The following is a 45,416-nucleotide window of genomic DNA, read 5'->3' as shown; positions in this document are numbered from 1 at the left end:
AAAAAGGAAGGAAAGTATTAATATCGCGCATAAGAACGCCGGTTTGTTAGATGTGTTTGCTCGCACGAACATCATCAATCAAATCGGCGTTCTTGTTTCTGTGTTTCCCGGGATTCCGTGAAGAACCTTTTTTATGCCTGCGCTTTTGTCGTGATCAGCACGCGGGCTATGCCTGGGCGCTGATCACCCGGTTGCGTCCGGCGCGCTTGGCCTGGTACAGCGCCTTGTCGGCCGTGTACAGCAGGTTTTCCAGGCTTTGCGCCGGATGTCCGGTGGAGGTGCTGAGGCCGATGCTGACGGTCATCAGCGATTCGTCGTTTTCAAATGGTGGCAGGCGTTCAACCGCTGCCCGGATGTTCTCGGCAATGCGCAGTGCACCGGTGGTGTCGGTTTCGGGCAGCACCGCCGAAAACTCTTCGCCGCCGTAGCGTGCGGCGAGGTCACCCGGTCGGCGGATGTTCTCATTGATGACCCTGGCGAGCACCCGTAACGCATCATCACCGCCCTGATGGCCATGTCGATCGTTGAAGGCCTTGAAGTGGTCGGCATCGATCATCAGCACCGACATCGGCTTGCCCGAGCGCTGTGCGCGGGCCCACTCGCGTTGCAGCACCTGGTCAAGGGTGCGGCGGTTGGCGACGCCGGTGAGCGAGTCCGTGGCCGCCTGCTGTGCCAGCTCGCTTTCGGCGTGCTGGCGCAGTCTCAGCTCGCGACACAGCAGCAACGTCAGCCACATCAAGCCGATACAGAGCACGCCGGTGGCCCCGCTGATCACGTAGGCGGTGCGTTTCCAGGACGCGAAGATCTCATCCATGGACAAGGCCACACTGACCGTCAACGGCAGGTTGCCCACCCGGGAGAAGGTGTACAGGCGCTCGCGCTGATCCATGCTCGAGACGCTGCTGAAGCTGCCACTGCCCTCACGCATGATGCGTATGACGTTCGGCCGGCTGCCGTAGTTCTTGCCGATGTTGTCATCCTCCAGCATCGGTTTTTGCGCCAGCATTATGCCGTCCTTGTCGAGCACATTAAGCGTGCTGTCAGTCCCGATGTTCAGGCTGTTGAACAGTTCGTCAAAGTAGGCAAGGCGCATGGAGGCGACCGCCACGCCCTGAAAATCCCCAGAGGGCGAAGAGATGCGGCGGCTGAAGCTGATGCGCCACTGATTGGCGTCGGCGCAGTCGCAGCGGGTTTTGAACGGGCGGCTGATAAACATCCCGGTGTCACTGTTGAAGGCGTGGGCGAGGAAGTAGTCGCGGTCGGCAAAATTGCCCGGCTTGGGCTCAACCAGTGAGGAGTCGGCGATGACATTGCCATACCTGTCGAGCAGCAGGAGATCGCCCTTGAAGCGCGCGGTGCTGGAGCGGTCGAACAGCACCAGGTGGCGAATTTGCGGCGATACCTGCTTTAGATCGTCACGCTGGGCGGCGGCGATCAACCCTTGCAGTGACAGGTCATAGAGCTCGACGTTACGCAGCACATCGGCATCGATCAACTGGACGATATTGGTCGCACTGCGGGTGGCCGACTGCATGGCATTGGCGTGTTCGCGAATCAGCAGGAAGGTGACGATGGCGAGGATGGCGATCACTGTCAGCGAGCTGCCAAGAATCAGCATGAGCTCTGGCCGACGTGTAGTACCTGTCATATGAAAGTCGGTGCGGCTTGGGGTCATGGTTCTGATTTCTGCAGAGAGACGTCATCAGCGTAGTTCCCGAACGAGTCAGGAGGCGGTGCAGATATCAGTTTGTTGATGGTTTTTGCCTGGCCGCCTGTATAAATCCCGGGCATGAAAAAGGCCAGCGCAAAGGCTGGCCATTTTAGCGGTTTTGCTAGAAAACGTTCAGTGGGTAATCGACGATCACCCGGTACTCATCGGTGTCGGTGTCCAGCGCGCCATAGCCGTTGCCGCCTCGGTTGGTCGCCCATTGCAAGCGGACGGCCAGGTCCTTGGCCTTGCCGCCTTGGACCACGTACCGCAGGTCGAGGTCGCGCTCCCAGTGTTTGGCGTTTTTACCCTCTGCATTGTAGTAGCTGGCATAGCCCCGGCTGGCCGGGTCGACCTTGGTCAGGTCCAGGGTGCCACGGGAATACGACATCGCCGAGGTCAGGCCCGGAACACCCAGCCCCGCGAAATCATAGGCGTACTTGAGTTTCCACGAGCGTTCGTTCGGGCCGTTGAAGTCGGAGTACTGCTGCGAGTTGTCGAGGTAGACGCTGTCGCCTTGGGCAATGTAGTCGAAGGGCGTGTTGCCGTTCACTCGCTGATAAGCAGCGGTAACGCTGTGGTGACCTGCCTCGACGGTGAAGTGCAGGCTGTAGGTGTTGTTGTCGATCGTACCCAGCAGCGCATCTCCGGTGTCCTGGGTGTGGTAGTAGTGCAGGCCCGGGTTGAGGCTGACCGGTTCATTGAGCGCGTAGCGGTAGTCCAGGTCGTAGTAGTACTGGTTCCACACGTCCTTGAGCTCGGAGGCGTAGAGGCTGCTGGTCAGATCCGGCACGCTGCTCCAGGCCACACCGGCCCAGTTCAGGTGCTGGCTTTCGTCGCCCTCGGCCAGCTTGCCGTAGGAGGTGCCGATACGTTGGTGCCCGCTCTGGTTGTAAGGCTTGGTGAAGCTGGCCTGGCCACCTTCTATCAGCCAGCCGTCGAAGCTGTGGTTGCTCAGGCTGACGCCACGGAAGGTCTGCGGCAGCATGCGACTCATGCCACCGGCAATCACTGGGTTGTTGAGGAACAGGTCACCGGCTTTGAATTCGGTCTCCAGGGCACGCATTTTCAGGGTGGCGCCGCCAGTCGAGAATGAGCCGGGGGCTTTGCCGTTTCCATCACTGACCGGCAGGATGCTGGAGCTGTCGGTGCCGCCACCGCCGTCGAGCTTGAGCCCGAGCATGGCATGGGTGTCGACGCCAACACCGACGGTGCCCTGAGTGTATCCCGACTCGAAAATGCCGAGGAACCCCTGGCCCCACTCGATGTTGTCGTCGGTCTGCTGCGGGCGGTTGCGGTTCATGTAGTAGTTGCGGGCGCTGAGGTTCAGGCTTGAACCCGCAACGAAGCCTTGGCGATCGGGATCTTCCGAGGCCTGGGCATTGGCGGTCATCGTTGCGGCAATTGCAATGAACAGTGGACTGAGTTTTGCGGTGATGCTCACGTGGGGTACAGCTCCTTGGGTCAATAACCTGTGGAGTTATTGTTTGAAATCCGGTGTTTCTTATTCAGTAGCGACGAAGCACGGAACGGTGAAAACACAACAAAAAAAGCCGCTGATAGCAGCGGCTTTTAAGACAACTTCACGCGGGAAAGAGCCGGGTAGAGTGTCGAGGGAAACGTCGAAGTGCTGTCGCTCAGCTCTCTTTTTCAACCTGTGGTTGAGCCTGGAGAGCCGATGTTTTACGGGCTTGCTCAGGGTTTTGTGCCTTGGCGGTCAGCTCGGCCCGGGCCTTGTCGAAGGCGTCGGCGCGCGCGGCGTTGTGCGCGACAAAGGCCTGTGACTCTTCAGCCATGGCGAACGGTGACAGGAACAGGGAAGACAAAACGAACGCGCTGGCAATACCCATACTGTTGGACATCTGGAAAACCTTCTTGCTTGGCAAGTGCTGTTTGGTGCGGGCAACGATAAGGGCCAGGGGCGTGGGGAAACAGAGCGGATTGCAGAAAGGACTGTTGCACTAAAGGCAATAGTGCACAGTGAGTTGCGTGGGAACGATCAACAAGCAAGCTCGCTCGCCACGGGTAATCGGGGGAGGTCACACCGGCAAATAGATCCCGAAGGTATTGACCCCGTCATCACTGCGCACAAACACATCACCACCGTGCATCAGCGCAATCGCCTTGACGATGGCCAGCCCCAGGCCGTGGTTGGCGCCGCTGTTGCTGCGTGAGGCATCGACCCGATAGAAACGCTCGAACAGGCGCGTCAGGTGTTCGCTGGCAATCGGCTCGCCGGGGTTGGCCACCCCCAGGCTGACCTGATGTCCACGGGTCTGGATCTGCACCTGAATGACCTGGCCGGGGGCGGTGTGTTGCACAGCGTTGTTGAGCAGGTTGATCAGCGCCCGGCGCAGGTGCGCGATTTCGATCTGTACCTGGGCATCGCCGCTGACCTGCACCTGAACCTGGGCGTCCTCGAGGATGAAGTCCAGGTAATCCAGGGTGGTTGCGACTTCGCTCGCCAGCGAAGTGGTGGTCAGTTTGGTGGCCTTGCTGCCTTGGTCGGCGCTGGCCAGAAACAGCATGTCGTTGACGATCGAGCGTAGCCGCTCCAGTTCTTCGAGGTTCGATTGCAGCACTTCGAAGTAGTGCTCCGCCGAACGTCCGCGCGTCAGAGCCACCTGGGTCTGACCGATCAGGTTAGTCAGGGGGGAGCGCAGTTCGTGGGCCACATCGGCGTTGAATGACTCCAGGCGTGTGTAGGCCTGCTCCACTCGTTCCAGCGTCGAATTGAAGGCGCTGACGAACTGATCGAGCTCCGGCGGCAACGGCGACAGTTGCAACCGCGCCGACAGCAATGGCGGCGCGAGGCGTTGCGCTTCCTGAGACAACTTGATCAGCGGCTTGAGGCCGATCCGTGCCACCCAGTAACCCAGTGTCGAGGCCAGCAGCACGCCGATGATCGCCAGACTGATCAGGGCGATGAGCAAGTGATGCTGGGTCTGGTAAAACGTTTGAGTGTCGATGCCGATCATGAACCGCAGCGGTGGGCGTTGGTCCTTGGCCGGGAACTGGCTGACCAGCACCTTCAGCGGGTAGGGCTGGTCCGTTAGTTTCAGGTCGCGCTTGCCCGTCGGGCCGGCAGCGAAGGCGCGGATCTGCGGGGTGATATCGCCGTATTCGTAATGGCTGTCGCCACTGATGATCCAGAAGTCGATGCGCTTGTCTTCTTCGGCCAACAACTTGAGCTTGTTGTTGATCTTGACCCAATGTTCCGGTGTGCCGTAACGGCCCATCGTGGACTCCAGCACGCTGTAGCGCGCATCCAGTTCGGCTTCCGGCAACAGGCCCAGGCCCTTGTCGACCTGTTGGTACAGCGCCCAGCCGATCAACAGGAACACCAGCGCCGCCACCAGGGTGAACATTGCGCTCAAGCGCAAGGCAATCGAATTACGAGGCACGACGGCTCTCCAGCACATAGCCCATGCCGCGAATGGTGTGCAGCAGCTTCTCTTCGAACGGCCCGTCGATTTTCGCCCGCAGGCGTTTGATCGCCACTTCGACCACATTGGAATCACTGTCGAAATTGATGTCCCAGACCATCTCGGTAATCGAAGTTTTCGAAAGGATTTCACCCTGGCGCCGGGCCAGTACGCTGAGCAACGAAAACTCCTTGGCGGTCAGGTCCAGGCGCGTGCCGCCACGGGTGGCCTTGCGGCTGATCAAATCGATCCACAGGTCGGCAATGGTCACTTGTACCGGCTCGTGGCCGCCGCTGCGCCGGGTCAGGGCTTGCAGGCGGGCGACCAGTTCGAGAAAGGAGAAGGGCTTGCCCAGGTAGTCGTCGGCGCCTTCGCGCAGGCCGCGGATCCGGTCTTCCACGCGCTCACGGGCGGTGAGCATGATCACCGGGGTCTGTTTGCGCGCGCGCAGGGCACGCAGCACCCCATACCCGTCGAGGCCCGGCAGCATGACGTCGAGGATGATCACCGCGTAATCGCTTTCCAGCGCCAGGTGCAGGCCTTCGACGCCATCGGGGGCGAGGTCGACGGTGTAGCCCTGTTCGGTCAGGCCGCGGTACAGGTAGTCCGCGGTTTTTTTTTCGTCTTCGATAATCAGAACGCGCATGGCCCGCCTCAGTGTGTGGTCGCCAGCGCGGGCGCTGGTGTAGGCCGATGAAACAGCCGCTCAAGCCACAAGTATATGACCGGCGTGGTAAACAGCGTCAGCGCCTGGCTGACCAGCAGCCCGCCGACCACGGCAATCCCCAACGGCTGGCGCAATTCGGCGCCGGTTCCGTGGCCGAGCATCAGCGGCAGGGCGCCTAGCAGGGCGGCGAGGGTGGTCATGATGATCGGCCGGAACCGTGTCAGGCAGGCCTTGTAGATCGCCTCCTCGGGACCGAGCCCGCCGTTGCGCTGGGCGTCGAGGGCAAAGTCGATCATCAGGATGCCATTCTTCTTGACGATGCCGATCAGCAGTACCAGGCCGATCAGGGCCATGATCGAGAAGTCCTGGCCGAGGATCCATAGCATGATCAGCGCCCCGAGGCCGGCGGACGGCAGGGTCGAGATGATCGTCAGCGGGTGCACGAAACTCTCGTAGAGCACCCCCAGAATGATGTACACCGCCACCAGCGCCGCCAGGATCAACCAGGGCTGGCTGGCCAGCGAACTCTGGAACGCCTGGGCCGCGCCCTGGAAGTTGCCGTTGACCGAAGTCGGCATGCCGATCTCGTTTTTCGCCTGATTGAGCAGCATCACCGCATCGCCCAGGGCTACGCCGGGGGCCAGGTTGAATGACAGGTTGGCCGCCGGGAACATGCCGTCGTGGGCAATCGACAGCGGGCCGCTGCCGGGGGCGTCGAAACGGGCCAGCGCCGACAGCGGCACCATCTCGCCGCTCAGGGGCGAGCGCAGGTAGAAGTACGCCAGGCTTTCGGCCTTGCCCCGTTGCCGGGTGTCGAGTTCGAGAATCACGTTGTACTGGTTGATCTGGGTCTGGAACTCGTTGACCTGGCGTTGACCGAAGGCGTCGTAGAGCGCTTCGTCGACGTCGCTGGCGGTCAGCCCAAAGCGTGCGGCCGCCGTCCGGTCGATGGTGATGTGGGTGATGCTGCCGCCCAGTTGCAGGTCGTTGGACAGGTCGCGGAATGCCGGGATGCCCCGCAGTTTTTCCGTCAGGCGCTGGGTCCACAGATTCAGCGTCGGGCCGTCGTTGCTCTTGAGCACGTATTGGTACTGGGCCCGGCTGGGACCGGAGCTCAAGTTGATGTCTTGCCCGGCGCGCAGGTACAGCACGATACCCGGGACGGTCATCAGTTGTGGCCGAATCCGGTCGATGAACTGGCTGGCCGACACGTCACGGTCAGCGCGTTTTTTCAGGGCGATCCAGAATCGGCCGTTGGCGATGGTCTGGTTGCTGCCGGAGACACCCACCGAGTGGGAAAACGTCTGGACCGCAGGGTCGGCGGCGACAATTTTGGCCATCGCCAAATGTTTTTTCACCATGTCGTTGTAGGAAATATCAGCGGCGGCTTCGGTGGTGCCGAGGACGAATCCGGTGTCCTGCACAGGGAAGAACCCCTTGGGGATAAAGACATAACCGGCGACGGCCATGCTCAGGGTCAGGCCGAAGACACCCAGCATGACCTTCTGGTGAGCCAGGGCGTGGCGCAGCCCCCGCTCGTACAGACTTAGCAGGTGCTCACCAACGCCGGGTCTGGCGTGGGCGTCATGTGTCGGCGCGCGCATGAACAGGGCGGCCAGTGTCGGTGCCAGGGTCAGGGACACCACCACCGATATCATGATGGTGGACGTGGCGGTCAGCGCGAACTCCTTGAACAGGCGCCCGACCACCCCCCCCATGAACAGCAGCGGAATGAAAGCGGCCACCAATGAGACGCTGATCGAGATCACGGTAAAGCCGATCTCGCCGGCCCCCTTGATCGCGGCCTCGCGCATACTGTCGCCGGCTTCCAGGTGCCGGTGAATGTTCTCCACCACCACAATCGCATCGTCGACCACAAAGCCCACCGAAATCACGATTGCCACCAGCGTCAGGTTGTTGAGGCTGAAGCCCATCACGTACATCAAGGCGAAGCTGGCGATCAGCGAGACCGCGAGCACCGCGCAGACAATCAGCGTCGCCGACAGCTGGCGCAGGAACAGCGCCATCACCGCGACCACCAGCAAAATGGCGATCAGCAGGGTGAGTTCCACTTCGTGCAGCGAGGCGCGGATGGTCTGGGTCCGGTCGATCAGTACCTTGACCTGCACCGACGCCGGGAGCATGCCCTCAAGGTCTGGCAACGCGGCCTGGATCCGGTCCACGGTGTCGACGATGTTGGCCCCCGGTTGCCGGAAAATCACCAGGTTGACCCCCGGTTGCTCGCCGGACCAGGCCTGCACGTAGGCATCCTCCGAACCGTTGACCACCTTGGCCACGTCACGCAGGTGGACCGGCGCACCGTCTTTGTAGGAAACGATCAGTTGGGCGTACTCATCCGGCTGGAACAGTTGATCGTTGGTCGACAGCGTGGAAATGCTCGACTCGCCGTACAGTGCGCCCTTGGCCAGGTTGAGGCTGGTTTGCTGAAGGGCCAGGCGAATGTCGGCCAGGGTCAGGCCGATGGCGGCGAGCTTGTCGGCGGAGGCCTGTACCCGAATCGCCGGGCGCTGCTGGCCGGTGATGTTGACCTGGCCGACGCCGTCGACCTGGCTCAGTTGGCGTGCCAGCAGGGTCTCGGCGTAGTCGCTCAGCTCAGTGCCGGGCATTTGCGTCGAGCTGACGCTGAGAATCAGCACCGGGCTGTCGGCCGGATTGACCTTGCGCCAGGTCGGCAGCGTCGGCATGTCCTTGGGTAACTTGCCGGCGGCGGTGTTGATCGCCGCCTGGACTTCCTGTGCCGCGGTATCGATGCTCTTCTCCAGGGTGAACTGCAGGGTCAGGTTGGTCGAGCCCAGGGCGCTGCTGGAGGTCATCTGGGTCATGCCGGGGATGGCGCTGAATTGCACCTCCAGCGGCGTCGCTACGGACGAGGCCATGGTGTCCGGGCTGGCACCGGGTAACTGGGCGTTGACCTGAATGGTCGGGAACTCGGCCTCTGGCAGCGGGGCGATCGGCAGGCGCGGGAAGGCGATCAGGCCCAGCAGCACCAGGGCGAAGGTCAATAGCACGGTGGCCACCGGGTGATCGATGCACCAAGCGCTGATCCCACCACGGACCTTCATGGCTGTTGCTCCGTGCCGGTGGTCCCGGTCAGTTCGGGCGGGTCGCGGAGAATCTGCACGCTGGCCCCCGGCTTGAGTCGCGACTGGCCGTCGCTGACCAGCACGTCACCGGCCTGCACGCCCTTGATAATGTTCAGGGCGCTGTCCTGATACACCATCTGCACGGACACCGATTCGACCTTGTCCCCCTTGATCCGGTACACGAAATGCTGCTCCAGGCCCCGCTGGACCACCGTCGGCGGTACTACCAGGGCATTCTTGTCCAAAGCGGTCTGGATCTTGATGGTCACCAGCTGCCCGGGCCAGAGTTTTTGCCCGGGGTTGCTGAACACGGCCTTGGCGCGGAGGGTGCCGGTGTTGGCATTGATCTGGTTGTCGATCAGGCTCAGGTGTCCTGTACCGAGCAAATCGCCGGTCTGGCCATCGGTGTCGGCGCCCAGATAGGCATGGACGTCGGCCGCCGGCGTGGCCCCGAGCAGCCCCTGCAGGGTGGGCAGCATGTGTTGGGGCAGGGAAAACTCGACGGCAATCGGATCGATCTGGGTCACCGAGAACAGGCCCTGGGTATCGCTCATGCGCAGGAAATTGCCTTCGTCCACGGTGCGAATCCCGACCCGACCCGTTACGGGCGAGCGAATCTGCGTGTAGGAAAGCTGCACTTGTGCGGCATCAATGGCCGCCTGATTGCCCTGCAAGGTGGCTTTCAACTGATTGACCAAGGCCAGTTGCTGATCGTATGTCTGTTTGGAAACCCCATCATCGACGCTCAGCAGCTTGTAGCGCTGGAGGTTGACCACCGCCACTTGCAGCTGGGCCTGACTTTCCCCCAATTGCGCGCGGGCTTGATCGAGGCTGGCGCGGATCCCGCGATCATCAATGGTGGCCAGCAGGTCGCCGGCCTTGACCCATTGACCTTCCTTGACCAGCAGCCTGGTCAGGATGCCGTCGATCTGTGGGCGAATCACCACGCTGTGCAACGACAGCACCGAGCCGATCCCGCTGACATAGCGCGGCACATCCCGCTCGACGACGCTGGCCACCCGCACCGGGATCGCCGTCGGGGCGGCGAGTCGGGTGCTGGCTGGTCGGGTCAGGGCCCAGGCACCGAGGGCGACCAGAACGACGAGGGTGCCGAGGAGCAGGAGCGGTTTTTTTTTGATGGGCATCACATCGAACGCCAAAGCAGATGAGTCGGAAGAGGGGTCAGTATGCTCCCGTTATAGCCCTTCGATCCGGTCAGCACCGTGACTGCAAACTGACAGGGAGGACAGATTCAAGCCGTAAACGACACGTCAGAGCAGATGCGCTTGAAACTTGAAGCTTAAAGCTTGCAGCTGCTCTTCCCGCTATACTGCCGGCTTTCGCGGCCGGTCATCTGGACCCGCCTCAATGCAACACCCGGAGCCTTCATGAATTCCCCGACACAAACGCCTGCGGCTGACGACCAGGCTGACCTGCCAGACAGCGTCGACTCCAGCGCCGACAGCGAAAGCAACGCCGCGATCCCGGCCTTCAAGTTCCCGTTCAACCCGGGTGAGCTGGCCGCTGCCAAGCAAGGCAATCAGCCGTGGTACAAGAACGGCGCCAAGAACGGGCACACCAAGGTTCCGGGCGCAGCGCCTCCAGGCACCCGTCGCTCGATGGGTAAGCGCTGAGTCGCAACCCCGGCTGATCGGGTGGCCAGCGCCGATGGTAGATGGCCAGGGTGATCCTCGAAGGCCAGGCACTGGCCGGCAATGAGCCGGCAAGGTCGCGGCATCAACAGGCAATGCCCCCTGCTCAAGGCTCAGTGACCTTGCTGTGCCACCGCTTTGGCGGCGTCGATCAGGCACTTGGTCAGCTCTGGCGAGGAGAACTTGGTCAGCACGGCGTTGGCGCCGGACAGGCAGGCCTTTTCACTGTTCATCGCGCTGTCCAGGGAGGTGTGCAGCAGGACGTACAGGTGGGAAAAATCCGGGGTTTCGCGCAGGGTTCGCGTGAAGGCATAGCCGTCCATCTCCGACATTTCGATGTCCGAGACAATCAGGTTGATCTGTTGCGCGGTGCCTTGCAGGTCCAGCAGGCAGTCGATGGCTTCCTTGGCACTGCGCGCGGTGTGGCATTGCAGGCCGAGGTTGCGCAGCGTGTGCACGGACTGTTGCAGCGCCACCTGGCTGTCATCGACCACCAGGATACGCGCGTTGCCCAGCACTTCGGCGTCTTCCATGCTCAGCTCGGTGGGCGCCATCTCGATCTGTGCCGGGGCGATGCCGTGGATGACTTTCTCGATGTCGAGCACCTGCACCAGCGTGCCGTCGACCGAGGTCACCCCGGTGATGTACGAGCGCACGCCGCCGGAACCGTAGGGTGGCGGGCGGATGTCGGTGGTCAGGCAATGGACGATTTTGCTCACTGCCTGAACGTGCAGGCCCTGTTTGGAGCGGCTGACGTCGGTGACGATCAGGCAGCCACCGTCCGGGTCCGCCAGTGGCCGCTCACCGATGGCCCGGCTCAGGTCAATGACCGACAACGAGGTGCCGCGCAAGGTGGCGATGCCTTTGACGTGAGGATGGGACTCCGGCAGCTTGGTCAGCGGCGGGCAGGGGATGATTTCACTGACTTTCAGCAGGTTGATCGCCATCAGCTTGCCGCTGCGCAAGGTAAAGAGCAGAAGCGAGAGTGAGTCTGCGCGGGCTTTGGTGGAGGACATAAAAACCTTCTGTGGAAAAAGGTGGTGGGCGATCACAGGAGCGCCAGCCACTATCGATACCGGGTTATCGACGTATCAGGGGCAGGCTTTAGCCTTGGCAGCCACAACAGGTCAATCGATGAGCTCCCTCGCCACAGGAGGTTGTCCAGTTGTTGTTACTTCATCCCCAGCCGCTTGGCCATCCGCCCCAGGTTCGCCCGGTCCAGGCCAAGCTCACGGGCAGCACTGGCCCAATTGTTCTGGTGGCGTTCAAGGCTGGCGCCGATCAGTTGGCGTTGATAGTGCTCGGTGGCCTGGCGCAGGTCGCCGACGTCTTGCGTCAGGGGCTGTGGCGCGTGGGCCGCAGGTTCAACGGGCGCGTTGGGTGTGTCGTGGGGCAAATCCAGGTCCGCCGCGCTGAGGCTCAGAATCTTCGGTCGTTCCCGGGTGCTGCCCAAGGCCTTCAACGCACTGCGGCCGATCAGGTGTTCAAGCTCGCGGACGTTGCCCGGCCAACTGTAGGCCAGCAATGAGGCCTGGGCGTCGCTGTTCAGGCGCAAGCTGTTGAGGCCCATGCGCGAGCGGTTCTGCTCAAGGAAGTAGCCGCTGAGCAACAGCACGTCCCGACCCCGGTCACGCAGCGCCGGGACCTGCAACGGATAAACGCTCAGGCGATGGTAGAAGTCGGCGCGGTAGCGGCCGTCGCGCACTTCGGCCGCCAGGTCACGGTTGGTCGCGGCGATCAGGCGCACGTCGACCTGGTGCTCCTTGTCCGACCCCAGGCGCTGCAACTGGCCGCTTTGCAGCACGCGCAGCAGCTTGGCCTGAACGGTCAGTGACAGTTCGCCCACCTCGTCGAGAAACAGTGTGCCGCCGTTGGCCAGTTCGAACTTGCCGCGCCGGTCGCTGGTGGCCCCGGTGAAGGCCCCGCGCACATGACCGAACAACTCGCTTTCCACCAGCGTGTCGGGCAGGGCGGCGCAGTTGAGGCTGATGATCGGTTTGTCGGCGCGAGGTGATGCGGCATGGATGGCCTGGGCCACCAGTTCCTTGCCGACCCCGGTTTCCCCGGTGATCAGCACCGTCAGGTCGCTGCCTGCGACCAGAGTGATTTCTTCGACCAAGCGCTTGTGGGCCTTGCTCTGGCCGATCATTTCCCGATTCTGCTGCCCGCTGGCCTGGCGATAGACCTCGGCCCGCTGGTGTTCGTCTTCAACCCGATTGGCCAGCCGTTCGATGCGTTCGGCCGCATTGACGGTCGCCGCGGCGAGGCTGGCGAAAGCTTGCAGGGCATCCAGTTCGATGGGTTCGAAACGTTCCGGGTCCAGGGCGTCCAGCGTCAACAAGCCCCATGGGCGTTCATCGATAAACAGTGGGCAGCCCATGCAGTCGTGGACTTCCAGGTGCTCATGGAGACCATCGACCAGCCCGTCGTACGGGTCCGGCAGGTGGCTGTCCGCGTCGAAGCGCGTCGGGCCGGGGCTGCTGAGCAGCGCGGCAAAGCGCGGGTGTTCGCTGACCTTGAAGCGTCGCCCCAGGGTATCGGTGCTCAGGCCATCCACCGCCAACGGCACCAGCCATTCGCCGTCCAGGCGCAACAAGGCAGCAGCATCGCAGGGGAGCAGGGCGCGCATGGCTTCGAGCAGGCGTCGGTAGCGCTCGCCTTCGGGCAATTCACGAGAAAGGTCAGAGACCAGCGGCAGCAGCGTGGTGAGCAAGGATTTTGCAGTCATATTGACTCCATGTAGTCGGGATGACTATAAACCTGCTTGTGTCGATGTGACTACAGATTGTTTAACTTATTGATTTGTATGGCTTTAAATGTTGGCATGAAAACTGATATCCAAAGGGTAATCCATTAGAAAAGCAGTCGTTCAGGAGTACCCCTTATGCTTAGTGCGCAAGATCGTGCCATCGTCAAATCCACTGTTCCGTTGCTCGAAAGCGGCGGCGAAGCCCTTATCAACCACTTCTATCGCATGATGCTCTCTGAGTACCCAGAAGTGCGACCACTGTTCAACCAGGCTCACCAGGCCAGCGGCGACCAGCCTCGGGCGCTGGCCAACGGCGTGTTGATGTATGCACGGCACATCGACCAGCTGGATCAACTGGGCGATCTGGTGGCCAAGATCATCAACAAGCACGTGGCCCTGCAAATTCTCCCGGAACACTACCCGATCGTCGGCAGCTGCCTGCTGCGAGCGATTTCCGAAGTGCTGGGTGAGGAAATCGCCACACCGCAGGTGATGAGTGCCTGGGGCGCTGCCTACGGTCAACTGGCCGACATCCTGATCGGTGCCGAAGCCGCGATCTACGACCAGAAAGCCGAAGCTGTCGGTGGCTGGCGCGGTGCGCGGGAATTCACACTGGCCAAGCGTGTGGAGGAAAGCGCAGAAATCACCTCGTTCTACTTCGAACCTGCTGACAAAGGGCCGATCCTCGCTGCAGAGCCAGGCCAGTACATCGGCATGAAGCTGGTGCTGGAAGGGGAAGAGATCCGTCGCAATTATTCACTGTCGTCCCTGGGTAATCACGGTCAGTACCGCATCAGCGTCAAGCGCGAGGACGGTGGTCGTGCATCGAACTACCTGCACGACCAGTTCCAGGTCGGTGCCAGTATCCAGTTGTTCCCACCAGCGGGCGACTTCACCCTGACCGCCAGCGACAAGCCGCTGGTGCTGATCAGCGGCGGTGTCGGCATCACCCCGACCCTGGCCATGCTGGAAGCGGCACTGGCCACCGAGCGCCCGGTGCACTTTATCCACTGTGCGCGTAACGGCGGCGTGCATGCCTTCCGCGACTGGATCGACGGCTTGGCCGAGCGTCATCCCCAACTCAAGCGCTTCTACTGCTATGCCGAGGATGACGGCGTCAGCCCGGCGGCGCATCGGGTCGGGTTGTTGAGCCAGGAAACGCTTGGGCAATGGCTGCCAGAGCAACGAGACCTGGACGCGTACTTCCTGGGCCCCAAAGGCTTCATGACGGCGATCAAGCGTCACCTGAAGGCCTTGGGTGTGCCAGAAAGTCAGAGCCGTTACGAGTTCTTCGGGCCGGCAGCGGCGCTGGAGTAACGATTCAGGCGCTCTCACGGGCGCCCTCTCTGACAAGCCGGCTTGTGGCAGCCGGCTTGCCGGCGAAGGCGTCACTCGCCTCGCCTCAGATCCCACCGTTTAATCCCCTGTTAATACGCCTGCAGTTAATTCCCTCCTGCTGAATCCCTCGGATTATCCGCCAACACCTGACGTGCTCAACGGGCGCGGCCTGCGTGTAGACTGGCGGTCATTGATACCTGACAGAGGCCTGGCGCCTGGCGACCAAGGATCTGTCGAACACAACCTGCATGTTTGACGAAGGAAACCGGAATGAATGAGGAAATGATGCGGTTGGCGCGTGAGCGGCGTTATCTGGTGCTGCTGGGGCTGATCTGCCTGGCGCTGATCGGCGGTGCCCTGTACATGCAGATTGTGCTGGGCGAGGCGCCATGCCCGCTGTGCATCCTGCAACGCTATGCATTGCTGCTGATTGCAATCAGTGCCTTCGCCGGGGCGGCCATGCGCACCCGTCGTAGGATCAGCGTGTTTGAAGGGCTGGTGGTGATCTTTGCCTTGGCCGGCGCGGGTACGGCTGCGCATCACGTCTATACCCAGTTCTACCCGGCCGTCAGCTGCGGCATCGATGTGCTGCAGCCGATCGTTGACGGTTTGCCGCTGGCCAAGATCTTCCCGTTGGTGTTCCAGGTCGACGGTTTCTGCGCTACGCCATACCCACCGGTCCTGGGTCTGTCGCTGGCGCAGTGGGCCCTGGTGGCCTTCGTGTTGACGGCGGTACTGGTGCCGTTGCTGGTCTCGCGCAACCGCAAGCACCTGAACTGAAGGCGCTCGCCACCCCGGCGGAGTAGCCATTGAAAACGCCCCGGTCCTCGCAAGAGGCCGGGGCGTTTTGCATTTCAGTCACCCGGTAGAGGCATCGTGATGTGGGGCAAAGAAGGGTGCGGCGCATGTGCGACATGTTGTCACAGCTTTGGTGTGGCAAGGCATTTCAAAAATTGCGTTTAGTCATTGAAAGATACAAAGAATTAGCCCGGGCAAGCACGGTAACTGAACCCCCACGAGACTGTGCAGCGGGCAGTTTTAACAGGCTTGGGTGAATGGCCGCAGGCCTTGTGAAAAGGGGGCTTTGGCGAGTCGGGGGATACCCGGGACAGTCGCTAAGCGGTCTGAATTGCTGGCAGTAGGCCTACTTTTTTTGGGGTTCTTGTTGAGAATTAATCGCGATAAGATCGGCAATCTTTACAGGATTCGTTAATGATTGTTGCCGTATCCGATAAAAATTATTTCGAGATGAGACATGGTTTATAAAACGTTACATATCTACAATCGCCCGCACTGAAATTCCGGCACTGCTCACCCCTGAGCAGAGAAGGGTGGTCGAGGAGCCGTTTCAAGGCTTCATGCGACCCCGGGTGTCGGCGCCTTCCAAGTATCCGCACCAAATGGAATTGGTCTGTAACTAGGCCTTTGACCACGAATTCGAATAAGAACTCAACGCTAGCCCAGGATGTGTCGATCGCCATGTAAGCGCGACGGGCAGGCCCTTATTCAATCCAAGAAAAATGCCAACCCTTGGCAGGGTGAAGTGTTGGCGATCAAAACCCAACTGCATTGCGCAAGCTGCTTTAGAGGTCGTGAGATGAGTAAAAACAGGTACCCCAGATTACTAGGCCTAGTGCCGCTGCTCGGCACGCTGTTGCTGGGAGGCTGCAACATGACCTTGCTCGATCCCAAGGGCCAGGTTGGCCTGGATGAGCGAAACCTGATCATCACCGCCACGCTGTTGATGCTGCTGGTCGTTGTGCCGGTCATCATCATGACCTTCGCCTTCGCCTGGAAATACCGCGCCTCGAACACCAAGGCCGACTACGCGCCGAAGTGGAACCACTCCACCAAGATCGAAATCGCCGTGTGGACCGTACCGGTGCTGATCATCATCGCCCTGGGTTACGTCACCTACAAGTCGACCCACGCCCTGGACCCGTACCGCCCGCTGGAATCGGACGTCAAGCCGATCACCATCGAAGTGGTCGCCATGGACTGGAAGTGGTTGTTCATCTACCCGGAACAAGGCATCGCCACGGTCAACAAGATCGTGTTCCCGGCCCACACCCCGATCAATTTCAAGGTGACTTCGGACACCGTGATGAACTCGTTCTTCATCCCGGGCCTGGGTGGCCAGATCTACGCGATGGCCGGCATGCAGACCAAGCTGCACCTGATTGCCAACCAGAACGCTGAGCTCGACGGTATCTCCGCCAACTACAGCGGCGCGGGCTTCACCGGCATGAAATTCAAAGCGATCGCAACGACTCAGGAAGATTTCGACGCCTGGGTCAGTGAAGTCAAAAAGGCACCTAAACAGCTTGAACAAGCTGAATACGCAGCCCTTTCCAAGCCAAGCCAGAACAACCCAGTCGAGCTCTACTCCTCGGTCACGCCAGACCTGTTCCAGATCATCGTCGACAAGTACGAAGGCATGAAACCGGGCAAGCCGCTGAAGCACGAGAAGAAAGAGAAAGAAGTGGCCGCGACGCAAGGATCGGACATGAACGCGCATTCAGCTGCCGGGGCAGAGGAGTAAACGATGTTTGGTAAATTAAGTTGGGAAGCGGTTCCGTTCCACGAGCCGATCGTGATGGTGACCATCGCCATGATCGCGCTCGGTGGTCTGGCGCTGTTCGCTGCAATCACCTACTTCAAGAAGTGGACTTACCTGTGGACCGAGTGGCTGACTTCGGTCGACCACAAGAAAATCGGCGTGATGTACATCATCGTCGCCATGGTCATGCTGCTGCGCGGTTTTGCCGACGCCATCATGATGCGTACCCAGTTGGCCATGGCCACCGAGGGTTCGCCTGGCTACCTGCCACCTGAACACTATGACCAGATCTTCACTGCTCACGGTGTGATCATGATCATCTTCATGGCGATGCCATTCTTCACCGGCCTGATGAACCTGGCAGTGCCGCTGCAGATCGGCGCGCGTGACGTTGCCTTCCCGTTCCTGAACTCCCTGAGCTTCTGGTTGCTGGTGTCCGGCGTGGTACTGATCAACCTGTCCCTGGGCGTTGGCGAATTCGCCAAGACCGGCTGGGTTGCCTATCCGCCGCTGTCGGGCCTGCAATACAGTCCGGGCGTGGGGATGGACTACTACATCTGGGCGCTACAGCTATCGGGACTCGGGACGACGCTGACGGGGGTCAACTTCCTGGCCACCGTGCTGAAAATGCGTACCCCGGGCATGAAGCTGATGGACATGCCGATCTTCACCTGGACCTGCACCTGGGCCAACGTCCTGATCGTGGCTTCGTTCCCGATCCTGACCGCTACCCTGGCACTGCTGACGCTTGACCGTTACATGGATTTCCACATTTTCACCAATGAACTTGGTGGTAATCCGATGATGTACGTCAACCTGTTCTGGGCCTGGGGTCACCCCGAGGTGTACATACTGATCCTGCCGGCGTTCGGCATTTTCTCCGAAGTCATTTCGACCTTCACCGGCAAGAAACTGTTCGGCCATCACTCGATGATCTACGCCAGTGGCGCGATCTCGGTGCTGGGCTTCATGGTGTGGCTGCACCACTTCTTCACCATGGGCTCGGGGGCCAGCGTCAACGCCTTCTTCGGCCTGGCGACGATGCTGATTTCGATCCCGACGGGGGTGAAGCTATTCAACTGGCTGTTCACCATCTACCGTGGCCGCCTGCAGTTCACCAGCCAAGTGCTGTGGACCCTGGGCTTCATGGTGACCTTCGCCATCGGCGGCATGACCGGCGTACTGCTGGCCATCCCGGGTGCTGACTTCGTCCTGCACAACAGCCTGTTCGTGATCGCGCACTTCCATAACGTGATCATCGGCGGCGCTGTGTTCGGTTACATCGCCGGCTTCGGCTTCTACTTCCCGAAAGCGTTCGGCTTCAAGCTGCACGAAGGCTGGGGCAAGGCAGCGTTCTGGTTCTGGATCTCGGGCTTCTTCGTCGCGTTCATGCCGCTCTATGCACTGGGCTTCATGGGCATGACCCGTCGTCTGAACGCCACCACCAACCCTGAGTGGGTGCCTTACCTGTACGTGGCCATGTTCGGTGCGGTGATGATCGCCGTCGGTATCGCCTGCCAGCTGATCCAGCTCTACGTCAGCGTGCGTGACCGCAAAAAGCCAGAGAACATGTGCGAACACGGCGACCCGTGGAACGCCCATACGCTGGAATGGTCGACCTCGTCGCCACCACCGTTCTACAACTTTGCCGTACTGCCGAAAGCCGAAAGCATCGACCCGTTCACCGAAGCCAAGGAAAACGGTACCGCGTACAAGGCTCCGGCCCGGTACGAACCGATCCACATGCCCAACAACACCGCGACCGGTGTGGTCATGGGCGCACTGTTGACCGTATTCGGTTTCGCGATGATCTGGCACATCTGGTGGCTGGCCGCCTTCGGTCTGGTCGGCACCGTGGTGTACTTCGTGATCCACGCTGCCCGTGATGACCAGGGCTACATGGTGCCGGTAGAGACAATCGAACGCATCGAAGCCGAGCAGCACAAGCGTCTGGTAGCGGCCGGGAAAGTTCCAGCCACCGCCACCCGTGTTGAAACCTCGTTGGAACAGGCTTAAACCATGTCGAACTTAGTGACCAATGTTGGACACGCCCATGACCATGGGCACGATGACCATCACCACGATTCGGGCGAGATGACCGTATACGGTTTCTGGCTCTACCTGATGACCGACTGCATTCTGTTTGCATCGATCTTCGCGGTGTACGCCGTACTGGTAAACAACGTTGCCGGTGGCCCGTCGGGCCACGACATCTTCGAACTGCCTTACGTGCTGGGCGAAACCGCTCTGCTGTTGTTCAGCTCGATCACCTACGGCTTCGCCATGCTGGCGTTGTTCAAGGGCAAGAAGAATCAGGTGCTGGGCTGGCTGGCCATGACCTTCATGTTCGGTGCCGGCTTTATCGCCATGGAGATCAACGAGTTCCACCTGCTGATCTCCGAAGGCTTCGGCCCTAGCCGCTCAGGCTTCCTGTCCGGGTTCTTCACCCTGGTCGGTACCCACGGTCTGCACGTGACCAGCGGTCTGATCTGGATGGCGATCATGATGTACCAGGTGCAGAAGAACGGCCTGACGGCGACCAACAAGACCCGTCTGAGCTGCCTGAGCCTGTTCTGGCACTTCCTGGACGTGGTGTGGATCTGCGTATTCACGGTTGTTTATCTGATGGGGACTATGTAAATGGCTAACGCATCACATTCCCACAATGGCCACGACGAAGCCGGCCACGGCAGCGTCAAGTCCTACGCCATCGGCTTTATCCTGTCGGTGATCCTGACGGTCATCCCGTTCGGCCTGGTGATGTACCCATCGCTGCCGAAGTCGATCACCCTGTGGATCGTCCTGGCGTTCGCGATCATCCAGGTGCTGGTGCACCTGGTGTACTTCCTCCACCTGGACCGTTCGGCCGCGCAGCGCAACAACGTGATTGCGTTTGTGTTTGCCGCGCTGGTGATCGTCCTCCTGGTGGGTCTGTCGCTGTGGATCATGTTCAGCATCCACACCTTCATGATGGCGAAGTGAGGTAGACCCGATGTCGCTCAAGCACTTTATCCAAATCACCAAACCGGGGATCATTTTCGGTAACGTGCTTTCTGTGGCAGGCGGGTTTTTCCTGGCCTCGAAAGGGCATGTCGATCTGGCTGTTTTCCTGGCGGCCATGATCGGCACGTCCCTGGTCGTGGCGTCCGGTTGCGTGTTCAACAACTGCATCGACCGCGACATCGACCTGAAGATGGAGCGCACCAAGAACCGGGCGCTGGTCCAGGGCTTGATCTCCCTGAAACTGGCCCTGGCCTATGCGACCGTCCTGGGTGTCGTCGGCGTTGCGCTGTTGTACACGGTGGCCAATCCGTTGGCCGCGCTGTTTGCCGTCATCGGCTTTGTCATCTACGTCGGCTTCTACAGCCTGTACCTCAAGCGCAAGTCGGTTCACGGCACGCTGGTGGGCAGTCTGTCGGGGGCGATGCCGCCGGTGATCGGTTACGTGGCCGTGAGCAACAGCTTCGACATGGCCGCGCTGACCCTGCTGGTGATGTTCAGTCTGTGGCAGATGCCGCATTCCTACGCCATCGCGATTTTCCGTTTCAACGATTACCTGGCCGCATCGATTCCGGTGTTGCCAGTGAAACGTGGGATCCAGGTGGCCAAGAAGCACATCCTGCTCTACATCCTGGCGTTCCTGGTGGCGACCTTGATGCTGACGTTCAGTGGCTATGCCGGGATGAGTTATCTCGCGGTTGCGGCGGCCATGGGCATGTACTGGTTGTACATGGCCTGGACGGGCTACAAGGCGGTGGATGACACGGTCTGGGCGCGCAAGCTGTTTGTGTTCTCGATCTTCACCATCACGGCCCTGAGCGTGATGATGTCGCTGGACTTCAAGGTGCCGAGTGAGTTGTTGCTGACTTACGCGCCTTGAGCGCCGGACGCTGTTGAAAAGCCCCGCCTTCGAGAGAAGAGCGGGGTTTTTTATGGGGGTGTGTTTGTGGGCGTTGGCTGGTCTGCGTTGACGGCATGCAAGCCGGGATCGTATGCAGGCTTACATGGGGCCACTGATTGGGTGGGAGCGGGCTTGCCCGCGAAGGGGGCCTGACAGCCGGCCATTCTCTTGCGTAGGTATGTCCGCGAAGGCGGCCTGACAGCCGGCCATTCTCTTGCGTAGGTATGCCCGCGAAGGCGGCCTGACAGCCAACCATTCTCTTGCAGGTGCGGTGTACATATCCGTTGCTGCGGTCATGGCGACTTATGGTTTCGCCTGACGGCGACTCACTTTTTTTACAAGCGCCTAAAAAAAGTAAGCAAAAAAACGCTTCGCCCCGAGCGTCCGGCCCCTCGCCGAGGCTCGGGGTTCCTTCGCTCCGGCATCCATCCGGGGGCATTGCCCTCCGGTCTGCTTCGCGACGACCTCCATGCAATGAGTTCGACTGCGTCGAACGGCGCTGCGCGCCAATCCCCGGATGAATACCTGCGCTCAGCCTGCCGATGGGGCGGGTGGATCAAGATCAAGATCAAAAGCCAAAGCCAAAGCCAAGCAAAAAAGCCCCGCCTTTGGGAGAAGTGCGGGGCTAATGAGATGTTTCAGCGGTGCCTTCGTTGCCGCTTACTGCTGAACGATGCCGTAGCCCTCAAACGCGGTCTGCTGTTGCAGGGCGGTGATGATGGCTTTGCGGGTGGCCGGTTGTTCGGTGTCGCTGGTGTCGATGAAGGTTTCGTTTTCCAGCTCTGCCTCATCGCCTTCGCCGACGAAGGTGAAGCCCAGGAATTCGAAGGCTTCGCGATCGACGTTGGGTTTGGAGCGTGGGGTGCGCAGGGGCAGGGTGACGGTGATGCCGTCCTTGCTGATGCTGAACACTTCGGCTTCTTTCTTGGTGCGCGCGGCCTTGCCTTTACCGCCGCTTGGGTTGCTGATGGCCTGGTGGGTCTGGTTCAGGACTTTGAGGGCCAGGCCGTAGACCAGCTCCTGGAAGCTCGGGTCGTCCTTGAAGCTGGACAGGATGCGGCTGATCGGGAACTTGCTGCTCAGGTCTTCCAGGGCAGCGATGTCGGCGGCTTCGGCGTCCTTGAGTTGCTTGAGCTGGCCCATCAGCTCGTAGGCCTTATCGTCGTCGAAGCTGTCGTGCGCCTGGCGGATGGCGGCGCGCAGTTCGCGAATCTGGTCGCTTTCCTTCGAGGTGTGGAAGGCGTCCAGGACCATCTCGCTGATGGTTTTGGCCTGCGGCACGTGTTGTGAAAGATTGATGGAGTTTTCGTATTCCGCTTTGGACGACAAGGTGACTACGGATTCAGCGGTGTTGGAATCTGACATTGAAATTTCACTACTTCTTTAAACAGGATGTGAGCCGAGAACAGCATCGGTGTTTTCGGGGGCGCTTAATCTATTGGACCGCTGCGCCGTTGTCACGGACCAACAGACGATCAGGGCCGTCCGTTGCTCGATGGGACCCCATGAACGGTCAAACATTACGCCACAAGGCCCGCTTTTGTTAAGCCAGGATCAGGTTTTGCCCGGGCTGTTCAGGTTCATTGAGCGCACCGCCAGGGTGGTCGCGGTGTCTTCGTCCACCGGCAGCGAAAAGCAGAAGGTTGCCCCTTGCCCCGGGACATCCAGCAAGCGGATCTCGCGACCATGCAACTCCAGGATCCGCTGCACGATGCGTAATCCCAATCCGCCATCGCGCCGTGCGCCACCGATGTTGAACGGGCGCAGGAACAACCCGTCGCGCAGTTCGGCCGCGATCCCAGGGCCGCTGTCACTGACCGTGATCTCGACAAAACCGCCCTGTGGCACGAGCCTGATCTCGACCATTCCGCCGATGGGTGTATGACGCAGTGCGTTGTCGAACAGGTTGGTTAGCACCCGCTCGATCAACCCCAGGTCAGCCCATACCCCGGACACCTTCGGTGCGAAGCTGGCCTTGAGATGCACTTGCCGGGCTTCGGCGGCCAATTCGAATTTCTGGAAGATATCCTGCACCAGATCGGTCAGCGAGAAGCGCTCCAGCACCGGTTGCACGAACCCGTGTTCCAGGCGCACCAGCTCTAGCAGCGATTGCGCCAGGCCGCCCACTTTGCGGCTCTGATCCAGGGCGATGCCCAGGTAGCGACGGCGCTCGTCCGGGGTCAGGCTGGCGTCTTTGAGTGACAGGGTTTCCAGGTAGCCATGCAGCGAGGCCAAGGGGGTGCGCAGGTCGTGGGAGATGTTGGCCACCAGTTCGCGACGCTCCTGGTCCTGGCGGGTCAAGGAGCGCCATTGTTCGCCCAGGCGCTTTTGCATCTGCCGGAAAGCCGCATCCAGGGTGGCGATTTCGTCCTGGCCGGCGAGGCTGTCCGGCTTATCCGAAGGGGTGGGCAGTGGCGGTGCGGCGGGGGCGCCGTCGATGTCGAAATGCGCCACCGTATCGGTCAGCTGTCGCAGCGGCCGGGTGATCAGGGTGAAGGCGGTGAGGCCGGCAATCAGGCACAGCAAGGCCACCATGTCGATCGACCACAAGGCGGTGTTCAACGCCGCGCTGGTGGCGCCGCGCTCGGCGAGGCGGTCGTGTTCTTCGCTGAGCAGTACCACGTAGAGATAGCCGGCCTGCTGGCCGTTGACCTTGAGCGGCGCGGCGCTGAACACCTTGCGTCCCTGGAGGCTGCGCGGATCGTCGCCGAGAATCGGCAGCGGTTCGTCGTTCAGCAAGCGCTGCACGGGGGCCAGGTCGACCTGCTCGCGGCGCAGATGACCTTCGGGCGCGGCATTGCCGACCACCCGGCCCTGATTGTCGAGCAGGTACACCTCGACACTCGGGTTGACCAGCATCAGCTGGCTGAACAGCATGCGCAGGGCCTCGGGTTTCAGGCCGTTGGCGTCCATCAACTGGGTGTCGCGTGCGATGTGCCGGGCCAGGTCGCGGGACAAGCCCTGCACCACCTCCAGCTCATGCATGGTGTTGGAACGCACCTGCATCCACACCGAGGTGCCACTGCACACCAGTAGCAACAGGGCGAACACCGCCGACAGGCGCTGGCTGAGGGTCAGTCTCATGGCGACTCCTGCGCCGTGGCGAACTTATAGCCTCGGCCCCACACCGTAAGGATGCGCACCGGTTGCGCCGGATCGGCTTCGATCTTGGCCCGCAACCGATTGATGTGGGTGTTGACCGTGTGCTCGTAGCCTTCGTGGCTGTAACCCCATACGGCGTTGAGCAGGTCCATGCGCGAGAACACTTTGCCCGGCTGGCGGGCGAAGAAGTACAGCAGGTCGAACTCGCGGGGCGTCAGGTCCAGGCGCTTGCCCTCCAGGGACACTTCACGGGTGATCGGGTCGATGAACAAGCCGTCGCAGGTCAAGCTGCCGGCGTCCATCTTCAGGTTGCGGGCCATGGCGTCGACCCGCCGCAGCAAGGCCTTGACCCGTGCCACCAGCTCCAGCATCGAAAACGGCTTGGCCAGGTAATCGTCGGCCCCCAGCTCCAGGCCGAGGATGCGATGCACTTCGCTGGAGCGGGCGCTGGTGATGATGATCGGGGTGTAGCGGGCCATGGCGCGGGCGCGGCGGCAGATTTCCAGGCCGTCCGTGCCGGGCAGCATCAGGTCGAGGATCAGCGCGTCCCAATTGCCTTGCTCCAGCAGGCGCAAGCCTTGGTTGCCATCGGCGCTGTGCACCACCTCGAACTGCTCGTCGCGCAGGTGCAGGCAGATCAGGTCGGCGATGTGGGTGTCGTCCTCGACCACCAGAACGCGTTTGGGCTGGTCCATAGGGGTTGGATCCTGTTGCGTGGTGCAACCATTGTGCGGGTTTTCCCACGGGGGAGTTATCACGAATTGTTTAACTCCACGTGAGGATTTGGCGATCACCTCAAGCCTAGGCTGTGTTCCATGAAACCTACGGCGAAATAAGGGAGAGGGCCATGTATTCACGGCGACAGATTCTTCTGGCAGGCGCTGGCCTGGGTGTTGCGGGGTTGGCGCTCGGTGCCCTGCCAAGGCTACTGGCCCCCACGGCACTGATCAGCGAGGCGAGCGCGGGCGAAACCTTCGAGGTCAACCACACCGAGGCCCAATGGCGCGCCATGCTCAGCGCCGAACAGTACGAGATCCTGCGCGAGGAGGGCACCGAGCGTGCCTACAGCAGCGCGCTGAACAACGAACATCGCGACGGCACCTTTGCCTGCGCCGGTTGTGCGCTGCCACTGTTTTCATCGAGCACCCGGTTTGACAGCCACACCGGCTGGCCGAGTTTCTGGGCGCCCCTGCCCAACGCCGTGGCCACGCGCCAGGATCGTTCCTACGGGATGGTGCGCGATGAGGTTCACTGTCGACGCTGCGGCGGGCACCTGGGCCATGTATTCAACGATGGGCCACCGCCGACCGGTCTGCGCTATTGCATGAACGGCCTGGCGCTGACCTTCGAACCACTGGCGGCCTGATCCCATGCTCAGGTTCTTCTCTTACTTGCAGGCAGGTCATCACTATGTGGCTGTTGGTTCTCGCTTATCTCGGTGGTGTGCTGACGATCGTCAGCCCATGCATTCTGCCGGTACTGCCCTTTGTCTTCGCTCGCACCGGGCAGCCGTTCATCAAGAGTGGCTTGCCACTGTTGCTGGGGATGGCGCTGACCTTCGCGCTCGTCGCCTCATTGGCCGCGGTGGGCGGCGCCTGGGTGGTGCAACTCAATCAGTACGGTCGCTGGCTCGCGTTGCTGTTCGTAGCACTGTTCGGGCTGGCGTTGCTGCTGCCAAGCCTGGCCGAACGCTGGACGCGCCCATTGGTGGCCGCCGGCAGTCGCCTGTCGCAGGCGGCCGGCGCCGATGCCCGGCCGCGTCCCGGCGCTTCGTTGCTGATCGGAGTCGCCACGGGCCTGCTCTGGGCACCGTGCGCAGGCCCCATCCTCGGGCTGGTGTTGACCGGCGCGGCACTGCAAGGGGCCAACATCGGCAGCACCTTGCTGCTGTTGGCGTACGCCTTGGGCGCCGCCACCTCCCTGGCGGTCGCCCTGTTGCTGGGCGGTAAAGTGTACGCGGCGATGAAGCGCTCGATCGGTGCCGGTGAATGGCTGCGCCGGGGGCTGGGCGCAGCGATGCTCGCCGGTGTAGCTGCCATTGCGCTGGGCCTGGATACCGGGGTCCTGGCGCGGCTGTCGACCGCGTCGACGGGAGGCCTTGAACAGGCGTTGGTCACCCGACTGGCCAGCCAGTCACCCGGTGGCAGCGGGGCGATGATGGCGCAGTTGCCGACCGCCAGCGATCAACCGGGCGCCAGGATGATGGCCGCCGGTGGCGCGATGAAGAGGACCGCCACTGGCGCGACCACCTTGCCGATTGAAGGCCCGCTGCCGTCCCTCGACGGTGCCGTGCAGTGGCTCAACTCACCGCCACTGTCCACGCAGGCGTTGAAGGGCAAAGTGGTACTGGTGGATTTCTGGACCTACTCCTGCATCAACTGCCTGCGCACCTTGCCGTACGTCAAAGCCTGGGCTGAGAAGTACCGCGATCAGGGGCTGGTGGTGATCGGTGTGCACGCACCGGAATTCGCCTTCGAGCGTGACGTCGATAACGTGACCCGGGCCATGAAGAAACTGGGCATCAACTATCCGGTGGCCCTCGACAACGATTACACGATCTGGCGGGCCTTCAACAACCAGTACTGGCCGGCTCATTACTTTGCCGACGCCCAGGGACGCATTCGTTACCACCATTTTGGTGAGGGCAACTACGCCGAATCGGAGCGGGTGATTCAACAATTGTTGCGCGAAGCCGGCGCTTCGACGGTGCCCGATGGCTTGATCAGCGTCAGTGCCCAAGGGATGCAGCGGGAGGCGCGGATGAGTGAAGTGAAGTCACCGGAAACCTATGTGGGCTATCAGCGCCTGGCGCATTTCGTACCCGCAGCGAGCCTGACGCCCGACGCGGTAGCCGACTACAAGGTGCCGGCGCTGTTGGCGCTCAACGACTGGGCACTGGACGGGCAATGGAACGTTGGCGCCGAGCATGCCACCTCGGCGGCTGCGGGCAGCCGTATTGTCTACCGCTTCCATGCCCGAGACCTGCACCTGGTGCTGGGACCTGGCGTGGAGGGCAAGCCGGTGCGCTTCAAAGTCACGGTCGACGGCCAGGCGCCGGGTGATGCTCACGGCATGGATGTCGCCCCGGATGGCAGTGGCAGCGTGACCGAACAACGGTTGTACCAGTTGGTGCGTCAACCCGGCGATGTCGCAGAGCGCACATTCAGCATCGAATTCCTCGACCCCGGCGTCTCGGCCTATGCCTTTACCTTCGGTTGAACACGGCTTTTGTATTTTCAGCATTGAGGAGTGGACACCATGAGAACCCGATTCAGCTGGCGTCAAACCCTGCTGGGGCTGGCGTTTGCCGGCGTCGTCGGTCAATGCCTGGGGTTTTCCTTCGGCGTGGCTGAAGACGCGGTCATCATCGCGCCCCCCGCCCTTGATGAGTCCCCCAAGACTGGCAGCGAAACCGCGGTGTTCGCCGGTGGTTGCTTCTGGGGGGTACAAGGGGTGTTCCAGCATGTCAAAGGCGTGCAGAGTGCCGTCTCCGGTTATGCCGGCGGTACGGCTGACAGCGCGAGCTACGAGCGCGTCAGCGAGGGCGACACCGGTCACGCCGAAGCGGTGAAAGTGACCTTCGATCCCACTCAGGTGAGCTACGGCAGTTTGCTGCAAATCTACTTTTCGGTGGCCCACAACCCCACCGAACTGAACCGCCAGGGGCCGGACACCGGCACCCAGTACCGTTCGGCCATTTTTGCGCAAAGCACGGAACAACGAACCGTCGCCCAGGCCTACATCGCCCAACTGGACGCGGCCCGTGCGTTCAGCAAGCCGATCGTGACCACGTTGGAAACCTACAACGGTTTCTATCCGGCGGAGGATTACCATCAGGACTTCCTGACAGAGCACCCGACGTATCCCTACATCGTGATCAACGACCTGCCGAAAGTGGCGCAACTCAAACAGTTGTACCCCGAGCGTTATTCGCACAAGCCGGTGTTGGTGAAGGCAGGCCTGTAGGCCCAATGCCAGTCAGTTAAGGAGATGGAGTCGCATGTGTAGGCGCGAGCGTGCTCGCGATGAACTCAAGGGCCGCGCGTTTAATCAGGCAATACGCGTTATCGTTAACGTCCATCGCGAGCACTCGAGTGTCGACCGGCTGCTCCACAAAGGTCGGCGTTCGCTTAACTGACTGGCATTAGCCTCTAAAGGCGACTGATCAACCACTCCGCTTGCCCCACATCTGCAAGGCGAATTCGACAAAACTGCGCAGCTTCGGCAAGCGGTAGCGGTCTGGCGCGTAGACCAGGTTCATCGGCCGCCTCGGCAGTTGGTAATCCTGCAGCAGCGCGACCAGCTTGCCTTCACGCAGGTCCTGATGCACCAGGGCGTCGGGCAGCATGACGATACCCATGCCGGCCCGGGCGGCCTGGAGCAGCCCCGGTGCGCTGTTGATCACCATCGGGCCGCTGATCGGCACCTGCACCTCGCCTTCAGGGCCGGTCAACAGCCATTGTTTTCCCATCGAACTCCATTCATCGCCCGCGGGATAGGCGTAGGCCAGGCAAGCGTGGTGGCTCAAGTCGGCGGGAAGGGCGGGCACGCCCCGTCGTTTCAGGTACGAGGGTGCCGCGCAGATAGTCAGGGTGAAATCCTGCAGCGGCCGGGCGATAAGCCCCGACGGCTCTGGCGTGCCCAGGCGAATGGCGGCGTGGACGCTGTTGTCGATCAGGTCCACCACCTGGTTGCTCAGCACCACATCCACGCGGATTTCCGGGTATTGCTGGGTGAACAGGTGCATGGCGGGTGCCAGGCACTCCGAACCGAAGCTGGGCGGGGCGGTAATGCGCAAGAGGCCCTTGGGTTCGCCCTGGACCTGTTCGGCGAGCCGTTCGCTCTCCTGGACCAGGCCCAGCACCTCCAGGCAGCGCTCGTAATAGGCCGCGCCGAACTCGGTCAGGCGTTGGCGGCGGGTGGTGCGATTGATCAGGCTGACCCCGAGGCGTTGCTCCAGGGCGCGCAAGTGATTGCCCACCATGGTGGTCGACAGGCTGCACTGCCGGGCGGCGGCGGTCATGCTGCCGGACTCGACCACGCTCACGTAAACCGACATCGCCAGGAATAAATCCATTATCAAGCTCAGCTTTAAAATGATTGAAGTTATACAGCGTTTATCCAGCTCGGGTGGCTAACGATACTGCAAAAAAACCAACACCTGATGGAGCTTGATGCCATGACCGCTACCCACCTGATGAGCACTTATCAACCACTGGCCTTGAGTTTTGCCAAGGGACTGGGCACCCGCCTGTGGGACCAGGCCGGCCGTGAGTATCTGGATGCGGTGGCGGGCGTGGCCGTGACCAATGTCGGCCACTCGCACCCGCGGGTGGTCAGCGCGATCACTGAACAGGCGGGTCTGTTGCTGCACACGTCGAACCTGTACAGCATCGACTGGCAGCAACGGCTGGCGGAAAAGCTCACCGCACTGTCCGGCCTGGAGCGGGTGTTCTTCAACAACTCGGGTGCCGAAGCCAATGAAACCGCACTGAAGCTGGCGCGCTTGTACGGTTGGCACAAAGGGGTCGAGCAGCCGCTGGTGGTGGTGATGGAAAACGCCTTTCACGGCCGCACCCTTGGCACGCTGTCCGCCAGTGACGGCCCGGCGGTGCGCCTGGGATTTCACCCGTTGCCGGGGGATTTTCTCAAGGTGCCGTTTGGCGATCTCGCGGCGCTGGATAAAGCTCACCAGGTCTATGGGCAACGCATCGTGGCGGTGCTGATGGAGCCGATTCAGGGCGAAAGCGGTGTGCAACTGGCGCCGACCGGGTATCTCAAAGCCCTGCGTAGCCTGTGCGACCGGCGCAACTGGCTGCTGATGCTCGACGAGATCCAGACCGGCATCGGCCGTACCGGGCAATGGTTCGCCTTTCAGCACGAAGGCATCGTGCCGGACGTCATGACCCTGGCCAAGGGCCTGGGCAACGGTGTGCCGATCGGCGCCTGCCTGGCCCGTGGCAAAGCCGCCGAACTGTTCACCCCCGGCAGCCACGGCAGCACTTTTGGCGGCAACCCGCTGGCGTGTCGGGTCGGCTGCACGGTGCTTGAGATCATTGAAGAACAAGGGCTGCTGGCAAACGCCAGGCGCCAGGGCGAACTGCTGCTGGCTCGGCTGCACGCCGAACTCGATGATCACCCGAACGTGCTGGCGATCCGTGGTCAGGGCTTGATGATCGGCATCGAACTGGCCCAACCCATTCGCGACCTGACCCTCATTGCCGCCCGCGACCACGGGCTGCTGATCAATGTGACACGAGGTAAAACCATTCGCCTGCTGCCGCCGCTGACGATTGATGAGCGCGAGGTGGAGATGATTGTCCGTGGGATAGGGCGGCTGGTAAGCGTTCAGTAATGGTATCTGCACATCACGATCTGTAAACCGTCGCCCTCAACGCAATAGACGAGGCGATGCTCGGCAGTAATTCGCCGTGACCAGAAGCCACTCAGGTTATGTTTGAGTGGCTCAGGCTTGCCGGGACCGGTAAAGGGGGCTCGCTGGGTTGCCTTGATCAACAGGTTGATCCGCTTTAGTCCGGCTTTATCGTTCTGCTGAAACCAGAGGTAATCTTCCCAAGCTTCGGGAGTGAACAGGATGTTCATTCTTCGATGAGCTGTCTTGGCTTGCTTTTCCCGGCCCGCAGGTTATGGATCGACTTGATCAGGCGCTCGGCGTTGGCTGGCGTTCGGAGCAGATAGGCCGTTTCTTCCAGCGCGTTGTACTCGGCGAGGGAAATCATCACCACGGGTTCTCCCTTTTGCCGGGTTACCAGCAGCGGGGTGCGGTCTTCATTGACGCGATCCATGGTTTCCGAGAGGTGCGCGCGCGCATGGGTGTAATTGATGGTCTGCATCGTCTTGTCCTCGCTTGATACGAAGAACGTACAGAAATGAGTACATGTTTGCAAGGTGGCACCCCTGAGTGGTCCGGGAAATCGAAACTGCTCCCTGAGCAGTTTCGATTAAGCCCTCTCTACACCTTTGCCGTCTTCAAGACGCTTCTTCAAACCCTGTAGGTCTGATCCGAGTGATGGTGGTCTGGAATCCCTGTAGTTGGATCACACCGCTGCAGCTCTCCAGGAACACGGCCGGGCCTGGATGAACCCGCAGCGCTTACCGGTTGGACAGTTCACACAGCGATGTGGTGTCGATGATCTGGATGCATTTGCCCTGCGCTGCGATCAGCCCTTGCTGTTGCAAGAGGGTGAAGGTGCGGCAGGCGGTCTCGGTGGCGATGCCCAGGTAGTTGGCGATTTCATTGCGGGTCATGCTCAGTCGAAACTGATTGGCCGAGTAACCATTGGCGTGAAAGCGCAGGGACAGATTGACCAGAAAGGCCGCCAGGCGTTCGTTGGCATTTTTCTTGGCCAGTAGCCGCATCATTTTTTGATCGTCACGAATTTCCCGGCTCATGATGTGGATCAACTGGCGTCGCAGTTTCGGAATTCGCTCCGATAACTTCTCCAGTTGATCAAAGGGGATTTCGCACACCGTGGTGGTTTCCTGTGCCTGGGCACTTGAGGTGTAGGCGTTTATATCCATGCCGGAAAAGCCGATCAGTTCGCCTGGCAAATGGAAGCCGATAATGTGCTCTTCGCCATTACTGTTCAGGCTGGAAGTTTTCAGCGTGCCTGAACGGATGGCGTAAATAGAGGTAAAGGGATCGCCCTGGCGAAACAGGTAATCGCCTTTTCTTAACGGGCGATCGCGCTTGATGATCTCGTTCAATGAGGTGACATCCTCACTGTTGAGCGAGAGAGGAAGGCATAGGGGGGCTAACTTGCAATCTTTGCAGTGCTGCGTTTCGGCGTGCTTCAGGGGGGCAGGGGTTTGCATGTTTTAGCCTTGAGGAAATCGTGGGTGCGTAATGCCTTGGCCGCTATGTCGGGCGGCATCATGCAGGCGCTAAAAAATGGTTATTTCTGTCACCTTCACAACGTCGGGTGCTGGCGTGTTCAAAGGGCGCACTCGATCCTTGAGTGCGCCCGTTATCACCGACTGTTGAGCGGGTTTGATGTGGATTACAGCAAGTGGTAGCGGTTGCGTCTGACGTCGTCCACCCGTAGTTGTACGCGTTCTTTGGGAGTGCCCAGCATGATCAGCGTGTGGGCGGCCAGTGTCAGGGTCGACTCGAGTACTTCCGGAATCACCTCGGTGGCACCGGCCGCTTTCAACTCGGTGGTCTGGCTGTCGTCCTGGGTGCGGACAATGATGTCGATGGTGCTGTTGATGTGCCTGATGGCCTGGATGATGGTCATGGCGGCGTCCGCATCATCGATGGCAATCACCACCAGGCGCGCGCGGTTCAGGCCCAGGGCGGCCAGTAGCTCGGGGCGTCGCGAGTCACCGTAGTGGACATTCTTCTGGGCGGCGTCGTTCTGGATTTGCTCAGGGTTATCATCGACCGCCACAAACCGGTGTTGCTCACCCATCAGGACTCGGCCAATGGCCTGCCCCACGCGACCGTAGCCGCAGATGATCACATGGCCGTGCAGTTCCTGGCTTTGCAGGGCGATTTCATCGATGTTGACCTCATCGTTCGGCGTCTGGTGCAGGCGCTTGGCGATGGCCGGGGCCACTCGCAGCATCAGGGGGGTCACCACCATCGAGCAGAAGGTCGCGGTCAGCAAGAGCCCGCTCAGTTCCTTGGATACCAGGCTGTTGGCTTGCATTTGCGTCATGAGGGCAAAGCAGAACTCACCGCCCTGAGCCAATGCCAGGCCGCTGCGCCAGGACGTTTCGCTGTTGCTGCCATTGAGCCGGAGTATGACGGCAACGACCACGCCCTTGGTGACCAGCAACGCCAGGGTCAAGCCGATGATCAAGAGCCAGTGGCTCTGGAAGATGCTCAGGTCGATCAGCATGCCGATGCTGACAAAAAACACCCCCAGCAAGATATCCCGGAAAGGGCGTATGTCGGCTTCGATCTGGTGCCGGTAGCTGCTTTCTCCCAGTAGCATGCCGGCCAGAAACGCGCCCAGCGCCGGCGAGAGCCCGAGCAAATGGGTCAGCCAGGCCGTCAGCATGACAATTACCAGGGCCAGCAGCACAAACAACTCGGCGGAGCGGGAGGCGGCGATCTCATGGAACAGTTTCGGCAGCAGCCAGCGGCTGATCAGGAACAAGCCCACGAACAGCACGACCGTCTTGCCCAGGGTGATGGGCAGTGCCCAGTACCAGGCTTGCCCGGAGGTTCCGGAAAACACCGGTACCATCGTCAGCAACAGCACCGCAACCACGTCCTGGAACAGCAATACACCGATCGCGTTCTGGCCGTGGGGGCTGAAGACTTCGCCCAGGCTGGTCAGCTCCTTGCTGACAATGGCCGTGGAGGACAACGCCAGGCCGGCCCCGAGCAGCACTGCGCCACTCGCCTGCAAGCCCGCCATGTACAAGGCCCCGCCTAAAATCACACTGGAGATGATGACTTGCAGGCTGCCCAGGCCGAAGACCACCTTGCGCAAGGCGAGCATTTTCGACAGCGAAAATTCCAGGCCCAGGGAAAACAGGAGAAACACCACACCCAGTTCCGCCAGGTAGGGCAGACCCTCTGAATCACTCACCCAGCCGAGTGCCTGCGGCCCTACGATCAACCCGACACACAGGTAGCCGAGGATCGGTGGCAGGTTCAGGCGTCGGAACAGTGCAATGACTACCAACGATGCTGTAAGAATAATTAAAACATCTCTGAGCATTGATCGTTCCCTGTGTGGTTGCGCAGCGTATCGGGTGGAGGCTGTAGAGTGAATGAATGTTCAATGTGCAGAAAGCGTAGCTCAGCGCTTTATGGGCTGCGTCGCTGTTGCGTTTTGCATGCTCGATTTTTTTGCATGCCAAGGTGCTTTCCGGGCAGCAGGTTTCAGACTGCCTGGCTCGGTTAATTAGGAGGGGGGAGGCGTGGGAGGTCAATGTTTACTGATTATAAATAAACATTTTTGATAAATTGATAAAAGCGTAAGGGCGCGTCAGGGCTGATTTTTGTGGCAGTGGGGTGAGTGCCTGACAGCCGCTAAGTCTCAGGCTGGCGAGTTCTGGAAGTTTCAGGTTTGGTGTTGTGTTTATATCGTGAGTGGCATTGGTAGTGTGTCAGATTTAATGCATTAAGTTTAGTGGTTAGTTATTTATATTAGTATGGAGTGTTCGCGGTCCGGGTTGATGACTGTGAAATAATGATCATCTTTTGGATTAAGCGAAAGCGGTGTATCCCAGGCACCGCCTCGCGGTCATCATCAGGCCGCCGATGGCTACCGGGCGGGTCGCTCTCCCAGTTCCTGGACCAGGCGCAACAAGTAGCCGTCCGGATCTTGTACCAACAGTTCACGCTGGCCCACTTCAACAGCACCGCAGCGATACCAGGCTTCGGCAAACGGGCGAAATTGCGGCCATTGGACTTCGGCCAAACGCTGCAGAATCGGCTCGACGGCATCGACGGTCATCTGGAAGTTGATGCCGCGGCCAAAGGGCACTTCCAGTGCCCCCGTCTGCCATTGGCCCTCCAGTGGGTCGTGCTGTTCGAGCATCACTTGCACCCCGTCGAAATCGAGGTAGGCAAAACCCTCTTCAGGGCGATCGTAGGCGATGCGAAAGCCAATCAGCGTGGTCCAGAAATCCAGGCTCTGCTGGAGATCGCTGACCATCAGTTCGGGGACCATCTTGTTCCGTGTGAGCATACGTATCCTTCGTAAGCGGTGAACTTCAGCGGGTGGTCTGTGCCTGGGCGAGGAGAGGCATGACCTCGCTCCTGTCGCGCAGGCACTGTTTGGTATCCATGATACTGACGGTCAGTCCTGGGACGGCGCCACCATCCGGGTTTTCGGCGAGCCATTGGCATTGTGCTGGTAGATCGCCTGCGGCTGGCCCTGTTCATTGAAGAACACCTGGCCAATGCCCGCCGAATTCCACAGCCGCTCGCCGGCTTGTGCGTGTTCCGGCACATGGGGCACCACCTGCATGCGCCGGCGCCTGGTAAACCAATTGAGCGGCGAGCGCGGTGAGTAGAGCCAGCGGTTGAGACGGTCGAACCATTCGAGCAGGCTGGGCGGAAATTCGTTCTTGATACCGCTGCTGGTGATCTGCCAAATGCGCGGGCCGGCGGTGCGATGACGGATCAGTACTTCGTAGACGAACGAGTAATGCACATCGCCCGACAGAATCACGTAGTTACCCGGCGTGCGCGAGTGCCGGAAAATATTCAGGATCACCTGCGCCGCGCCACGATGGGCCATCCAGTTTTCCGCATCCACCAGCAGTGGATAACCGCACCAGCTGAAGACTTTCTGCACGGTCTCGATCAGCTTGACGCCGAACACCGGAGCCGGGGAGACGATGATCGCCGAGGGGTGGTCGAGCAGTTCCTGTTGCAGTTCGCTGAGGGCTTCCCAGTCGAGCAGCCCTGAGGGTTGCTTGAGGTTGAACTCGCTGCGCCAGCGACGGGTGCGGGTGTCGAGCACCACCAGCGCCGGCGTGGTCGGCAGCACGTAATGCCACTGCTGGAACTTCAGCAGGTCGCTGATCAGCGCGTCTTGCGCGGCGCTGTCCAGGTAACCGTCTCGGGCGTTCAGGGCGTGGGTTTTATCCACAAGCGCGGTGAGTGCATCGGGGTTATTGCCCCAGCCCTGGCACAGCATGTAGGCGATCAGGGCATTGCCGATGATGCGTTTGGAGAATGGATGACCGTAGGCGGTTTCTTCCCACTGGGCGCTGAGGTTCCAGTCGTCGGTGATGTCGTGGTCATCGAAGATCATCAGGCACGGCAAGTGCGCAAATACCCGTGCCACGCCGCCCAGCCCCTCCTTGAAGGCATCGATCCGCACCTGCTCTAGGGCATAGCGCTCCTTTCGCGGCGCAGTGAGGGTCGGCGGTTGGGGGGCGATCAGCGTCCAGGGGGTTGGCGACCACACCAGCAGGTACATGGCCATGACTTCGGCGAAGGTCACCAGATGATTGTCGGCGCTGCTGCTGGTGAAAATCGGCTTGCGCGCCCCGCCGAAAAACCGCTCGCGCAGGGTGTCGTTGCTCGACAGCGCCGGCAGCAGGTCGGCGCGATGGTAGTAGCTGGCCGGGTGCCCGTAGAGCGCGGCGCTGTCGTTCACCACCGCGCCGTCCAGGTGCTCGCCGAACAGACCCAGGCGCTCGATCAAGGCATGAATCGCCCGCAGCATCGGCCCTGCCACATCGTCGGCATAGACCTGGTCACCACTCATCATCAACAGCGCCGGTCGTTGCTCGGCGACAGGGGTGGTCGCCAACAGCTGGTCGACACACAGCAGGCCGTCACGGGCGTGGTGGTGAGGTTTGCGGCAGGATCCGTGGAGTAGCTGATCAATGCGGCTGCGCAGGACAAAGTTCGGCTGCTGCGCATCGCCATACATCAGGTGCGGTGCCCACTCGGCGATACCGCTGGACGAGCCATCGGCCTGAGTGATCAACAGGTCGTACTCAATCGCCACGTCGCAGGGCAGGGCAGCGTCCAGGTTGACGTCGATCAGGTGGATAAAGGCCTGGCTGCCGACCGGGATCACCTGGCAGCGGCTAGCGTTGAGCACGATGTCGCCGCCTGTCGACAGGCGCAACGTCAGCGTCAGCGCTCGCGACCCCACCAGCCACAGCACCAGGCGCGTCGGCTCCAGGCGCCGCAGCAGCGGGCCAACCAACACGGCAGGCAAGGGTGATTGAGTGTCGAGGGGCAGGGCGGGCATGGACATCCGGGGGTGGGGCTCTTGGCGCAAATTAGCCGTCGATGATACCGCAGCCGGCCCGCAGAAATATGTCCCGGCTTACATATGTGCATGTTGATTAAGGGGCCGGCAGCCAGCCCCTGCTCTGCGGATTACTTGACCGCAACCGGCTCGGGGAATGTCCATGTGCCGTTCAGGATCGGCGCCTGCGGACGGTACAGGCGCACGGTGTAGTTCCATCCCGCAACCGTTGGCAGGCAGTTGACGGTCGTTGCCTGGCAATCGCCGAACTGGATGGCAATCGAGCCGTCATCGGCTTTCTTCGCGGTCAGGTTGTTGAGGGTGTAGGCATTGGCCGGGTTGGGCTGGTAGTAGCCTTCGGCGTTGTACAGGCTCACGGACCAGAAGCCGTCCACGGGCACGTCTTTGACGGTGAGGCGGTACACCGTCTTGCCGTCGTTTTGCGCCGGGGTGACGTTCAGGTACGTGGCGTCCTTGTCCGGGTTGCCACCCCAGGCAGATGCCGAGCCGAGCAGGTGGCGGATCGGGTCGACGGTGTCCCGGGTGCCGAAGGCTTTCTTGAAGTCGGGGATAGTCGAGGACAGTACCAGCAGGGCATCGCGCACTTTCTTCTGGCTGGCGGCGTCCCATTGCGGCAACTCAAGCGAGCCAGGGGCTTTCTGGCTGACCTTGATCGCGTCCTGCAGTGTATGCACCTGTTTGACGTCGTCCGGGTTGGCCGGGTCGACCAGGGTGCGGATGGCCGTCACCGCATAGCGGGTGCCGACGTTTTCGCGGGTCAGGGTGTAGCTGCCGGCGCCGTAGTACACGTTCGGCACGTAGTGGTCCTGGTTGATGACTTGCAGTGCCATGTAGCGCTTGCCCGGCTCCGGCAGGGTGATGGTCACCGGCCCGGCGTCGAGGTCGAACACCCCGGAGGAGTAGAGCGTGTCGCGGTTCAGGCGGATGACGGTCTGGTGTTCGATCGAAGCGGCTTCGCGACGGTGCAGCAGTTTGCCCAGGCCACCTTGCTGGGTCAGCGTGCCCACGTACATGTCCGATTCGGCGCGGATGAAGTTGTCGACGGTCACGGGCACCGCCTTATCGGCGGCCTGAGCCTGGGCGCTGGCGAGCAGGGCCGTGAGGACGGCAGTGGCAATCAGGGTCGTGTTCATCGTTGAGTCCTTTCAAGGCGCAGGGCAGGCGTCGGTGCCGCAGGGACGACGCTTCGAGTGAATCAGCGATAGTAAGGGCTTGGGGTGCTAAAGCAAGAGGGTGCAGGCAGTGGGTGATACCGCCGACGAGGCACTGAAAGGGGAGGGGAATACACAGCATTGGCCCGCGAGCGGGTTCAAATCACCGATCGGTGGGTGGGCACTTCATTGCCTTGCTCCACCGCTTGCTCCTCGCCATGGGCGATTATCCAGCGCATCAGGGTGGCCACCGGCACCCGATGGCTGCGCTCCACCCACTGCACGCTTTCGGGGCTGGACACCTCGATGTAGCGACTGAGGATCAACTCGCGCTTGTCATCGGACAGGTGCAGGCTGGTTTCGCTGCCGTGCAGGTGGGTATGGGTGCGTTTGACTTGGCGCTGCTCGAGCACCAGCGATTGGGTGTCACGTGGCATCGGTTGGAGTTTCTTCACAGCGTTTCTGTTGCGGGTCGGACTCGCCCAGTTTGCCTTCCTGTACGAATTTGGCGCGCTTTTCGGCGGTGATGTCACGCAAGGCCGCGTAGTAATCCGGTTGTTGTGACAGGGTGTCGGTCAACGGCAATGCCGCGGCGCGCTTGTCGATCACGCCACCGACACTGGCAACGGTGGTCAGGGTTTCGGCAGTGTCGCTGTTGTCGCCAAACGGGTTGAAGGCAGCGGCCAGAACCTTGCCGACCGCGTCGCGGCTGTTGGCGGTGCCCAGTACCGGCATTTCAACGATCGGTCCGGCACCGATGCCCCACACACCGAAGGTCTGGCCGAAGTCCGAGGTGTGGCGCGGGATCGCCAGCGAGTCGGACACGTCGATCATCCCCAGCAGGCCGGCCGTGCTGTTGATCGTGAAGCGGCCCAGGGTGTTGAGTGACCGCTTGCCGTTGCCTTGCATCAGGTCGTTGACGAACACCGTGGGTTCGTTGAAGTTGGTGGTGAAGTTATGCATGCCCAGCTGGAAGAAATCCGGTGTGTAGCCATAACCGCGAGCGACCGGCGCGATGGCGTACTCATCGATCACCTGGTTGAACGAGAAAATACCGCGGTTAACCTGCTCGGCCGGGTCATGCAGCGGGTAGCTGACTTGGGCGCAGGTAGCTGAAGTGTCGGCCGTGTTACGGTTGGTGCAGCCGTACAGGTAGGTCAAGGTCAGCAGCAGTGCGGTATTGCGAAACAGTGCTTGGGAGCGCTTGAACACAGGCATGGCGGACAGTCTTTGGAAAAAGAGGAAGCTGGATGCTGGCAGCTGCACCTTGCTTAAAGATGTCTGCTTTTTTGCGGGGCTGATGCTTTGTGACCCTGATGAAATAAATGACGGGGCGCGCCGAATGGTTTTAGATGTCAGATCTATCAGACGCTGAGTGATGCGCCGGTGAGCAATCTTTTGATCGTGGACGACGACCTTGAGGTCCTCGATCTACTGAGTAAATTTTTTGTGCAGCAAGGTTATGCCGTCGAGGTCGCCACCGACGGTGTCTCACTGTGGGCCGCTATCGAGCGCCAGGTGCCGGACCTGATCATCCTCGACCTGATGATGCCTGGCGAAAACGGTCTTAGCCTGTGCCAGCGCCTGCGCCAGCAATACACCACGCCCGTGATCATGCTGACTGCCATGGGCGAGTTGAGCGACCGGGTGGTGGGGCTGGAAATGGGCGCCGATGATTACCTGAGCAAACCCTTCGACGCCCGCGAACTGCTGGCGCGGGTGCGTGCTGTATTGCGTCGGGTGGGCGAAGTGCGTCCGCTGACCGGCCAGGTGCCACACCCGCTGATCAAGTTCGCCGACTGGCAACTGGACCTCACGCGACGCGAACTGCGCTCACCGGATCAGGTGATGATTCCGCTATCGGCCGGGGAGTTCGACTTGCTGCTGGTGTTTGTCGAGCATCCGCAGCGCATCCTCACCCGCGAACTGTTGCTGGACCTGGCCCGTGGGCGCGCCCATGAGGCGTTCGATCGCAGCATCGACGTCCAGGTCAGCCGCTTGCGGCGCAAACTGGAAATCGACAGCAAGCGCCCGGAAATGATCCGCACCGTGCGCAACGGCGGCTATCTGTTCACCCCTAGTGTGACCCGTCAGTGACAGGGCTCAAGTGGGGCCGGTGCCTGCGCTCGCGGGATACCGTTTCGCGCTGGATCGCCCTGACCACCATCCTGGCGATGCTTACCTCGCTGGGCTTCTACGCCCTGTTTACCCAAGTGGCGGGCGTGTGGGCGTATCCACCGCTGACCGAGACCGGCCTGCTGGAAAAACTGTCGTCCCTGAGCCGGGTTATCGAGGCCTCGGAACCCTCGCAGCGGCAAAAACTGGCCACGGCCGCCAGCGACGGCACCCTCGACATCAAGTGGCGCGCCAACCATGACGCGCTGAACCTGCCCGATGTCCCCGAGGCGAGCACCCGCACGAACAACCCGAAGGCTCATCAGCTGTTCGATAGCTCGCGCCTGGAGGTCTACCAACCCCGCGATTGGCCACGGCAGGATGGCCAGTACGCCCTGGTGATGCAATTGACGGATGGCTCCTGGCTGATGTTCGGCATGCCCTCGCGCAGTTGGGGGCTGGAGCACTGGGCGCGCAACCTGATCGTCATCATGCTGGTGCTGCTGTCCACCGGTCTGGTCGCCCTGATCGCCACCCGCCGCCTGGCCAGGCCCCTGAAAACCTTCGCCCAGGGCGCACGGCGCTTTGGCGTCGACTTTCGCGCCCCGCCTATCGAGCCGGTCGGCCCGAACGAAATCCGCCAGGCCATCCTTGCGTTCAACGCCATGCAGGCCCAGTTGCAGCACTTCATCAAGGACCGCACCCAGATGCTTGCGGCGATCTCCCATGATCTGCGTGCGCCCCTGACCCGCATGCGCCTGCGCGGCGAGTTCATCGGTGACCCTGATCTGCAGAAAAAACTGTTTCGCGACGTCGATGAAATGCACGCCATGATCAACTCCAGCCTGGACTTCTTCCGCGACGATGCGCGCCTGGAACAAGCCACGCCGTTTGACCTGGCCGAGCTGCTGCATACCCTGATCGACGACTACCGTGACCAGTCCATCGAGATCCCCTTCAGCGGCCCGCCTCGACTGGTCTACGTCGGCCGCCCGCTGGGCCTCAAGCGCGTCATCACCAACCTGGTGGAAAACGCCCTGAAGTACGCCAGTGAGCCGGCCATCGAACTGCGTGGCGACGAGAAGCAAGTGATCGTTCGCGTACTGGACCGTGGGCCGGGCATCCCGGACAACCGCTACGAACAGGTGTTTGTGCCGTTCTACCGGCTGGAAGGCTCGCGCAATAAAAACACGGGGGGCGTGGGGTTGGGCTTGTCAGCCGCACGGGCGATCGTGCTGGAGCATGGGGGAGAGCTGACAGTCAGGAACCGCAAGATCGGCGGGCTGGAAGCGAGGGTGGTGTTGCCGGTGCTGGAGGGGTAGGGGCAGGCAGACAGGCCTCAAGACGTGCCATGAACCTGCCCCGCGGCCTCAACTCTGCGGCACCACCCGAGCCTCGTTGCCACTGCCTTCGATGTAGACATTGCTGCCCTTGGTCAGCGCAGGATTGACCGGTTGGGTCACCGACACCAGCACACCGCTCTTCACCCGCACGATAACCTGCTGCGCTTGCTGTGGCTGGTCATAGTGTTTCTTCTCTGCGTAATTACCGCCCGCCGCCCCGGCCAGCGCCCCGGCGACCATGGCCACATCCCGGCCGGTGCCGTTGCCGATCAGGCTGCCGATACCGACCCCGGCCAACCCGCCCAGAATCGCCCCGACACCGCTGTCGTGATTGGTCTGCATCTGCGTGAGCGTGATCTGCTCGATCTTGCCGCTGCGAATCTCCATTTCCCCCGCACCGCCACTGCCCGCGCCCACAGCGGCACAACCGCTGAGCAACAAGGCAAAAACCGGTGCAAGCAACCACGAGGCAGATGTATTCATCGGATAACTCCAGTGTGCTGAGGCGGCCTTCATTGGCCATGGGCAATCGGGAAAAAGCCTAGCACACGGATTGAATCAGACTGGTGCGGCGCAAGCCGTGAACCGCGGGCTTTGGATTTGTCTCTAGCCCGCTTGGCCCAAGGCAGCCCGCAAGTCTTTTACGACAGCGGCTTCGACCTCCCCTTCATCGGCGCCCTCCTGAAACACGGCGCAAGTCGCAGATGCTTCGTCGTCAGTCGCTCGATAAACCGCCACGACACTGCCCGGCCCGCCGCCGGTATGCCCGCACAGGGTCAAGCCACCCTCAACCGGGCCACGCATCACACCCAGGCCATAACCGGGTGAAGTCCAGGGTCGCCCGGTGATCGGCCCGCCCAGATGACGGACTGTCTGCAGGTCCTGTAGCAGCGTCTCCGGCAGCAGATGGCCGGCCAGCAATCGATCGAGGAAGGTCGCCGCTTGCCCCAGTGGCCCGACCAGCAGGCCGTGATAGACCCATGCGGGGTCGTAACAGGAGGCTGCACCCATAGGCACGCCTTGCAGGTCGGCGCGTTGTTTGGCGAGCCGGACGTGGCAAACATCCAAAGGCTTCAGGGCCCGCTGGATCAGCGCCTCTTCCAGCGCCAGGCCGGTGGTGCGTTCGATCAGCCGTGCCACGAACAGATAGCCGACGTTCGAGTAGCGCCAGCCGGTTCCCGGGGCGTATCGCAGCGTAGATGCATCAAGACGACTCAGCATCTCATCGGCCGGCCACGCGGTTTCATTATTGGCAACCGCAGTGTGGTACTCCGTCAGCTCGGAATAATCCGCCAGTCCGGCCTCATGGCGCAGCAGTTGACGCAAGGTGAACGAGCCTTCCAGCACCGGGTCGTCCAAACTAACCAGTCCATCGCGTACCAAGGACAGCGCCGTGGCGGCCAGTACCGTTTTGGTGAAACTCCACCAAGGGACACTGGTATCGGAGGGGTTGGGTGTGAGTGGGTGACCGTTCAGTACAAGGGCAGACATCATCGAAGGCGTGCTCATGGAGAGGGGCTAAAAGTCCGTGTTGGCCTGACTTCCCGGCATCATGAACGTAAGCAGGCGGTATGGGGTATATCGTAAAAACACGCTTGCGCGACCAAGCGAGCGGGATCAGCCTGTGTGACACAACCGACCTCGAATTTGATTTGGGAGTTCGGGGTGCAAGGAGGGATGCAAAGAAGAGACAGAAAATGGGGGGCAGAGTTACTTTTGTTCCAGGCCTGCGCGGCGAAAGGCAGGAGGTGTGCAACCGCAGCATAAAAGCAAATCTGTCCCCTTTTCTCTTTTCTAATTCCGACTAACTGGCTATCGCAGGCTGGCAATGAAGCTCAGGATTTCCTGCGCGACCCTGTCAGGCTGGTCAAGCTGCATCCAGTGCCCCGTATCGGCCACTACAGCGTGGGGTAACTGCGGCCGTAACGCATAGAGCGCATTTGGATTGTCGTTCGCGCTACTGACCAAGAGGAAAACCGGACCTTTCCAGGCATCCAGCGCGGGTTCCGGGTTCCAGTCGGCGAACGCCACCGCAAACCCCAGCCGTGCCGCCGGATCGACCACGGCACAGTCTTGCAGAACTCTGGACTGTACCTGTGGGTTATTGCCTGCGATCGTGGCATAGAACCCCTGTTGCACATCGAGGCTCGTTGGCCCCTTGAGCGCCTCCAGCATGCCGGCGCGAACGTCGCTGGGAAGTGCCCTTGGGTCTGTCGCGGGATCAAGCAGGAATAGCCCCGCCACCCGCTCGGCGTATCGGGCGGCATAGTCCAGCGCTGCGGCACCACTTCCACTATGGGCCACGATGAAGAAGCGTTTTAGCTTCAAGGCTGCCGCGACATCGATGATGTCCTGCGCACGCCCTGCATAGGAATAGTCCCCATCCGCAGCCGGGGAGCTTTCTCCGCTGCCCCGTGAATCCAGGGCATAGACTTTCCGGTCGCGTCCGATAGGCTCGAGCATTCCCGCCCATTGGCTGGCTCGGCCAGAGTCCGCATGGAGGAAGAGCACCGGCAAACCTTCACCCTGTCCTGCTTCAATCACCGCAAGATCGCCCTGCGATCCCGCGACCGTTATTTGCCTCATGGTGTTCTCCTTGTTGAACCGCATCATCCATGTAAAAGCTCGATAAGCCGCGCTTTAGGCGAGCCTGTCAGTCACTGAATATCTTTCAAGTAATCCCTGAGTGCAATGAGCGGAGCCTGCAACTGCTCCATCGTCTGCTCCTGGCTGAAATCAGCGGCCAACCTGTGCAGTTCGCGCCCCAGGGGTTTGTCCACACCACCTAAAGCGGCCAGCGCCAATCCCACGCATTCGGCCACTTTACGCTGGATCGCCTCGATATCACCCCGGCGCAGCAGTAACTCGAATATCTCCCGCTGATAGTCGCCCATGATCGGATCATCCCGCAAAATCGGGCTTTGACCCTCTGTCTCGTACGCCAGCTTGAGGGAGAAAAGGGCGACTGTTTCCAGTGGCAATTCCATGGGGTGGATCCTTGTGAAGTCTTGCAGGACGGTCGTCGCACTTTCCTGCAGGCGAAAAAAAAGGCCTTGCTAAGCAAGACCTTTCTTAATTTTGGTGCCCGAGGGAGACTATAACTATCCAGTATTTCCGTGGCCTGTGTCTAGGATTTTTCTGTTGGGATACACGTGGGGATACACGGTGCTCGCTGCTGGGACATTTTCTTCCGCTTTCAACCTATCGCCCAAGGTTTCTCCGTAACGGGGGTGGCTGAGATTTTCGCAATCGGATGAACGGTCAGATTTAGCTTATTGAGACGCCGCCAGGATTGGCGCAGTGGTCAGGGTTCCCAATTTTTGGGAATGACCCACCTGCTGACTCAAATTTACGCCATCGAACTCTAGGGCAGTTGCTGGAGCTGATCGGTCAGCCAGTATCAAGGCTAGACTCAAGACGGAAAAACCTAGTATCACGGAAAATGAGCCACGCCAGAATAAGGTGCGGCGACAGCGTTGATGTGCATTCATTTGGCAGATTCCTTTCTGTACCACGGCTGACATCTGGTGATAATTGCTTAGCCTGCTTGCAACTATGCAGCTCAATAGCTTCTGCCGTCAACGATCACCAGCCTACTGTCAGCTGTGGTCTGCTGGCGATAGACAGTTCTCCCTTTCCCAAGCGCGAGAGTTAACCTGGTTAACTGCGTGGTTAATGGGCTACAAGACTCCGGTCTATAAGGCGTTCAGCCCAGTTAATCAACCGGGTTAACCAGTTAGCTAAGCTGGCGAGGGTGTAGTGGTCTAATGAAACCGGACACCCATTTAGGTGAGAATGCTCGCCAGATCGAGGTGTCAGATGACCAAACAACGCCGTTCCTTTTCTGCTGAATTCAAACGCGAGGCTGCCGACCTCGTGCTC

General features: G+C 60.9%; 41 protein-coding genes. 14 read left to right on the top strand and 27 right to left on the bottom strand.

Annotated features, from left to right (window positions below):
- Nucleotides 1–166 precede the first annotated feature (166 nt).
- From CKW29_RS24845 to CKW29_RS24815, 7 genes are all read right to left on the bottom strand, one after another.
- Nucleotides 167–1,675 carry a sensor domain-containing diguanylate cyclase gene (locus tag CKW29_RS24845; protein WP_095149291.1) on the bottom strand — a complete coding sequence of 503 codons (1,509 nt, stop codon included), beginning with the start codon at nt 1,673–1,675 and terminating at the stop codon, nt 167–169.
- Between the two features lie 157 nt (nt 1,676–1,832).
- A complete protein-coding gene (locus CKW29_RS24840) occupies nt 1,833–3,101 on the bottom strand; it encodes an OprD family porin (RefSeq protein ID WP_095149295.1) in 1,269 nt (422 codons plus the stop codon).
- A 244-nt stretch (nt 3,102–3,345) separates the two neighbouring features.
- Nucleotides 3,346–3,570 (bottom strand): hypothetical protein, encoded by a 225-nt coding sequence (locus CKW29_RS24835; protein WP_095147151.1) that lies wholly within the window; start codon nt 3,568–3,570, stop codon nt 3,346–3,348.
- 177 nt (nt 3,571–3,747) lie between these two features.
- Nucleotides 3,748–5,112, bottom strand: coding sequence for a heavy metal sensor histidine kinase (locus tag CKW29_RS24830; RefSeq protein ID WP_095147150.1), 1,365 nt, complete (start codon nt 5,110–5,112; stop codon nt 3,748–3,750).
- Nucleotides 5,102–5,779, bottom strand: a complete 678-nt coding sequence (locus CKW29_RS24825; protein ID WP_095147149.1) for a heavy metal response regulator transcription factor — start codon at nt 5,777–5,779, stop codon at nt 5,102–5,104. Before CKW29_RS24825 ends, CKW29_RS24830 begins: the two co-directional genes overlap by 11 nt.
- A gap of 8 nt (nt 5,780–5,787) precedes the next feature.
- Nucleotides 5,788–8,883: a multidrug efflux RND transporter permease subunit gene (locus CKW29_RS24820; RefSeq protein WP_095149290.1), complete on the bottom strand. Its 3,096-nt coding sequence runs from the start codon at nt 8,881–8,883 to the stop codon at nt 5,788–5,790.
- Complete coding sequence (locus CKW29_RS24815) at nt 8,880–10,049, bottom strand: efflux RND transporter periplasmic adaptor subunit (RefSeq protein WP_095149294.1); 1,170 nt, start codon at nt 10,047–10,049, stop codon at nt 8,880–8,882. The genes CKW29_RS24820 and CKW29_RS24815 overlap by 4 nt, the downstream gene beginning before the upstream one ends.
- A 243-nt stretch (nt 10,050–10,292) precedes the next feature.
- Here CKW29_RS24815 and CKW29_RS24810 point away from each other — a divergent pair, with 243 nt between their 5' ends.
- The gene (locus CKW29_RS24810; RefSeq protein WP_095147147.1) at nt 10,293–10,538 is read left to right on the top strand and encodes a hypothetical protein; all 246 of its coding nucleotides are present in this window, start codon (nt 10,293–10,295) and stop codon (nt 10,536–10,538) included.
- Between the two features lie 131 nt (nt 10,539–10,669).
- Here CKW29_RS24810 and CKW29_RS24805 read toward each other — a convergent pair whose 3' ends face one another.
- Together CKW29_RS24805 and norR are read right to left on the bottom strand one after the other, a co-directional pair.
- Complete coding sequence (locus tag CKW29_RS24805) at nt 10,670–11,572, bottom strand: chemotaxis protein CheV (protein ID WP_095147146.1); 903 nt, start codon at nt 11,570–11,572, stop codon at nt 10,670–10,672.
- A gap of 155 nt (nt 11,573–11,727) precedes the next feature.
- Nucleotides 11,728–13,284 (bottom strand): nitric oxide reductase transcriptional regulator NorR, encoded by a 1,557-nt coding sequence (norR, locus tag CKW29_RS24800; protein ID WP_095149289.1) that lies wholly within the window; start codon nt 13,282–13,284, stop codon nt 11,728–11,730.
- Between the two features lie 156 nt (nt 13,285–13,440).
- On the opposite strand from norR, the gene hmpA reads away from it, so the two are divergent.
- The 7 genes from hmpA to cyoE all read left to right on the top strand — a co-directional run bounded on the left by hmpA (nt 13,441) and on the right by cyoE (nt 21,083).
- A complete protein-coding gene (hmpA, locus tag CKW29_RS24795) occupies nt 13,441–14,622 on the top strand; it encodes an NO-inducible flavohemoprotein (protein ID WP_095149288.1) in 1,182 nt (393 codons plus the stop codon).
- Nucleotides 14,623–14,913: 291 nt separating this feature from the next.
- Nucleotides 14,914–15,423, top strand: a complete 510-nt coding sequence (locus tag CKW29_RS24790; protein WP_095147143.1) for a disulfide bond formation protein B — start codon at nt 14,914–14,916, stop codon at nt 15,421–15,423.
- Between the two features lie 817 nt (nt 15,424–16,240).
- On the top strand, nt 16,241–17,185 hold the full coding sequence (gene cyoA / locus CKW29_RS24780; protein WP_095147142.1) for a ubiquinol oxidase subunit II: 945 nt from the start codon (nt 16,241–16,243) through the stop codon (nt 17,183–17,185).
- Between the two features lie 3 nt (nt 17,186–17,188).
- Complete coding sequence (gene cyoB / locus CKW29_RS24775; RefSeq protein ID WP_095149287.1) at nt 17,189–19,219, top strand: cytochrome o ubiquinol oxidase subunit I; 2,031 nt, start codon at nt 17,189–17,191, stop codon at nt 19,217–19,219.
- 3 nt (nt 19,220–19,222) lie between these two features.
- A complete protein-coding gene (locus tag CKW29_RS24770) occupies nt 19,223–19,843 on the top strand; it encodes a cytochrome o ubiquinol oxidase subunit III (RefSeq protein WP_095147140.1) in 621 nt (206 codons plus the stop codon).
- On the top strand, nt 19,844–20,185 hold the full coding sequence (cyoD, locus tag CKW29_RS24765; protein WP_095079870.1) for a cytochrome o ubiquinol oxidase subunit IV: 342 nt from the start codon (nt 19,844–19,846) through the stop codon (nt 20,183–20,185).
- A 10-nt stretch (nt 20,186–20,195) separates the two neighbouring features.
- Entirely contained in the window at nt 20,196–21,083 is an 888-nt protein-coding gene (gene cyoE / locus CKW29_RS24760) for a heme o synthase (protein WP_095079872.1), read from the top strand.
- A gap of 681 nt (nt 21,084–21,764) precedes the next feature.
- Here the strand turns inward: cyoE and CKW29_RS24750 are convergent.
- From CKW29_RS24750 to CKW29_RS24740, 3 genes are all read right to left on the bottom strand, one after another.
- On the bottom strand, nt 21,765–22,469 hold the full coding sequence (locus tag CKW29_RS24750) for a hypothetical protein (RefSeq protein WP_095149286.1): 705 nt from the start codon (nt 22,467–22,469) through the stop codon (nt 21,765–21,767).
- Between the two features lie 189 nt (nt 22,470–22,658).
- Nucleotides 22,659–24,188: a HAMP domain-containing sensor histidine kinase gene (locus CKW29_RS24745; RefSeq protein WP_095149285.1), complete on the bottom strand. Its 1,530-nt coding sequence runs from the start codon at nt 24,186–24,188 to the stop codon at nt 22,659–22,661.
- Nucleotides 24,185–24,901 carry a response regulator transcription factor gene (locus tag CKW29_RS24740; protein WP_095147136.1) on the bottom strand — a complete coding sequence of 239 codons (717 nt, stop codon included), beginning with the start codon at nt 24,899–24,901 and terminating at the stop codon, nt 24,185–24,187. The genes CKW29_RS24745 and CKW29_RS24740 overlap by 4 nt, the downstream gene beginning before the upstream one ends.
- Before the next feature lie 152 nt (nt 24,902–25,053).
- On the opposite strand from CKW29_RS24740, the gene msrB reads away from it, so the two are divergent.
- Genes msrB through msrA form a run of 3 tightly spaced genes read left to right on the top strand, consistent with a single transcriptional unit; the run spans nt 25,054 to nt 28,172 of the window.
- Nucleotides 25,054–25,572: a peptide-methionine (R)-S-oxide reductase MsrB gene (gene msrB / locus CKW29_RS24735; protein WP_095147135.1), complete on the top strand. Its 519-nt coding sequence runs from the start codon at nt 25,054–25,056 to the stop codon at nt 25,570–25,572.
- A gap of 44 nt (nt 25,573–25,616) precedes the next feature.
- On the top strand, nt 25,617–27,425 hold the full coding sequence (locus CKW29_RS24730; RefSeq protein ID WP_095147134.1) for a cytochrome c biogenesis protein DipZ: 1,809 nt from the start codon (nt 25,617–25,619) through the stop codon (nt 27,423–27,425).
- A 39-nt stretch (nt 27,426–27,464) separates the two neighbouring features.
- Entirely contained in the window at nt 27,465–28,172 is a 708-nt protein-coding gene (gene msrA, locus CKW29_RS24725) for a peptide-methionine (S)-S-oxide reductase MsrA (protein ID WP_095147133.1), read from the top strand.
- A 199-nt stretch (nt 28,173–28,371) separates the two neighbouring features.
- Here msrA and CKW29_RS24720 read toward each other — a convergent pair whose 3' ends face one another.
- Complete coding sequence (locus CKW29_RS24720; RefSeq protein WP_095149284.1) at nt 28,372–29,283, bottom strand: LysR family transcriptional regulator; 912 nt, start codon at nt 29,281–29,283, stop codon at nt 28,372–28,374.
- Between the two features lie 87 nt (nt 29,284–29,370).
- Between CKW29_RS24720 and CKW29_RS24715 the strand changes: the two genes are divergently transcribed.
- Nucleotides 29,371–30,561, top strand: coding sequence for an acetylornithine transaminase (locus CKW29_RS24715; RefSeq protein ID WP_095149283.1), 1,191 nt, complete (start codon nt 29,371–29,373; stop codon nt 30,559–30,561).
- On the opposite strand, the gene CKW29_RS24710 is transcribed toward CKW29_RS24715, so the two are convergent.
- The 9 genes from CKW29_RS24710 to CKW29_RS24670 form a co-directional block, all read right to left on the bottom strand.
- Entirely contained in the window at nt 30,555–30,809 is a 255-nt protein-coding gene (locus CKW29_RS24710; protein ID WP_095147130.1) for a Txe/YoeB family addiction module toxin, read from the bottom strand. The two genes, CKW29_RS24715 and CKW29_RS24710, sit on opposite strands and share 7 nt — an antisense overlap.
- Nucleotides 30,806–31,060: a type II toxin-antitoxin system prevent-host-death family antitoxin gene (locus CKW29_RS24705; protein ID WP_095147129.1), complete on the bottom strand. Its 255-nt coding sequence runs from the start codon at nt 31,058–31,060 to the stop codon at nt 30,806–30,808. The genes CKW29_RS24710 and CKW29_RS24705 overlap by 4 nt, the downstream gene beginning before the upstream one ends.
- A 259-nt stretch (nt 31,061–31,319) precedes the next feature.
- Entirely contained in the window at nt 31,320–32,042 is a 723-nt protein-coding gene (gene fnr, locus CKW29_RS24700; RefSeq protein ID WP_095147128.1) for a fumarate/nitrate reduction transcriptional regulator Fnr, read from the bottom strand.
- Nucleotides 32,043–32,227: 185 nt separating this feature from the next.
- The gene (locus tag CKW29_RS24695) at nt 32,228–33,901 is read right to left on the bottom strand and encodes a monovalent cation:proton antiporter-2 (CPA2) family protein (RefSeq protein WP_095147127.1); all 1,674 of its coding nucleotides are present in this window, start codon (nt 33,899–33,901) and stop codon (nt 32,228–32,230) included.
- A 549-nt stretch (nt 33,902–34,450) separates the two neighbouring features.
- Nucleotides 34,451–34,876, bottom strand: coding sequence for a VOC family protein (locus tag CKW29_RS24690; RefSeq protein ID WP_095147126.1), 426 nt, complete (start codon nt 34,874–34,876; stop codon nt 34,451–34,453).
- A gap of 111 nt (nt 34,877–34,987) precedes the next feature.
- Nucleotides 34,988–36,910: an alkaline phosphatase D family protein gene (locus tag CKW29_RS24685; protein WP_371850807.1), complete on the bottom strand. Its 1,923-nt coding sequence runs from the start codon at nt 36,908–36,910 to the stop codon at nt 34,988–34,990.
- Between the two features lie 125 nt (nt 36,911–37,035).
- The gene (locus tag CKW29_RS24680; RefSeq protein ID WP_095149282.1) at nt 37,036–38,058 is read right to left on the bottom strand and encodes a DUF1214 domain-containing protein; all 1,023 of its coding nucleotides are present in this window, start codon (nt 38,056–38,058) and stop codon (nt 37,036–37,038) included.
- Between the two features lie 176 nt (nt 38,059–38,234).
- Nucleotides 38,235–38,513, bottom strand: coding sequence for a hypothetical protein (locus CKW29_RS24675; protein WP_095149281.1), 279 nt, complete (start codon nt 38,511–38,513; stop codon nt 38,235–38,237).
- Nucleotides 38,503–39,294: a VacJ family lipoprotein gene (locus CKW29_RS24670; RefSeq protein WP_095149280.1), complete on the bottom strand. Its 792-nt coding sequence runs from the start codon at nt 39,292–39,294 to the stop codon at nt 38,503–38,505. Before CKW29_RS24670 ends, CKW29_RS24675 begins: the two co-directional genes overlap by 11 nt.
- Before the next feature lie 168 nt (nt 39,295–39,462).
- On the opposite strand from CKW29_RS24670, the gene CKW29_RS24665 reads away from it, so the two are divergent.
- Both CKW29_RS24665 and CKW29_RS24660 read left to right on the top strand, forming a co-directional pair.
- Complete coding sequence (locus tag CKW29_RS24665) at nt 39,463–40,173, top strand: response regulator (protein ID WP_095147122.1); 711 nt, start codon at nt 39,463–39,465, stop codon at nt 40,171–40,173.
- Nucleotides 40,170–41,513 carry an ATP-binding protein gene (locus CKW29_RS24660; RefSeq protein WP_371850806.1) on the top strand — a complete coding sequence of 448 codons (1,344 nt, stop codon included), beginning with the start codon at nt 40,170–40,172 and terminating at the stop codon, nt 41,511–41,513. Before CKW29_RS24665 ends, CKW29_RS24660 begins: the two co-directional genes overlap by 4 nt.
- 48 nt (nt 41,514–41,561) lie before the next feature.
- On the opposite strand, the gene CKW29_RS24655 is transcribed toward CKW29_RS24660, so the two are convergent.
- The 5 genes from CKW29_RS24655 to CKW29_RS25880 form a co-directional block, all read right to left on the bottom strand.
- On the bottom strand, nt 41,562–42,017 hold the full coding sequence (locus tag CKW29_RS24655; protein ID WP_095149279.1) for a glycine zipper 2TM domain-containing protein: 456 nt from the start codon (nt 42,015–42,017) through the stop codon (nt 41,562–41,564).
- A gap of 123 nt (nt 42,018–42,140) precedes the next feature.
- Nucleotides 42,141–43,028 (bottom strand): serine hydrolase, encoded by an 888-nt coding sequence (locus CKW29_RS24650; protein WP_095149278.1) that lies wholly within the window; start codon nt 43,026–43,028, stop codon nt 42,141–42,143.
- Nucleotides 43,029–43,346: 318 nt separating this feature from the next.
- On the bottom strand, nt 43,347–44,120 hold the full coding sequence (locus CKW29_RS24645; protein ID WP_159950348.1) for an alpha/beta fold hydrolase: 774 nt from the start codon (nt 44,118–44,120) through the stop codon (nt 43,347–43,349).
- A gap of 71 nt (nt 44,121–44,191) precedes the next feature.
- On the bottom strand, nt 44,192–44,521 hold the full coding sequence (locus tag CKW29_RS24640; protein ID WP_095149276.1) for a hypothetical protein: 330 nt from the start codon (nt 44,519–44,521) through the stop codon (nt 44,192–44,194).
- A 685-nt stretch (nt 44,522–45,206) separates the two neighbouring features.
- On the bottom strand, nt 45,207–45,416 hold a 210-nt coding region (locus CKW29_RS25880), incomplete at its 5' end, for a hypothetical protein (RefSeq protein WP_218192191.1).

Origin of the sequence: Pseudomonas sp. Irchel s3a18 (genome assembly GCF_900187535.1) — a bacterium.
Lineage (GTDB): Bacteria > Pseudomonadota > Gammaproteobacteria > Pseudomonadales > Pseudomonadaceae > Aquipseudomonas.
This window is presented reverse-complemented; position numbering and strand designations above follow the sequence as displayed.

What these genes read in the sequence shown, in the direction of transcription:
- CKW29_RS24845 (WP_095149291.1), bottom strand. Translation starts at nt 1,675, where the DNA reads ATGACCCCAAGCCGCACCGACTTTCATATGACAGGTACTACACGTCGG.
- CKW29_RS24840 (WP_095149295.1), bottom strand. Translation starts at nt 3,101, where the DNA reads ATGACCGCCAATGCCCAGGCCTCGGAAGATCCCGATCGCCAAGGCTTC.
- CKW29_RS24835 (WP_095147151.1), bottom strand. Translation starts at nt 3,570, where the DNA reads ATGTCCAACAGTATGGGTATTGCCAGCGCGTTCGTTTTGTCTTCCCTG.
- CKW29_RS24825 (WP_095147149.1), bottom strand. Translation starts at nt 5,779, where the DNA reads ATGCGCGTTCTGATTATCGAAGACGAAAAAAAAACCGCGGACTACCTG.
- CKW29_RS24820 (WP_095149290.1), bottom strand. Translation starts at nt 8,883, where the DNA reads ATGAAGGTCCGTGGTGGGATCAGCGCTTGGTGCATCGATCACCCGGTG.
- CKW29_RS24815 (WP_095149294.1), bottom strand. Translation starts at nt 10,049, where the DNA reads ATGCCCATCAAAAAAAAACCGCTCCTGCTCCTCGGCACCCTCGTCGTT.
- CKW29_RS24810 (WP_095147147.1), top strand. Translation starts at nt 10,293, where the DNA reads ATGAATTCCCCGACACAAACGCCTGCGGCTGACGACCAGGCTGACCTG.
- CKW29_RS24805 (WP_095147146.1), bottom strand. Translation starts at nt 11,572, where the DNA reads ATGTCCTCCACCAAAGCCCGCGCAGACTCACTCTCGCTTCTGCTCTTT.
- norR (WP_095149289.1), bottom strand. Translation starts at nt 13,284, where the DNA reads ATGACTGCAAAATCCTTGCTCACCACGCTGCTGCCGCTGGTCTCTGAC.
- hmpA (WP_095149288.1), top strand. Translation starts at nt 13,441, where the DNA reads ATGCTTAGTGCGCAAGATCGTGCCATCGTCAAATCCACTGTTCCGTTG.
- CKW29_RS24790 (WP_095147143.1), top strand. Translation starts at nt 14,914, where the DNA reads ATGAATGAGGAAATGATGCGGTTGGCGCGTGAGCGGCGTTATCTGGTG.
- cyoA (WP_095147142.1), top strand. Translation starts at nt 16,241, where the DNA reads ATGAGTAAAAACAGGTACCCCAGATTACTAGGCCTAGTGCCGCTGCTC.
- cyoB (WP_095149287.1), top strand. Translation starts at nt 17,189, where the DNA reads ATGTTTGGTAAATTAAGTTGGGAAGCGGTTCCGTTCCACGAGCCGATC.
- CKW29_RS24770 (WP_095147140.1), top strand. Translation starts at nt 19,223, where the DNA reads ATGTCGAACTTAGTGACCAATGTTGGACACGCCCATGACCATGGGCAC.
- cyoD (WP_095079870.1), top strand. Translation starts at nt 19,844, where the DNA reads ATGGCTAACGCATCACATTCCCACAATGGCCACGACGAAGCCGGCCAC.
- cyoE (WP_095079872.1), top strand. Translation starts at nt 20,196, where the DNA reads ATGTCGCTCAAGCACTTTATCCAAATCACCAAACCGGGGATCATTTTC.
- CKW29_RS24750 (WP_095149286.1), bottom strand. Translation starts at nt 22,469, where the DNA reads ATGTCAGATTCCAACACCGCTGAATCCGTAGTCACCTTGTCGTCCAAA.
- CKW29_RS24745 (WP_095149285.1), bottom strand. Translation starts at nt 24,188, where the DNA reads ATGAGACTGACCCTCAGCCAGCGCCTGTCGGCGGTGTTCGCCCTGTTG.
- CKW29_RS24740 (WP_095147136.1), bottom strand. Translation starts at nt 24,901, where the DNA reads ATGGACCAGCCCAAACGCGTTCTGGTGGTCGAGGACGACACCCACATC.
- msrB (WP_095147135.1), top strand. Translation starts at nt 25,054, where the DNA reads ATGTATTCACGGCGACAGATTCTTCTGGCAGGCGCTGGCCTGGGTGTT.
- CKW29_RS24730 (WP_095147134.1), top strand. Translation starts at nt 25,617, where the DNA reads ATGTGGCTGTTGGTTCTCGCTTATCTCGGTGGTGTGCTGACGATCGTC.
- msrA (WP_095147133.1), top strand. Translation starts at nt 27,465, where the DNA reads ATGAGAACCCGATTCAGCTGGCGTCAAACCCTGCTGGGGCTGGCGTTT.
- CKW29_RS24720 (WP_095149284.1), bottom strand. Translation starts at nt 29,283, where the DNA reads ATGGATTTATTCCTGGCGATGTCGGTTTACGTGAGCGTGGTCGAGTCC.
- CKW29_RS24715 (WP_095149283.1), top strand. Translation starts at nt 29,371, where the DNA reads ATGGAGCTTGATGCCATGACCGCTACCCACCTGATGAGCACTTATCAA.
- CKW29_RS24710 (WP_095147130.1), bottom strand. Translation starts at nt 30,809, where the DNA reads ATGAACATCCTGTTCACTCCCGAAGCTTGGGAAGATTACCTCTGGTTT.
- CKW29_RS24705 (WP_095147129.1), bottom strand. Translation starts at nt 31,060, where the DNA reads ATGCAGACCATCAATTACACCCATGCGCGCGCGCACCTCTCGGAAACC.
- fnr (WP_095147128.1), bottom strand. Translation starts at nt 32,042, where the DNA reads ATGCAAACCCCTGCCCCCCTGAAGCACGCCGAAACGCAGCACTGCAAA.
- CKW29_RS24695 (WP_095147127.1), bottom strand. Translation starts at nt 33,901, where the DNA reads ATGCTCAGAGATGTTTTAATTATTCTTACAGCATCGTTGGTAGTCATT.
- CKW29_RS24690 (WP_095147126.1), bottom strand. Translation starts at nt 34,876, where the DNA reads ATGCTCACACGGAACAAGATGGTCCCCGAACTGATGGTCAGCGATCTC.
- CKW29_RS24685 (WP_371850807.1), bottom strand. Translation starts at nt 36,910, where the DNA reads ATGTCCATGCCCGCCCTGCCCCTCGACACTCAATCACCCTTGCCTGCC.
- CKW29_RS24680 (WP_095149282.1), bottom strand. Translation starts at nt 38,058, where the DNA reads ATGAACACGACCCTGATTGCCACTGCCGTCCTCACGGCCCTGCTCGCC.
- CKW29_RS24675 (WP_095149281.1), bottom strand. Translation starts at nt 38,513, where the DNA reads ATGCCACGTGACACCCAATCGCTGGTGCTCGAGCAGCGCCAAGTCAAA.
- CKW29_RS24670 (WP_095149280.1), bottom strand. Translation starts at nt 39,294, where the DNA reads ATGCCTGTGTTCAAGCGCTCCCAAGCACTGTTTCGCAATACCGCACTG.
- CKW29_RS24655 (WP_095149279.1), bottom strand. Translation starts at nt 42,017, where the DNA reads ATGAATACATCTGCCTCGTGGTTGCTTGCACCGGTTTTTGCCTTGTTG.
- CKW29_RS24650 (WP_095149278.1), bottom strand. Translation starts at nt 43,028, where the DNA reads ATGATGTCTGCCCTTGTACTGAACGGTCACCCACTCACACCCAACCCC.
- CKW29_RS24645 (WP_159950348.1), bottom strand. Translation starts at nt 44,120, where the DNA reads ATGAGGCAAATAACGGTCGCGGGATCGCAGGGCGATCTTGCGGTGATT.
- CKW29_RS24640 (WP_095149276.1), bottom strand. Translation starts at nt 44,521, where the DNA reads ATGGAATTGCCACTGGAAACAGTCGCCCTTTTCTCCCTCAAGCTGGCG.